Raw genomic sequence first — 57,030 nt, forward strand, 5'->3', positions numbered from 1 at the left:
GGGCACCAAGGGCGAGTGTCGGCGCTTTCCACAGAACCAGAGTTCGATCCCCGCCGCCTCCACCCATATCCGACTGAAGCCACCTGAACAGGGTGGCTTCTTTCGTTGCGGAGCAACAGGGGGAGTCAGAGTTTGCTACAACGTTCAGGGATACCACTAAACCCCAATATCCTCGTCGTACTCCTTGTCCTCATAACTGTGCACTGGGGCATCCTCGCCACAGTCGGCGTCCTGGGTGAAGGTGCGGGTCACGTCTACCGGGCCCAGGTCCTGAATGGCGCGGCGTCCCAGCAGTACCGGGTAGATCAAGCCGTCGCGATCCCTGAGGCTGAACTGCTCTTCATAGTATTCTCCGCCCAGGCAGACCGTCATCAACACGGCCGGGCGCCGGTCTTCACCACCAGCACCGCTCAGGATCAGGTTGCGTTTGATCTCTCGCTCGAAGGTCTTCGATACGACTTCACCGCTGGCCTCATCCTCGACTTCCACCTCGAAGCGAACCCAGTCTTCTCCATCCTTCTGGAACTCCTCGATGTCTTCCGCCTGCATGGAGGAAGTCAGCGCTCCGGTATCGAGTTTGGCCTTGACCTCCGGCCCCCAGGACGGCTCGATGGTCACCTTCTCGATCCAGCCATAGGTGCTGCTCTCATCCTCGGCCATGACCGGGCCAGTCAACAGTCCCAGCGCCATGCAAGTCATCATCGAGTAATACTTCAGCTTCAACATATGCCTTCCTGTTCCTTGTATGAACGTCGCCCGGCCCGGTCGTTACTTGTGTAGCCAGGTGTGGCAGGCGGAGTGCCTCCGTGCCCCATTGTGGAGGATGACACACGTATGACGATACCCACGTCTTTGCCCTGTATCCGTCTGTATGCTGCCAGAGAGGGTTTTCACTTCCATGAATCCCATTTTCATCTGTCATTCATGTTTCTGCCTGCATCATTCCCGTCGGTACGGAAGCCATTTCTCATCGTCAACTGCCACCACCGGCTTCATGGCATGGAATCAGGTAACGAGTAGCACCAGACCTGACTGCTCCCGAGGCTGTGCGGTAGCGACCGAAGAAACACGCTCATGACATACACTCACAGGCTTATCTCAGGACGACTCCTTCGCATCATCGGCAATCTGGTGAAGGCATTCTCCTATGCCTTTCACGCTGCCCTGCCCCACAAGCGTTTCCAGATCCCTCGTCATGCAGGTCCGATACGAAGAACCAGCAATGACACCTCGGAAATCCCACGGATCCTGTGGCAGACCAACTACACCGACAGGGTCACACTTCCCGTCTACATGAACTACCTGGCCAACAGACTGATGGGGTGGGATTTCGACTACCGCTTCATGAGTACAGAGGACCGGCTCGACTACATCAGGGAGCATTTCTCAGCCGAGATTATTGACTGCTATTGCAGGCTACAGATCGGTGCAGCGCAGGCAGACCTGTGGCGCCTGCTGGTCATCCACAGAGAGGGAGGTATCTACATGGATATTGACGCCCATGCTGTATGGCCGCTCAGCGCGATCATCAAGCGACATGGCCGGTTGTTCATCCTGACCAGAAAAGGCCAGTTGTCGAACTACTTTCTGGCCGCCCAGCCAGATGATCCCGCCATTGCGAAGATCATCGAGACCGTCGTCGACAACATCAAGCAGAACGAGGACCTGGGTGTCTTTGACATGACGGGACCAGGCGCCATGCGCAAGACACCTGCATCGGTGGAGACCGCCACCATTTCCAACAGAGCGGCCTGCATTCAGGGGTCCTTCACCAACGAATATTTCCAGTACATCGACAAGAAGGAAGGCAAGTGGACTCGGCAGCAGAGGACCACTCGCGTCGTCAACCAGTAATGGCCGGATCACTCTTCGGGCCAGAGGTCGATCTCGACTATTTGTCATTGAACCGGCATTCTCGATTCTGCTGTTCAGACTCTTCACTCCGTACAGCAGGAAGAGACCGAACAGCACAGGCAAAGACTCACAATAAATGCCATCAGTCCGGTACTGACCGCTGATGAACAATGACAAGGACTTTCCCCATGACAAGGATTCCCTCTTCACCTGTCGCGCTGCAACCACCTCGCTTCACCACTGGCCTGCGCCGGCCATTGATCGGCCTCACTGCTCTGGCACTGTCCATTGCAGCAGTGAACGCCCAGGCCGACAGCCTGCTGGTGACCGGCGCCAATGGCTACGGCTTCAATGAACAGCGCCAACTCGAGAGTTTCAGCAGCCTTTATGTGGAAGATGGCAAGGTCGTGGCCAGAGGCGGGGACGATCTCGCCGACCAGCACCCGCAAGCAGACCGCAGCCTGGACCTGGCCGGCAAGACATTGCTGCCGGGCCTGATCGATGCCCACACTCACCTTCTCGGTCTGGGTTATGGGTTATTGGAGGTTGATGTCCGTGACCTGGGCTCAGCTCAGGAAAGCGCTACCGCCGTAGCCGACTTCGCCGCCGAGAATCCCGACCTGCCCTGGGTTCGCGGCCGTGGCTGGAACCAGGTGCTGTGGGAGGGCAAAGAGTTCCCGACCGCCAGTGACCTTGATGCAGTGATCGCGGAGCGGCCGGTCATCCTTCAGCGTGTTGATGGACACGCCATCTGGGTCAACTCCCGGGCCATGGAGCTGGCCGGCATCAACGCCGACAGCACTGCGCCGGAAGGTGGCGAGATCCTGCGCGATGAAAACGGCAATCCAACGGGGGTCTTCATCGACAACGCCGAGTCGCTGATCACTGACCATATCCCCGAGCGCAACCCGGCGGAGATGGCTCGCGCCTATGATGCCGCGGTGTCCCATATCCAGGCACTGGGGCTGACCCAGGTCCATATCGCTGGTTCAAGCGCCGCAGAGCTGGCGTACTTCCAGCAACGCGCCGACGAAGGCAGCCTCGGAGTACGGCTATATCCGATGATCGCCTCGACCGACCCGGAGCTCGACACCCTGTTGTCCCGGGGTATCGTCGATGATCCGCAGGACTGGCTGGATATCCGCAGCATCAAGATATTCGCCGATGGTGCCCTGGGCAGCCGAGGCGCCGCACTCATCGAGCACTATCATGACCGCCCGGACTCCCGTGGGCTGATGCTCCAGACTCGCGAGGAACTGGCCGCGCTGGTAGCTCAGGCAGCCGAACATGGCTTTCAGGCCAATATGCATGCCATCGGGGACCGAGCCAACAATATTGCGCTGGATATCTATGCAGAGCAGTTGGACGCACAGCCCCAGAGTCGCGAGCTACGCCACCGCATCGAACACGCTCAAGTGGCCACACTCGAGGACATCCCACGCTTCGCCGAAAGCGGTGTGATTCCCTCCATGCAACCCACCCATGCCACCAGCGACAAGAACATGGCCGGTGATCGCCTCGGAGAGAAGCGGCTCGCAGGTGCCTATGCCTGGCGCTACTTTCTCGACAGCGGCAGTCGCATTGCCGGTGGCTCGGACTTCCCGGTGGAGCCAGCCAATCCCTTCTATGGACTGCACGCGGCAGTGACTCGCGAGGACCGTGACAATCAGCCTCCCGGCGGCTGGCTGCCCGGTCAGAAGTTGACCATGGCCGAAGCCCTGCGCAGCTTTACCGCCGATGCTGCCTACGCGGCTCACCAGGAGCAGGCGCTGGGTAGCCTATTGCCGGGACAGTGGGCTGACTTCATCGTCATTGATCGCGACATCATACGTGATGACCCCGAGGCAATCCCCGACACCCAGGTACTCTCCACCTGGATTGCCGGGGACACTGTGTACGAGCTCTGATCCGGCTCATTCCATTACCACCACTGCGCCCCACGGGAGGCGCAGTGGTTGGACCGAATTCCGACCAGGACTGCGACACAGCGATGTGTGGCGATAGTGTCGCCGTGAATGGGAGTGACGACGAGACACTCTCGTTGACATCGAGCTGTCGACCGGCTTTTTCCTTCGAGGATGTTCTGCTGAAGGATTGAGCTACAACTATTTGAACTACAACTACAGCAGAAGGCTCGTCACAGTAGCCTTCCGCCGAATGGAGCATGAGCGAACAGTGGCTTACTGCTGCTGGCCCATATCGTCACGATACAGTTGCCAGGCGTCGACGGAAGTGCCGTCCGGCAGGTGACAGGTTCCCGTCTCCCCTGCGTCGGTCTTCTTGATCTCGTGCGTACCGCCCTTGCTTTCGCAGTGCACCGCCGCCGGGTTGGGCATGCCGATGCTGGTGTCATTGGTCTGAGCTTCCTGACTGGCATTGCAACCCGCCAGCAGCACAGCACTCAGCACTGTTCCAACCAGAACTGTCTTCTTCATTGCATCTCTCTTCCATTGGCCGGCCACCGACTTATCATCACTGGCGCAGTGGTGAACGAAGAATGCTTATTGCTGTTTTTCCTTTTTTTGTCAAAGGAATACAGGTTGCATATCACTATTTCAGCGATTTCCTACATAACAACTTTCGGCGCACCTCATATGCTCAAATCCGCACAGTAGAGGTATCCGCGTCTACACTGACGAGATACTTTGCCGCAGCCTTGCGAGGTAAGCGCATGTTCCACAGCCCACGGGATGGCAGGGCTGCTGGTGTGTCAATGCCGGGGGCTGGAGGAACAGGGAGCAGACGCGGACAACGACGTTCACGCTGACGTGGTCCCCCCTCTACCTACAAAGAGATACAGGGCAGCATCGGCGGTATCGTGAAACAGGCAAACTATGCAGTTCTCGTCCATATCGCCAGTAGACAGTGACAGGGGGAAACGTTCGGTGCTTCGGGCGATGCGCCAGGCACGAATCCACAGACTATCCGCTGTATTGACACCTTGATAGGACAGCGGAGTGGTCGCCGAGGTTCCCGGGCGCCTGGACGGGCCAGACCCCGCTGACTGGAACGGCCACACAAGGTGCCCGCACAGTCGGCCATGAGCTATCGTCACCTGCAGACAAGGATTCAACCCAATGACTACCAGAGATCGTGCGGTACACCACCCCTGCCGTACTCTTCCCTGCCTGACCCTGCTGCTGGGAGGGGCACTTCTGTGCAGCTCATCGGCCTTTGCCCAACAGAGCTCCGGGGCAGCATCGACGGAGCAACCAAGGACCACTGCCAGCATCTATCTGTGGATCACCAATGTCACCTGGGGGTTCAACAACGGCAGCGAAGTAGAAGTCGACAGCGAAACCGTCCTCGAGAACTTCGACTACGCTTTCGAGGCCAACCTCGAGCATCGTCGTAACGAATGGTTATACGGCCTTGATGTGGTCTATGCCGATATCGGTGGTAACGACACACCAGACATTCCGGTTCCCGGTAGTGGCAGTAGTGTTTCCTCCGACGTTGACTTCAATAGCTTCTCGACCATCGCCACCGGTTATGTCGGCTACCGCCTGGTCAACAGCCCCAACCTGCAGCTGTATGGCACCGGGGGACTGCGTTATTCCGATTTCGAGGCCACCCTGAAGTTCGACGTTGATGATGCCGGCATTTCCCATCGCAACGAGCTCGACGAAAGCCAGACCGATGTGGTGGTCGGTCTGCGCGGTGAATACAACGTTGATCAGAACTGGTCGTTTCCCTTCAACGTCGATGTTGGCGGCGGTGGCTCCGATCTGACCTGGCAGGCCTATGGCGCCGTTGCCTATCGCTTTGGCCAACATACAGTCAGCGCGGGCTATCGCTATATGACCTGGGAACTCGACAGCGATACCGACATGCTTGATGAAGCCACCTATTACGGTCCGCTGCTCGCCTACTCGTTCCACTTCTGACGAGTCGCGACACGACTGCTGTTTCCAAACCAGGGCAGCAGTCGTGTCAGGGTCTGCAGAAACTAGCCTTATAGGTTGGCACAGGGGGTATTCATGCAACAGGCATCACGAACTATTATCGCCACTGCATTGCTCGGCAGCAGCCTCGTCAGCGGCCATGCCCTGGCTCAGGGCGATACCGGGTCCTCCGCCCAGGCCAACAACCCGCTGGCCAACATGACCGCCTTCAATCTGCAGAACTACTACATCGGTGATCTCACCGAGTCCGACGAGAGTGCCAACCAGTTCTGGTTCCGCTACGCAGCACCGTTCTCGCTGGGCAAATCCAACTGGCTGATGCGTGCCTCCCTTCCCGTCAACAGCTACCCGACATCACCCTCCGGTGATACCAGAACCGGTATCGGCGATCTCAATGTCTTCACCTCTTACCTGTTCGATACCGGCAACCCCGCGGTCAGCTTCGGCTTTGGTCCTCAGATCACGGCACCGACGGCAACCAGGGATGAGGTCGGTAGCGAAAAGTGGTCGGCTGGGCTGGTGAATGTGCTGTTCAACGCCGAGTCACCAAGGTTCCAGTACGGCTACCTGCTCTCCTGGCAGCAGAGCTTTGCCGGTGAGGACGATCGGGAGGATGTCGAGCTCGCCGCCTTCCAGCCCTTTGCCTTCTATCAACTGGGTGGTGGCACCTATCTACGATCCGCTCCGATCTGGGCCTACAACCTCGAGAATGACAATTACAGCGTCCCTCTGGGCGTGGGAGCCGGCCAGGTCTTTCATCAGGGCAAGACGGTCTACAACCTCTTTGTCGAGCCACAGTTCTCGGTAGCCGATGAAGGCGCAGGCCAACCGGACTGGCAAATCTTCTTCGGTCTCAACATGCAGTTCCAGTAACCGTTCCTGCGCTATTGCCAACCCATGGCCCAGGAGCACAAGCGGTAGCGAAGCAATCGGCAAGGAGGGATTTCCTCACCCGCCTGGAGAAGTATCGCACAATTAATTAGCGGGCCAATATTTTACTACTGACCGAGCATGAAGGCTGTGCTCACCAATAACAATTTGACCGAAAAGACCTTTTCTTCATAGTGCCGGTAACAGGACAGCCCTGAACGCGGGCGAAGACAGCAACCAGAGCAGGCAACAGGGGTTGACCCATGGTACCTACGATGGGCTAGAGAGCACCGTTGGCCAGGCCAGGAAACAGGCAAACTGTATTGTCGCTTTCCGGCTCATCACAGGTGCCTTATGAAGAAAACCGTCTCTCTTGCGCAGCTTGTCGTCCTGATGGCCGGCTTACTAACGGCCACAAGCGTACTGGCTGTCGATGACCACGCCGCCCAGGCCAACAACCCGCTGGCCAATATGCGCGCCTTCAGCCTGCAGAACTACTACATCGGTGACATCAACGACTCCGATGAGACAGCCAACCAGTTCTGGCTCCGCTATGCCACACCATTCTCGCTGGGTGACTCACGCTGGCTACTGCGGACATCCCTACCGATCAACAGCTACCCTACGGCCCCCGGTCAGCACACGGAAACCGGGCTCGGCGACCTCAACTCCTTCGCCTCCTATCTCTTCGATACCGGCAGTTCATCCGTCAGTTTCGGCGTTGGGCCGCAGATCACCGCCCCTACCGCGAGTGAGGATGAACTGGGCAGCGAGAAGTGGTCCGCCGGTCTGGTCAACGTGCTGTTCAACGCCGAGTCACCGAAATTCCAGTACGGTTATCTGGCCGGCTGGCAGCATAGCTTTGCCGGCGATGATGATCGCGAGAACGTCAATGTGGCAACCTTTCAGCCCTTTGCCTATTACCAGTTGGGCAACGGCAATTATCTGCGCGGCGCACCGATCTGGAGCTATAACTTCGAGAACGACAACTACAGCGTGCCCGTGGCGCTGGGCTTCGGGCATATCGTGCGTCAGGGCAAGACTGTCTACAACTTCACTTTCGAACCCCAGGTCTCCGTGGCAGAGGAAGGGCCAGCACCGGACTGGCAGGTCGTCATGGGACTCAGCATGCAGTTCCTTCAGTAATCATCCCAGCAACGGATACTCCGGCCATCGGGGTACTTCGGCCCAGGTGTTCCGATGGCCGAAAAGTACCCCGATGACCGAAGTCCCCCCGATAATCCTCTGCCTTCAACTCGTCTTTCCTGCGTCTCGCCTCCTCTCTGTACCCACCGCGAGGCCTGCATGAACCATTCTGCACCCAGTGCTCTTCCATTATCGTTGGCTGCTCGTCCACTATGTAGTATTCAAGATTCATCAACTATGTTGAGATAACTGGGCCTTCCGACCGAGAGTCCTGGTCGTCAACACCGAGCGAAGCTGGATGTCGTCACTGTTCATTACTTCCCCTCATACAGCCCTCGCCGTTCAGCTCGAGCAGATCAACGGTGTCACACTACTGGCCTGTCTGATCACATTCATGGCGGTGTACACCGGAACCGCCGTTGGTGAGAGGCTGTCCACCACACGCCTGTATCAACGTCGGAGGTGGTGGCCGGGAGGCGCCCTGGTCATTGCACTGGGGGCCTGGAACATGTGCCTTACCGGAATGCTGACCAGCGCCTGGCCCTTTGCCGTTGAATACCGTCCGCAGCTGGTACTGGCGTCACTGGTGCCCGCCATCACGGCGGGGCTGATCTACCAGTACTCGATGGCTCGACCCGGCAAGTCAGTCCTGTGGCGTAGCCTGGCAGGCCTGGCATTCGGACTCGCCGTTCTGGCCATGCATTACCTCGGCCAGTTCTCGATCTCGATCGAAGCCCCTGCCGAGCTGGCCATCGCTACTACAAATGCCAGTCTAGCAATGGGGGTAGCCCTGGTCCTGGGTATGAGCATCATCCACAGCCTGCACTACACACGGTCTCTACCGATCATCGGTGGCATCCGCAGTCGCAGCTTGATCATGGGCTCTATCGCAGCCATAGCGCTAGGCATCATTCACGTCACCGCCGCCAGCAGTGTCAGGGTCCTCGCCGATGCTCCCCTCGGCACGCCCTCCACCAATGATATAAGTTCCCTTCTGTCGGTTTTGCTGTCCGCGACCACGGCAATATTCGCCGTCGGCATGCTGAGTTCAGTGCTGTTTGACCGCTACCAATTGAGCAGTGTCCAGCGCGACCAGGCATCCCGCACCCAGTTGATCGATATCATCGAGTCCATGCACGATGGCGTGGCGCTGCTTGACCACAAGGCGCGGCTGGTAATGTGCAATCACGCCTTCGAGGCGCTCACCGGGGTACGCCATTCGGATCTGTTGGGGCTCTCCATGCTGAGTTTGAGTCGCGTGCTGCGTTTCAGCCATCACCGCAGCGAAGTTCTGCGCAGCCTTCGCGAACACAATGCCTGGCTGGGCGATGTCGAAGTTCGCCACCGGCTGGGGCACCGGTTTCCAGCCCACCTGAGCATCAATCGTGTTCGCGCCCGTGGCACGGCGGCCGAGCACTTCGTGGCAACGCTCACCGATACTTCCGCTCACTACGATGCACAGCGCCAGATTCGTCATCAGGCCTACCATGATGCCTTGACTGGACTACCCAACCGCCGCGCTCTGAAGGAACGAATCCATGCCCTGCAGGAGGCCAGCAACGACAATCAGCATCATGTCATGCTGATGCTGGTCGACATCGATAGCTTCAAGACCATCAATGACCGTTACGGCCAGGCCATGGGAGATCGACTGCTCAAGGCTGTCAGCGATCGTCTCCGCTCCTGGGCCCGCGAGTCGGCCGACCTCGCACGCTTGAGCAGCAACGAGTTCGCGCTGTTGTACGGAGGGTTATCAAGCGAGCCTGCCAAAGCGGAAGCCGTGGCGCTCGACAAGACAACGCGTCTCCTCGAGGCCCTCAACGGTGACTATGCGCTCGCTGGCCAGCGCCTGTCCTGCAGGATCAGTGCTGGCTACCTGCTTTATTACGGGCGTGACCTCGGCGTCGACGAACTGCTCAAACGCGCCGGACTGGCGCTGCTCGAAAGCAAGTGCGAGGGCGACCAGCGCCCCAGAGCCTTTGAGTCGTGCATGGTGGACCGGCTCAACGCTCGACTACGCATGGAACGACAGCTACATGAAGCCATTCATGGCGAACAGCTGCGCATCCATATTCAGCCCCAGGTCGACACTCGGCGACGGATGATGGGTGGAGAGGCACTGGTGCGCTGGCAGCATCCGGAGAGGGGCATCATTGCGCCCAATGCCTTCATTCGCCTGGCAGAGGAAACCGGCCAGATCATCGAGATAGGCCACTGGATGCTCAACCAGGTCTGCAGTCTACTGGCCGACTGGCAACACCATCCACAGCGCCGGAACTGGCATCTGTCACTCAATGTCAGTGTGCGCGAGTTCCAGCACCTCGGCTTTGTCGAGCGTGTCGAGCAGGTGCTCACCGACAGCGGTGCACCCGCCGGTCGACTGACTCTGGAGCTGACCGAATCATTGATGCTGGAGGACTCATGGCCGGTGATCGATACGCTGTCCCGCTTGCGCAAACTGGGAGTTCGCCTTGCCATTGATGATTTCGGTACCGGCTACTCCTCCCTGGCCTACCTCAAGCGCCTGCCGTTGGACGTGCTGAAGATCGACGTCAGCTTCGTCCATGATCTCACCGAAGACCCACAGGCCGCCCCCATCGCCCAGACCATCATTGCACTGGCACAGACACTGCAGCTTGATGTCATTGCTGAAGGCGTGGAGACACTCCCTCAGCAGCAGCGCCTGATCGAGCTGGGTTGCAGCCAGTTTCAGGGATTCTTCTACGCACCTGCATTGCCTTTGGGCCGGTTCCTGTCCTTTGCCGAATCGGCGGACCAGCAGGCCTGTGAAAACCCGCTTTCACAGCCTTGACCACAACGCTGAGCTTGCATTGGTCGCTGCAGTTGGCAAGATGGACGTTCTGTTATGAGGTAACATCGAGCCCATGTCCGAATCTGCCAATCAAGATGCACAACAGCGCGCCTCGCTGATTTCTCCGGAAAGTCACGTCGAGGGCTTCCGCAAGGCACGCGATGCTCGCCGCACCGAGCTGATCGAAGACTATGTGGAACTGATATCCGACCTCATTGCAGATGCCGGAGAAGCACGTCAGACCGACATTGCCCGCCGTCTTGGCGTCGCCCAGCCTACCGTGGCCAAGATGCTCAAACGCCTCGATGAAGAAGGCCTGATCATCAAGCGCCCCTATCGCGGCGTATTCCTCACCGAGCAGGGGGAAGCCCTGGCCGACGCCAGCCGCCAGCGCCATCGCATTGTCGAGGCCTTCCTGATCAAGCTGGGCATTGATGCCGAGACCGCTCGTGTCGACGCTGAAGGCATCGAGCACCACGTCAGTGCCGAGACCCTCGCCGCTTTCGAACGCTTTCTCGAAACCTGATCACTCATAGCGCGCGACCCACAGGGATGTGGGAAGTGCGTGTTCGTGTCGGGAACACGAATAGCCGACCCGCAGTGCAGGGAACACGAATAGCCGACCCACAGGGATGTGGGAAGTGCCCATGTTCGTCGGGAACGAACATGGGCCAGCTCGTAGCTCGTAGCTCGTAGCTCGTAGCTCGTAGCTCGTAGCTCGTAGCTCATCAACATAGCTCGACTCAATCGCTCCCATAGCATATGGGCACTTGACCCGGGAACCTTTTCGGCGCGAAACTTAGCCTAGACTATAAATGATAGCAAGATGACAGAATCCACCATCCCGACCTGTTCGTATCAGGCAGGCAGTCCGCTCGTGGAGACTGATGCCAGGAGATGATGCATGCGCCTTCCCACAGCCCTGTTGGCCACTCTGACAGCCATGATGTTCAGCCACATGAGCTGGGCAGATGACACCTCGCCGCTCAAGACCATGGTCACTGTCGGGATGCTTGGAGACGTGGTCAGTCAGGTGGGAGGAGATTGTGTCGCCACCACCACCATGATGGGCCCCGGTGTCGACCCCCACCTTTACCAGGCCAGTGCTCGCGATGTGCATGAGCTCAATGAGGCTGACCTGATCCTGTTCAGTGGCTATTCGCTGGAAGGCCAGTTGGGTGAGGTACTGGAGCGCTTCGCTCGGATCAAGCCCACTACAGCCATCTCCGAGCAGGCCATTGATGAAACGCAACTTATCCACAGCCAGGATGCCTATGGTATCGACCCCCACCTGTGGATGGATGCCGGGCTATGGGCGCAGACCGTTCCGGCGGTGGCAAAAGTACTGGCCGATCAGCGTCCGCAATGCCGTGATGCCATTCAGACACGCCAGGCAGACTATGAGGCCCAGCTCGAAGCCCTGGATGGGTGGATTCGCACCAGTATCGCCACGATCCCCGAGCGCCAGCGGATTCTGGTCACCGCCCACGATGCCTTCAACTACTTCGGCCGTGCCTATGGCATTGAGGTGAGCGGTATCCAGGGTATGTCAACGGCCACAGAAACCGGGGTCGGCGATATTCGACGTACCGTGGACCTGGTGGTGGAACGAGAGGTCCCCGCCATGTTTGTCGAAAGCACCATCAATCCACGTACGGTACAGGCAGTGATCGATGCAGCGGCCAGTCGCGGCCAGCAAGTGGCCATAGGAGGCCAACTCTACTCCGATGCCATGGGCGCCCCCGATACAGCCGATGGTACCTACATCGGCATGCTGGTGGCCAACACCCGGCACATCGTCGAGGCTCTGGGCGGCAAGGTCTCGCCCCTACCCGAGCCACTGCAGGGCTGGGCCTCCCGTTGGCACCTGGACTTCGATACGCCGATAGCGGCCAATAACCACACTGAGTGACTTTCTCTCAACACCGACCTGCGGAGCCTTCCCATGACAGAGCTGCTCCACGAACCCGACCTCGCACTGCATGTCGAGGACCTGACGGTCAGCTACCACGGCAAGCCGGTGTTGTGGGATATCGACCTCGATGTGCCCCCCGGTGTGATGGCTGCAATTGTCGGGCCCAACGGCGCCGGCAAGAGCACTCTGATCAAGAGCATCCTTGGCCTGGTGCCCAGCGTGGCAGGACACGTCACCCTGCACGGTCTCCCCTATCGCAAGGCTCGTCGCCGTGTCGGTTATGTGCCGCAACGCTCGAGTGTCGACTGGGATTTCCCGACCACTGCATTGGATGTGGTGATGATGGGGCTGTATGGGCGCCTGGGCTGGCTGCGCAGACCGGGCAGCCGTGAGCGCCATCAGGCTCGGGAGGCGCTGACCCTGGTCGGGATGCAGGAATTTGCCGAACGGCAGATCAGTCAGTTGTCCGGCGGCCAACAGCAGCGAGTGTTTCTGGCCCGTGCTCTGGTACAGCAGGCGGATGTCTATTTCCTCGACGAACCCATGGCCGGCGTCGATGCTACCACCGAGCGCGCCATCGTCGAGATCCTTCGCCGTCTGCGTGACCAGGGCAAGACCGTGATCGTTGTCCATCACGACCTGCAGACGGTACGCAGCTACTTCGACTGGATGCTGATTCTCAACGTGCGGGTCATTGCCCAGGGCCGAGTGGAGGATATCTACACTGCCGAGCACCTGCGCCGCGCCTACGGTGGCCAGATTGCCCTGCTCGACAATGTCACGGACTCGACTCGTGTTTCCGATGCGGCGACGCTGGAATCGGAGTCGCTGCAATGAGTCCTGCTGAATGGCTGAGCGACTATACCCTGCAGAACGTGGCCATCGGTGCGGCCCTGCTTGGACTGGTCAGTGGCGTTCTCGGCAGTTTCGCAGTGCTGCGCAAGCAGAGCCTGCTGGGGGATACGCTGTCTCACGCAGCACTCCCCGGCATCTGTCTGGGCTTCATCATGTCTGGCGGACGCCATCTCGGCAGCCTACTGGCCGGCGCCCTGTTTACCGGAGCTCTCGCAGCGCTGGCCATGCTGTGGCTGACACGCATGAGTCGCCTCAAGACCGATGCTGCTCTGGGCATCACCCTGAGCGTCTTCTTCGCCATCGGTGTGGTACTGCTGACTCATATCCAGGGCAGCAACAACGCTTCCCAGGGGGGCCTCGATGCCTTCCTGTTCGGGCAGGCAGCTGCAACGCTGCGCAGTGATCTGTGGATCATGGCTGGCGTCACTGCCATCGCCATGCTGTTGGTCACTGCGCTGTGGAAGGAATTCAAGCTGGTGTCCTTCGATCCTCAGTACGCTGCCTGCATCGGCATGCCGGTGGTGCTGCTGGAGGCGGTGCTGACCGTGATGATTGCGCTGGCCGTTGTGGTAGGGCTGCAGATGGTTGGCGTCGTGCTGATGGCGGCGATGATCATTGCCCCCGCCGTCGCCGCCCGGCAATGGACGCACCGGCTCGAACACATGGTGATACTCGCTGCCCTGTTCGGCATCTTCGGCGGGGTCTGCGGTGCGGTCATCAGTGCATTGGGGCCGGGGCTGGCCACCGGGCCACTGATCATTCTCAGCCTCTCGGTGGTCGTGATCATTTCGCTGCTGTTGGCCCCGGGACGCGGTTTCGTATGGGAAATCCTCAAGCTACGCAGCGATCGCCGCGCACTGCGCCACCAGAAAGTGCTGACCACGCTCTATCATGTTGCCTGCCAGCATGAAGATCGCAGCTATCGCTTCGACCAGGGCATGATCGACATCTATCATGGCACCAACACCCGCAACGCTCTGCAACGTCTGGCAGACCGTGACTGGGTGAGACTCCAGACGCCACCGCCTGGCGAGCCAGTCAGCGCGCCGCAATGGGTACTGACCGATAGCGGTATCGACGAAGCCGAGCGCCTGCTTCGTTATCCTGCCGAGGAGGCGGCATCATGATCGCGGCCATCTTCAACGATATCGATCTGATGATCATGTTGGTTGGGGCCTTGGTGGGGATCGCCTCCAGCCTGGTCGGCACCTTCCTCGTGCTGCGTGGCAGCAGCATGCTGTCAGACGCCATCGGTCACTCTATCGTCTTCGGCATTGTTGTTGTCTGGCTGCTGACCCACCAGTCCAGCGGCCCATGGCAGATTCTCGGCGCCGCGTTGACCGGGTTGCTGACGGTGTTCCTCACCGAACTGCTGGTCAATACCCAGCGAGTCAAGAAGGATGCCGCCATCGGTCTGGTGTTCCCAGTACTGTTTTCTCTCGGCATCCTGCTGATCAATCTGTACGCCAATGATGTCCATGTCGATGCTCACACCGTGCTGCTCGGCGAGATCGGCTTCATCTGGCTGGATACGCTCAACATTAGCGGGGTGGAAGTGCCTCGTGCGCTGTTGACCATGAGCGGAATGACCCTGGTCAACGCGATCTTCATCCTGGTGTTCTACAAGGAGCTGAAGCTGGCCACCTTCGATGCCGCCCTTGCCAGGGCGCTGGGTTTCGCTCCGGGTGTACTCTTCTATGCGTTGTTGCTGCTGACCAGCGGTACCGCCGTAGCGGCCTTTGATGCGGTGGGTGCAGTACTGTTTGTGGCCTTCGTGATCGTACCGCCATCCGCCGCCTGGCTGCTCACTGATCGTCTTGAGCGTATGTTCCTCTACGGCATTCTGATCTCGATTGCCTCAAGCATCCTCGGCTATCAGTTGGCGGTACTGTGGGATGTCTCGATTGGCGGCATGATGGCCGTCATGACCGGGGGTTTCCTTGCCCTCGCCTTCCTGTTCGGTCCACGCCACGGCATGCTCGCGTTATGGTACCAACGTCGTCATCAGCGAGCGCTGAATGACAGTCGAACCCTGGCCGTGCATCTGTTCAATCACGAGGATGGCCCTGAACAGGCCGTGGAGAATGTCACTCAGGCGTTGCGTGACCATCTGCGCTGGGCCGACAGCCGTGCGCAGCAGGTCGTGGAACGGGCTTGCCACAAGCAACTGATCGTGCAACAGGGTAGCCAACTCAAGCTGACCCCCGCTGGGCGCCAGTTGGCACGAGAGATTCTCGAACCTTCCCGACAACCCAGCGGAAACATGCCTCAATAGCCTGGTCTCGCTCGCGGCTCAGGCTTCGAGCTTGCCGGAGCCGCTGCCATCCCGCCCTGTACGCCCGTCAGTTCCCTCTTGCTGTGGGTTGCCGCTGGAGAAAGCGCGAGGCCCCTGGTCCAGTTGCAGGCCCTCGCCTTGCTGAAGGTTTTCCGCCATTGGCGAGTTTTCTACCAGCCGAGGGTTTTCGGCCATTTGAGAGGCCCCCGGCGGTTGGGTAATCCCCTGATCCCGACGTTGGCTGTAGAACGCCAGGGCCTGACCGGGATTCGAAGCTTCAACCACGTCGTGGCACTGAAAACCTCGGCTGGCCAGCACATTGGCGTACATGCCGTTGCCATTGATGCCCAGCACCAGGCTAACCATCAGTCCCACCACATTGCTTACCATGGCGTACTCCGGAGGCAGGAAAAACACCACGATACCCACCCCACCCACCACTGTTGCGGCCAGCCACATGGTCTTGTACAACAACCAGAACAGGCCGAAGAAGAATCCAGGCCAGGACCAGCCGTCCTTCACTGCTTTCAGCCCGAGATCCGGGTGCTCATGAATTTCAAAGGTTTTCACGTCACTCTCCCTGCGGTTTTACATTCGTCGTCAGCGGATCCATCCACTACGCTTGTCAGCATGACACGCCAGCCACAGGCATGTGCCATACATGAGCTATGCTGCATAGATGTACGTCAGGCGCCCGCGGATGCAGTCCAGTGAGAGGTGGCGTCCGGCGGCAACCATCCATCCAGATGTATACGTTCAAGAACAAGGCTACTCCTCGGGAGACACTGATGACGGTTCTTCGCCCCTTCCTATTGGCTTCTGCCATTGCTCTCACCTCCCTGGCCTCGTCGGCTCAGGCGGCTACCACCATTAACCTGAGCTACAACGGAGCCCCGGACCCGGAGAAGAACGCCGTCCATGTGTTCGCCACCAATCTCCAGCGCCTGGTGGCAGAGAAGACCGGTGGCGAGCTCGAGCTGGAGCTCTACCCCAACAGCATGCTGGGCGAAGAGCAGGAACGGATGGAACAGACCATGACAACGCCGAGTCTGAACATCGCCTCCTTCGCTGGTATGTCACCGATCGTGCCAGAGGTGTTTGTCAGCGCGATCCCGTTCCTGTTTGATGACTTCGTATCGGCGCGCCGCTTCTTCGATGAAGGCGCGTACTGGCAAGCCGTCAGTGATGAACTGCGGGGCCGAGCCGGGTTGGAGATGCTCGCAGTGGTCGAGGAAGGTGGCTTCCTCGCCTTCACCAACAACAAGCGCCCGATAGCCTCCCCCGAGGACTTCGATGGGCTGCGCTTCCGTGCCATGGACCCCAGTCAGGTAGCACTGTACGAGGCGTTCGGTGCCTCCGGTACGCCGATCCCCTGGACCGAGGTCTACATGGCGCTCAAGACCGGTGTTGCCGACGGCCAGATGAATCCGCCGATGTACATCATTCTTGGTAGCCTCTACGAGGTGCAGGGTTATCTGACACTGGCCAATATCCAGTACTCGGATCAGTTTCTGGTCGGCAACACGACCATGATCCACAGCTGGGATGACCAGACCCTTGCTGCCTTCCACGAGGCCGTGGCCGAAGCCAATCAGATGGCCCGGGAGTATAACGAGACCAGGGTCAATGAGCGCATTGCCTTCCTCGAGGAGCAGGGCATGGAGGTTATCCGTCCGACGCCGGAACAACGGGAAGCCTTTCGCGTACAGGCACAACCCGCCTACCTCGACTGGCTGCTCGACCAGAACATCGAACAGCAGTTCATCGACACGGCGCTCAGCGACGCCGGCTATGAGGTACAGCACAGCAAAAGCACCATCGACTGATGGTTGAACGCATCCGCCAGCTCAGTCTCGGGCTGGCGAGCCTGCTGCTGGCCGTTGATCTGGTGGCCATGCTGTATGGCGTGTTCATGCGCTATATCGCCGGTGGAGCACCGATCTGGACCGATGAACTGGCACGCTTTCTGATCATCGGCTGCGTGATGCTGGCGATGGGCACGGTATGGATCGAGGGGCGGCACATGCGAGTCGCGCTGGTCGAACGACTGCTGCCCGAATCGCTGCGTACCGCACTGTTCTGGTATCAGTGGCTTTTGACTCTGACGCTAACGGCGTTCGGCGCCTGGTTCAGCTATCAATACGCCCAGTCAGTGGCCATGTTCACCAGTCAGGGACTGGGCATCAGTCGCTCGATACCGGTCATGTCGGTACCGGTCGGTTTCGCGTTGCTGACCCTGATGGCGGCCTGCCATGGCCCCCGCCCCCTGCCGACTCTCGAGGAAAGCGCTGTAGAGGACGACCGTTCATGACTCTCGCCATGCTCGCCGTCTTCATGATCCATGTGCTGCTCGGGTTACCGCTGTTCATTGCCCTGTTGGCCACCGCTGTAGTCGGCTTCCTGTTTGTCGACCCCAGCATGGTCCCGCGCATGATGCCACAGCAGTTCTTCGGCGGAATCGATGCCTACTCCTTGATGGCCATCCCACTGTTCATTCTGGCCGGCAACCTGATGAACGCCAGCCGGCTGACCGATCGCTTGATGGCTTTTGCCAGATTACTGGTCGGTCATCTGCGCGGTGGCATGGGGCACGTCAATGTGGTGTCGAGCGTCTTCTTTGCCGGTGTCAACGGCTCGGCGGTGGCCGACACCTCGGCGCTGGGTTCACTGCTGGTTCCTGCCATGCGCAAGGAAGGCTACTCTACCGCCTTTGCGGCAGGCCTGACCGCCGGCAGTTCATTGATAGGGCCGATCATTCCACCCAGCATCTTCATGATTCTCTATGCATCATTGACCAACACCTCGGTCGGCGACCTGTTCCTCGCGGGGGTGATTCCCGGCCTGGTGCTGGGCGTGGCCTTCATGGCCATGAATGCGATCTACGCCAGGCGCCACCAGCTACCGAAACAGGGCAGCATGCCCAGCGTCAGACAACTTGCCGAGACCGGTTGGCAGGCTCTCCCGGCGCTGGTTGCTCCATTCATCATTGTTGCCGGTATCGTCATGGGCGTGGTCACCCCAACCGAGTCCGGTGCGCTGACTGCGCTATATGTAGCGCTCTATGGCATCGTCGTGGGCTCACTGCGTGGCAGCGGGATATGGCGCGCCATCGTCGACACAACACGCCTGACCACAGCGATCTTCGTGATCATGGCTGCCTCCAGCACCGTCAGTTGGTTGTTGTCCTATGCCCAGGTCCCCAACCAGTTCGTCGAACTGCTGGCTCCCTGGATCGCTCAACCGGTGGTGGTGCTGTTGCTGCTCAGTCTCATCACCTTCGTCACTGGCATGTTCATGGAGGAAGTATCGGCCCTGATGCTGCTGACGCCGATTTTCTCCCCGGTGGCGATGATGGCAGGCATTGACCCGGTACACCTGGGTGTCATCATTACCCTCAATATCACCATTGCCCTGATCACGCCGCCCATGGGCGCCTGTGTGTTCGTCGCCGCCGCGGTCAGCCGCCTCGAGATCACCGCCCTGTTTCGCACCATCTGGCCCTTTGTGGTGACGGCACTGCTGGTGTTGATCGTACTGATCCTGATCCCACAGCTGACCCTGTGGCTGCCCAACCTGCTGGGATAACCACCATGCCCCGAAGTTCCACCGCCGACCTGCGCCAGCAGGCCATTCCCCAACACCCCGAGCCGAGTTGGACGCAATTGAGCCGGATTCCCATCGAGGCGCGCGAAGAGTCGCTGGTGCCGATGAGTCTGGCGCCACCGCCAGTGCGCGTGTACCCAGCCTACGCACGAATGGAGATTCCCGGTGCCGTCAATGAATGTCATGTCCGAGAGGAAGTCTATCGGCGTCTACTGGCGGTGGCCCGCGCCCTACCTGCTGGCCTGACACTGTTGGTGCTGGATGGCTGGCGTCCCTGGCGGGTACAGCAGTATCTGTTCGAGACGCTGTCGGAAACCATCCGTGAGACCCACCCCGGCATCAGTGACGACGAACTGCTCGAGCGCACTCGCGAGTTCGTTTCCCTGCCGAGCACCGATGCCAATGCTCCCAGCCCACACCTGACCGGTGGCGCGGTGGATGTCACCCTCTGCGATGCCGACGGCCTGCCGCTGGAGATGGGATCGGTATTCGATGAGGCAACCGCTACTTCCCACACCGCCGCCTTCGAAGGCCGTCTCGACCTCACACCGAATCAGATCAGCGCGCGTGACAATCGGCGCCTGCTCTATCACAACATGCTCGCCCAGGGGTTCACCAACCTACCCAGCGAGTGGTGGCATTTCGACTTCGGCGATCAACTCTGGGCATGGTACGGCGGGCACGACAGAGCCCTCTATGGTCCGGCCGAACCAGAGGGTGTTGCCAGCCGCTGGCGTCGCCAGTTCGAGCAGGCGGCCAGCCACGGAGGAACCTGATCATGCACTTCGCCACTCTGGGCCCGTCCGGCAGCAACCATGCACTGGTGCTGTCGCACTATCTCGAAGCCCGCGGCCTGGGCGACAGCCGCGTCAGCCTGATCGATGACTTTACCGAAGCCTTTGCTGCACTGGTCGACGGGCATTACGACTACCTGCTCCAGGTCAGCGCACACTTCAGCCACGCCGATTGTGTCGGGCGCTTCATGCATCGCGCCTGGCCGGTAGATACCTTCATCGCTCCCAGTCGACCACTGGCACTGGTGGCCAGACGTGACGCTGCCAGCCCACGAAGCGTGCTGCGTCAACCGGCCACCCGCTACTACACGGACCTGAGCGACTGGCAGGAAATCGACGCAGCCACTACCGTTGACGCCTTGACCCGCCTGCGTAACGGCGAGGCCGATGCCGCCATTGTCGCCGACGAGGCGCTGGACGAGTTTGCGGATGAACTGAGTTGCCTGCGCCGACTGGGCCCGGCACTGGATGTCTGGGTCCTCTACGCCCCTCGCCCGCTGGCTGACGGCAACCCGCTGATACTGCCGAACAATCCCGCCCTGACCCGGCATTTTGCCGCCAGCCGCGAAGTGGAACGCTATTAACATGGCAATCAAATAGCTCATCCTGATCGATTTGATTTTCGGCGGCACGTCCCTGTGCCGCCATTAACCCAACATGAAAGCATGCCGGGTTAATAGCTCAAGAGGCTCTGCTGCAGAAAAGTCTGCCAGGGCACGAAGATCACCACCAGGCCCATAACGACCAGTGCCACTCTCACCACAGCGTGGAAACGGGCAATCAGGCCAAAGGACAGAGAGGTCAGCCCGACCAGTATCACCAGACTGGTGAGTACGGCCTGCCAGGGCTGCTCACCCAATGCCAGCAGGGCGGGGTGAGCGACCATCGCCAGCGGGATCACATACAACCCGACGCCCAATGCCATGGCCCTGGCCGCAACCTTGAGCCAGTTCACATCGGCCATGCCTGCGGCGATGAACACCGCACCACAGACCGGTGGGGTAATAGTCGACAACAGTGCGAACCAGAACACGAACAGGTGTGCAGTGAGCAACGGCAAGCCCAACTCGGTCAATGCCGGGCCGGCCACCGAGACACAGATCACATAGGCGGCGGTGGTCGGCACTTCCATGCCCAGAATCAGGCAGGCCAGTGCCGTCAGCAGCAGTGCGGGCCATAGCGCACCACCAGACAGTGCCAGAATACCCGAGGTTACCTTCACGCCCAGCCCGGTCAGCGCCAGCACACCAATCACCAGCGATGCACACAGGATGATCGAGCCGATGGTGGCGATCTGGCGACCCGCGGTGACAACAGCATTCACCAGACGTGTGACAAACTCCCGGCCCGACACCTGCAGATGGACGTTGAGCGCCAGCAGCGCCGCCCCGGCGAAGATCGCCACACTGGCAGCATATTGAGGCGTATTGCCGGCATGGAAGATACGCTCGAGCAGCACCACAAAGGGCACGGCAAAGAATAGCGCCGTGGTCACCACTTCACGCAGCGCAGGACGATCTTCGAGCGCAACCGGGCGCAGGTCATGTCGTGTGGCAAAGGCGTTGATGCCCACCCAGACCGCGGCGAAGTAGAGGAAGGCCGGCAGCAACGCCGCGGCCATGATGTCGGTATAGGGCGTGCCGGTGAGCTCCACCATCACGAAGGCGCCTGCGCCCATCAGCGGTGGCATGATCTGGCCACCAGATGAGGCCACGGCCTCCACCGCCGCCGCCAGTGAGCGCGGATACCCCAATCGAGCCATCGACGGAATGGTGATGGCGCCGGTGGAAGCCACATTGGCCGATGCCGATCCGGAGATCGAGCCCATCAGTGCCGAGGAAATCACCGAGACCTTGGCACCGCCGCCGGTCAGGCGCCCGGCCACGGCTCCGGCCAAGTTCATGAATCCCTGTCCCGCCTCACCGGCGTTGAGCACCGCCCCGAAAATCACGAAGATGGCCACCACGCCGACACTGACCGCTGTCAATTCACCCCACAATCCTCCTTCGGCAATGGTCAACGAGCCCACGAAGCTGGCCATGGGCAGGCCCGGGTGACCGAACTCCCCGGGAATGTACTGTCCGAATACGCCATAACTCAGCGCGATCAGGGTCACCAACGGCAACGGCCAGCCAATGGCACGCCGTGCCGCTTCCAGTGCAGCGACGATCAACAGCACACCGATGGCCATCTGCAGCGGCGTATCGATAAAGCCATACTGGTTGGACAGCGCCTCCTCATGGAAGGCAATCCACAGGCAGGCGGCAACACCCAACAGGGTAAGGAAAACACCACTGACAAGCTGTCGACGATTGCGGGCGGAGAATACCAATACCCAGGGAAGGATCAGCGCCATATGCAGCGGACGGCTGACCAGGGCTGGCGTCAGGCCATGAAAGATCAGGCCGAGGTGAAAGGCGACCGAGGTCGCCCCCAGCATGATCCAGGGCCAACGCAGCGGTGTATCACCGGCAGCCGCCGGTGACACGGATTCTGTTGAAGATGTACTCATTGAAGATTACCGGAGAGAAGCAGGCTACGAGCTACGAGCTACGAGCTACGAGCTACGAGCTACGAGAAAACAGTGTACTCGGCGATTGGAGATCAGCGCAGCGATTCGGGGACATCGACACCGGCTTCATCGTAATACCGCAGCGCGCCCGGATGCAGCTTGCCCTCGAAGTTCTCGAGCATGTCAGGGCTGATGCTCTGCCACCACGGAGAGCTCTCGGCCATGGCCTCGCGGCGCTCCCAGAAGGTCTTCGTCAGGGTATAGGCGGTATCGTCGTCCATGGCAGTAGTGGTGTACGCCACTACCGGCAGCGAGGTGGTCAGCACATCCTCGTCGATCCCGGCATAGGTGCCCGCGGGAATAAGCTGGGGAGTGGCACCCGTCTGTTCGATCTGGTCCTCACTCATCGATACCAGCCCAACCTCATGGCTGGCGGCAGTCTCGATTACATTCGGCGCCGGGAACGAGCCCGCGGTCGCGAAGCCGTCGATCTGGCCGTTCTTGAGCGCATCCGGTGCACTGCCGACATCGGCACCATCAACCTCGACGCTATCGATCAGGCCGAACAGCTCCAGATAACGCTGAGCCTCACGGGCCCCGAACGACCCCTGGCCAATCAACAGATGCTTGCCGGCCAGATCATCCAGAGCCAGCACATCCTGGTCGCTGGCGACCACGAAATGCATGGTCAACGACGGAATCGGGAAGAGCCCACGAATCTCCTGGAAGCGTGGATTCTGACGTTTCTCGAAGGGGCCGCTGCCATCACGGGCCTTGCTGACCAATCCCGGCGGCGCAGTAAAGACATAGTTGCCCTGGCGTGCCATGACTTCCATGACGTTCTGAACCGAGCCCTGGCTTTCCTCAAGGGTCAGCGTCATTTCCCCCTCTGTGCCGGCCTTGATCGCCTCGGACAGTTCTACCCCCATCTGATAGTAGGCGGTCCCGGCGGACGCCGACTTGTAGGTCAGACGAGTGTCGGCTTGAGCATTCAATGACATGGTCAGGGCGCAGGCCCCCAACAAGGTGCCTGCTGTCGCCATCAGGCGCGAAAACGGCTGCATGGTATCTCCACTCTCGGAAGTTTCTGTCGCGGGTTCAGGTCCCGTCTCCGGAAATCAGCGCAGGGCGCATGTTTCCCTCGTGTCCAGCGCCAGCCAGCATAGGCCACTCGCCCCGCGCATTCCAGATGAACCTTTCCGTTCAGGTCGCATGAATCCGGAAGCATGAAAAAGGGCGCGCCATCAGGCGCGCCCAGTCGATTGGAGTAATGATAGCGGTGTCGGCTGTTACTGGCGTGCCGCCGGCATCACCGACTCGACATTCTGCAACCGCTCCAGCAGTTCCTCGTTGCGCAGCGTCTGATACCCCAGATTCGAGGCGCTCAGGGATGAGCCGGTCTGGTACGGATAGTCCGGGATGGTCGCGAAGAACTCGCGAATCTTCTGCTGGATGGGCACGAAGGTCCACATGGTGTTCTCGGCATACCAGCGAATGTACATGCCGGATTCTTCCCAGGCGGTTTCGTAGGGATCGGCCTTGAGGTTGATCACCAACGGCCAGGCAGGTGTCGAACGCGTGGCCTCGTTGATGGCGCCATCCAGGGTCGCGAAGTGAGCCTTCCAGGGACCAACACGCACCGCGTTCAGGTTACCGCCCTGATCGAAGTAGAAGATCTCGTTGCGCGGGCTTTCCTCAACCTCGCCAGAGAACCAGGGCAGCATGTTGTAGCCATCAAGGTGAACACGCCAGTCGGTACCGTTGAGGCTGGCGCCATCGTCATCGGCGAGATCCTCGACGATGTCATCATCGCCCATGGCCGCGGCGAAAGTCGGGAACCAGTCTTCCTGACTGATGATACCGTTGAACTTGGTACCCGGCTCGATCACCCCAGGCCAACGAGCGATCAGCGGTACACGGAAGCCACCTTCCCAGGTGGTGCCTTTCTCGCCATGGAAGGGAGAAATACCGCCATCCGGCCAGGTGACCTTCTCGGCACCGTTGTCCGACGAGAACACCACGATGGTGTTGTCGGCAATGCCCAGCTCATCCAGCTTGTCGAGCAGCTCACCGATATAGTTATCCAACTCGACCATGCCATCCGGGTAAAGGCCAACACCGGTGACACCGTTCGACTCGTCTCGCAGGTGCGTCCAGACGTGCATGCGAGTGGAGTTGAACCACATGAAGAAGGGCTTTTCCTGTTCATTGGCGCGGTCCATGAAGTCCGTCGCCGCCGTCAGGAATTCCTCATCCACGGTTTCCATGCGCTCGCGTGTGAGCGGGCCGGTGTCCTCGATCTCGCCATCAGCAGTCGAATGGATGACACCACGCGGCCCATACTGCTCGCGGAAGGCAGGATCCTTGGGATAGTAGTAACCCTCCGGCTCTTCTTCCGCATTGAGGTGGTAGAGGTTGCCGAAGAACTCATCGAAGCCGTGATTGGTCGGCAAGTGCTGATCCTGGTCCCCAAGGTGGTTCTTGCCGAACTGCCCGGTCATGTAGCCATGTTCCTTGGCCATGTCGGCAATGGTCGGCGTCCAGTCCGGGATACCATGATCGTCACCGGGCATGCCGATGGTCAGCAGGCCGGTGCGGAATGGATGCTGACCGAGAATGAATGCGGCTCGCCCAGCGGTACAGGACTGTTGAGCATAGGCATCGGTGAACAACGCCCCCTCATTGGCGATCCGGTCGAGATTCGGAGTCTCGTAGCCCATGATGCCGTGGTTATAGGCACTCAGGTTATGGACACCGATATCATCGCCATAGATGAAGAGAATATTCGGCGGTCCGGATGAGCTCCCCGAAGAGTCGTCGGTAGAGTCCTGCTCCTGCGCATAGCTGGTAGAGGCCATCGCCAAGGCGGCGACCACCAGCACACTTCTTGCCAGATCCATTGTGGAAGCTCCTGTGTGTGGGCTGCTTTGCAACACCAACGAGCATAGTTCAACATTTGAAAATGTACCTGGCCCTCCACTACCTCCGATGCCGTAACCACCGGCCCTCAGCCCCTTTATCGCCTCCCACGAACGCTCCCTTGCTGGATGCCGTACCCTCAACTTTCCGGGCCAATCGTCGCCGACTCAACAGTCCACAGAATGGTCCGTCTTTACACGGACCTCCCGGGCAATTCCCGTACCCATCTCTTCCGCCACCAGCCAGACGGGAGGTTCAAAAGTCTTTCGTGACTCCAGGCAGCGAGCGCATGCCAACCGGGATTGCCATAAGCACTCCTGCAGCACTTTTCACTACCTCTTCAGAAACCGTTCGATTCAGGGGCAGGTCGCGACAGTCGATTTCCCTTCTCTTCAGAAGGATGTCGAAATCCTGCGACCTGATACGTCTACTCAGCATCCTCGTGAAAATCGCCACGCTGACAAGGGAGCGCTGCCATGATCAGTCTCACCCCAAGGATCGTCCCCCACCTCTGGTTCAACAGGGAGGCCCGGGAGGCCGCCGAGTTCTATTGCTCGATCTTTCCCGACTCGAGCATCACCAGTGTCGTGACCGTTCATGACACCCCCTCCGGGAGCTGCGAAGTCGTGTCCTTTGTGCTGTTTGGTCAATCCTTCATGGCCATCAGCGCCGGTCCACTCTTCCAGTTCAACGAAGCCATTTCCTTGATGGTGCAGTGCGATACCCAGCAGGAAATCGATGAGTACTGGTGCCAGTTGTCTGCTGTGCCCGAGTCCGAGCAGTGTGGCTGGCTGAAGGACAGGTATGGTCTGTCATGGCAGATCGTGCCCAGCGCCATGCAAGAAATGATGCAGAGCCCGGACGAAGCAGCAAGACAGCGTCTTGTCCAGGCCCATATGCGGATGAAGAAACTGGATATCGCGACGTTACGGAAGGCCCATCAAGGTGAAGCCTAACCCAGCGCCTTGATGATCAGTTGCACGCCGACGATGGCCATGGCGATGATGACCAGACGGAAGAACAACCGCTCATTGACCCGGCTCTGCAGCCACAGGCCACTACGGATACCGGCCCAGGCGACCGGCACCAGCACCAGCGATGCCCAGATACTGGTGAAGTTGATCTCACCCAACCACAGGTAGGGCGGCAGCTTCATCAAGTTGACGGCGGCAAAGCACAGCGTGACCGTGGCAATGAAGGTGGTCTTGTCGAGGCGCCGTGGCACCAGATAGAGATTCAGCGGCGGCGCCCCGGCGTGGGCAATGAAGCTGGTGATCCCGATGGCAATGCCCGAGGGCCAGGACCACAGTGTCGAGATGGGCCGCGAGGCAGACGGCTTGACGATCATGTAGGCAACAAACAGTAGTGAAATAACGCCCAGCAGCAAGCGTATATGGTCTTCGTTGAGCATATCCGCTACCAGTGTCGCCACTACCACCCCGATCAACATGCTCGGCAGTAGGCGCTTGACCTCCGACATGTCCTGATGGCCCCACCAGGCACGTACTGCCATGATATCCATCACCAGCAGCAACGGCAACAACAGGCCGGCAGCGGCAATCGGATCAATGGCCAGCGCCATCAACGGAACCGACAGAGTACCGAATCCGCCGGCGAATCCGCCCTTGGAGACACCGGTCAAGTAGGTGGAGACGATGATCAGCGTCCACGCCACCAGGGAATAGTCAGGCAACATCGGCGTTTCCTCATCGTGTCCAGGCCCACAGCAAAACGCCCGGCCGAAGCCGAGCGTTTCCATATCAACGTTGCTATATCAACACAGTGTCAGCCGGAATGCATCATTCCGCCGTAGGCTCTCCCAACAGGTAGAAACCCTGCTGCCAGCTGGCGTGTCGCGCTCAGCCGGCTGCCTGCATCGCCAGAGCGGTATCGAGCATCCGGTTGGAGAAGCCCCACTCGTTGTCATACCAGGCCATGACCTTGACCAGTCGGCCATTGACACGGGTGTGGTTGGCGTCGAAGGTCGAGGAATTGGCATCGTGGTTGAAGTCGATGGAAACCAGCGGCTGAGCGTTGACCGCCAACACCGGAGACGCCTCGGCAGCGCGGGCGACGATCTGATTGATCTCTTCCTTCGTGGTATCCCGCGATGCGGTGAATACCAGGTCAACCAACGACACGTTGATGACCGGCACACGCACGGCCAGGCCATCGAACTTGCCTTCCAGCTCCGGCAGCACCTTGCCCACGGCAGCAGCAGCCCCCGTTTTGGTCGGAATCATCGAGTGCGTGGCACTGCGCGCGCGATAGGGGTCGGAGTGGTAGACATCCGACAGATTCTGATCGTTGGTGTAGGCGTGTACCGTGGTCATCAGGCCGTTCTCGATGCCCACGGCATCGTTGAGCGCCTTGGCCACCGGTGCCAGGCAGTTGGTGGTGCAGGAGGCGTTGGACACCACCTTGTGCTCCGCCTTGAGTACCTGCTCGTTGACCCCGAACACCACCGTTGCATCGCAGTCGGGGCTGGGCGCAGAGATCAGCACTTTGGCCGCTCCCGCCGCAATGTGCTTCGCCGCTGCATCCCGCCTGGTGAATAGCCCGGTGCACTCCATGACCAGATCGACACCCAGCGATGCCCAGGGAAGGCTGGCGGGATCACGCTCGGACAGGATGGCGATGCGCTGCCCATCGACACTGAGACTCTCCTCATCGTGTTCTACCTTGAAGGGAAAGTGACCATGGACCGTATCATGACGGAGCAGATGGGCATTCAGTGCGGGATCACCGAGGTCGTTGATGGCCACAACCTCGATACGATCGCGGTAGCCGTTCTCGAACAGTGCACGCAGCACGTTGCGTCCAATACGGCCAAAACCATTGATGGCAACCTTGAGAGCCATGTCCAGGATCCCCCTGATCGATGAGTAACGGGTGTCGACAACAGGCGAGCGGTCAGTGAAGGACCATCTCTCGCACGAGCGTCGCGAGTGGGGTCCAATGTGGTACATAGAGGCGCGGGACTCAAGTATTATTTTGGTAAACTTACAACATTATGAGAACGGTCATAGGTTAGCTATTGCTAATTTGACACTGAAATCTGCCACTTAGCGATGATCAATGTCGCACATCGACGACTTTCATACCTTAGTCGATAACCATCACCGTAGTAATATTACCTTCAAGACACTATGGTGGCATCTATCAGGTGACACCATTCACTTAACGCTATCTCCCAGACCGCTCCGGAGGCACGCCATGACCGTTTCCAAGCCCGCCAGCCAGGTCCGTCGCTCGATTCCTGCCCGCAAGCGTATTGCACTGGTGGCCCACGATGGCATGAAGGCGGCTCTTCTGGAGTGGGCCAACCGCTGGCGCGAGGACTTGCAGCAGCATCAGTTGGTCGGTACCGGAACCACGGCCGCGCGACTGAGCAAGGAGCTGGGACTGGAAGTCGAGGGGCTGATGAGTGGCCCATTGGGTGGCGACCAGCAGATCGGCGCACGCATTACCGAACAGCGCCTCGATCTATTGATCTTCTTCTGGGACCCTTTTGCCCCCCAGCCCCATGACCCTGACGTCAAGGCGCTGCTGCGTCTGGCGGCACTGTGGAACCTGCCGGTAGCCTGCAACCCGGCAAGTGCAGACTTCATGATGAGCTCCCGTTGGCTTTCCCAGCCGTACGAGATGGACATCCCCGATGCTGGCGCCTGGATCTCGTCGCGCAGCAACTGAATATTGTGATATCGAGGAGGACACCGAGTGTTCCAGCTGACCCGTAGTGTGACCTGGCAATCCCTGCTGAAACTTCGCGAAGAAACGGCCAACGACCGTATCCGCGACTACTTTGTCCGGGATCCCGAGCGCTTCAACAAGATGAGCCTGCGGGTCGGCGGCCTGTTCCTCGACTACTCCAAGCACCAGATTTCCGACCAGGTCCTCGACAGACTGCTCGAGCTGGCTCATCACTCGGCGCTGGTACAGCGCCGGGCACAGATGTTCTCCGGTGATATCATCAATGTCACCGAGGATCGTCCTGTTCTTCACACTGCTCTGCGCAACCTGGGCGATACACCGGTCATCGTTGACGGCAAGGACGTGATGCCGGAAATCCACAGCACTCGCGAGCAGATCAAGCGCTTCTCGGAAGCAGTGCGCAGTGGCGAATGGAAAGGCCACAGTGGCGAGCGCATTCGCGATGTGGTCAACATCGGTATCGGTGGCTCCGACCTGGGGCCGAACATGGCCTGCCGCGCTTTGCTCAAGCACCGTCATCCAGAGTTGAACTTCCACTTCGTGTCCAACGTCGATGGCGCTCATATCCAGAAGGTGCTGCGTGGCCTCAACCCGGCTACCACCCTGTTCATCGTCTCGACCAAGACCTTCTCGACCCAGGAGACCCTCCTCAACGCCCGCACTGCACGCCGCTGGTTCCTCGAGCAAGCTGGCGAGGATGCCGATATCGGTGCCCACTTCGTCGCCGCCTCGACCAATCGCAAGGCCGCCATGGAGTTCGGTATCCGCGAGGAAAACGTCTTCGAATTCTGGGCCTGGGTCGGGGGGCGTTACTCGATGTGGTCATCGATCGGCCTGCCGATCGCACTGGCCATTGGCTTCGATGGCTTCATCGAGATGCTGCAGGGTGCCTGGGAAATGGATCAGCATTTCCTGCAGGCTCCGCTGGAACAGAACATGCCGGTGCTGATGGCACTGATCGGCATCTGGTATATCAACTTTGTCGGTGCCGAAACTCAGGCCATCGTGCCCTACGACCAGGCACTGCATCAGTTGCCCGCCTTCCTGCAGCAGCTGGATATGGAGTCCAACGGCAAGTCGGTGGATATTTTCGGTCGCCCGGTGGACTACAAGACAGGCCCGATCGTCTGGGGGCAGACCGGCTCCAACGGTCAGCACGCCTTCTTCCAGTTGCTCCACCAGGGCACCCGCTATGTGCCGATCGACTTCATTGCTTCACTCAAACCTGAGCCCGGCGTCGAGGATCACCATTTCGCGTTGCTGACCAATATGCTGGCCCAGGCCAACGCCTTCATGGAAGGCAGTCAACAGGGCGGTGATCTCGACCCCTACAGCTGCCCGGGCAACCGCCCCTCCAGTGTGCTGCTGCTCGACGAACTGACACCGCGCAACCTCGGCGCACTGATCGCGCTCTACGAACACAAGGTGTTCGTCCAGGGGGTGATCTGGAATATCAACTCCTTTGACCAATGGGGCGTACAGCTCGGCAAGCGCATCGCCGGCGAGATCAGTGAGCGCATCGATGAGCGTACCCAGGATTTCGATGCTTCGACTCAAGGCCTTCTGAGCCTGGTACGCGAACACTTCCCGGCCAGCGAGAAATCCAGCGCCAGCACAGCGAAGAAAAAAGGCAGCAAAGCCAGCCGTTGATACTGCCTATCGGATACCCGCGCGGCGAGCAGAAAGCCCGTCGCGCGGGCTTTTCTCTAGCCCCGCCTTGCCTGTGCGCGCCTTGCAGCGCTATCCCCCCACCAGGCCGCCACCAGCCATAGCGGCACGCTCAAGGCCACATAGCCCGCTGCCAGCGCCTGATGACCATCCAGTGCCAGCTGTACTGCCTCGAGACTGAACAGCGAGAAGGTCGTAAAGCCTCCACAGAAACCGGCAATCAGAAAACCGTGCAGGCGGGCGACATGCCCGGAATCATTCAGCATTGCATGAGTGGCAAAGCGTGCGATCAACCACGAACCCAGCACGTTGACTATCAGTGTCGCCCAGGGGAAGACCGGCATGGACATCCCACCGACAGCAACGCCAGTCAACATTCGACAGACGGCGCCAAGGGCGCTACCGATACCGACCTCCAGATACGGCATGTAACGCCTCATCGCCCCAGCTCCACGCCCAGGGCCGCTGCGGCGATACCCAGTACCAATGTCAGACAAACATTGGCACTGGCTGCCATCCAGCGCCGTTCACGCATCAGGTCGAGAGTCTGCAGACTGAAGGAAGACACCGTGGTAAAGCCTCCCAGAATGCCGGTCATCAGCCACAGCGAAAGGCCCGCCCCTACCGTCAGTGATACGGCCAACCAGCCAATCAGAAAGGCACCGGCAAGATTGACGATCAGGGTCCCCCAGGGAAAGTCTGTTCCCAGACGAGCTGCCGCCCAACGACTGACGAACAACCTGCCCATTCCTCCCAGAGCGCCTCCCACCGCGACCAGCATCACGCTGGCAACACCAATCGCCATAAAGTCTTCCCCATTTCGATACGCTGGTTATGGTATTCGCTACGCTTCTGAAGTTGCCTGGACAATGGTCAAGGAACTGTTGATCGACATCACTGGTCTGTTTCGGGAGTGCTCCGATGCAGGCTCGATGCCGGTTTGCATTGCATCGCAACAAGAACACCGGATCATGGCCAAAATGCCACACGTGCATTCATGATGCATGTTAGCCTTCGCCCATCGCCGGAAACCGGCTCGACAGACTGCCTGACGAGTTGGTCACGGCACTGGAAAACAGCTTTCGCCGGCCACCAGGCCTGCGCAAGCTCAGACATTTCCTGCAGGCCCATGCAGCTGTAGACAGCGTGGGCACCAGTCAACCGAGTCGAGAGGACTCCGTTGATTGTCAGGTTGATCATAGACACGGCCACCGATGAAGGAGACCTCGGATGCCACCACGATTCTGCTCCATGATACTCGGCCTGCTGTTGCTGGTCGGCATGATGGTGACTTCCCCCGTCACTGCGCAACAGGCCGATCCCCCCGCCAGCAGTGAAGGGCCTGCCTACTCGACCCTGGCAGACATGCTCGAGAATGATGAGGCGCGAACTCAACTGATCGAACAGCTGCGCCAATTGGCAGAGGCATCTCCGGAAGCAGCAACGGCAACCGAGCAGGAGCCTGTTGCCAGCGAGCCTACCTCTCTACCTGGCCAGCTCGCACACCTGACATCATCGATCGTCAGTGATTTCAGCACTCATGTCGAGATGGTACTGGATACCATCGTGGTGCTGTTCGACGGCTCGCTGTCTTCCGCTCCGGTGGATCTCGACTTCTTCATCAACGCCGCCATCAATCTCGGCATCATCATTGTTGCCACGGTGGCGTTGTTCCTTGTGGTTCGACGTCTGGTCAGACCCCTGTTCCGGCGCCTGAGCCAGTGGTCGCTGACTGGCCACAACCTCAACCCCACCCTTCGTCTGATCATTGCCGTAGCCTTCGCCGGCGTAGTGGACGCGCTGGTGATCGGCCTTTCCTATATCGGCGGCAACCTCGTTGCGACCTTCGCCGTGGGCGATACCGGCAACCTGTCGACCCGAGCTTCGCTGTTTCTCAATGCCTTCCTGATCATCGAGTTGCTCAAGGCCGCCGTGCGGATGCTGTTCGCCTCCCGCTATGAAGGGCTTCGCCTGCTGCCGATCCAGGCCGGTGATGCATCCTACTGGAATCGCTGGATCGCTCGCCTGATTGGTCTCACCGGTTACGGACTGATGGTGGTGGTACCGCTGGTCAGTATCTACCTGTCCAGGCCGTTGGGCAGTGGCGTCGGCACGGTCATCATGGTCAGTGCCTGGATCTATGCCATTACCGTGGTGATGGTCAATCGCCACAAGGTACGTGAAGCGCTGATCGACAAGGCCCGGCAGACCAACCTCTCGGCCACCCGTGTTGCACTGCGCCTGCTGGCCCGGACCTGGCACCTGCTGGCCATTGCCTATTTCACCACCGTGCTGGTACTGACGCTGACTCGCCCCGAGGACGCTCTACCCTATGTGCTGATTGCCACACTCAAGACGATAGGTGTCATCCTTGCCGCCATGCTGCTGTCACGGCTGCTGGTGCAATCGATTGGTCGTCGCATCACCCTGTCGGACGACCTCCGTCGCCGCCTGCCACTTCTGGAACCACGCCTGAATTCGTATATTCCCAACATCCTGCGAGCGATCAACATACTGATTCTGATCGTGGCAGCAATGATGCTGTGTGGGGCCTGGGGCGTTTTCGACCTTCCGGCCTGGTATGCCTCCGAGGCGGGTCGTACCATCGTCAGCCGCGCCTCCAATGTGGCGGTGATACTGGTGATGGCCATCGCCGTCTGGATCGGCCTGGCCAGCATCATCGAGCACCGCCTCAACCCCAACACTGGCAAGGGCATACCGTCGGCACGCGCCCACACCCTGCTGTCATTGTTCCGCAATGCGCTGGCCATCGTCATCGTGGCCATGACCGCGATGATCGTGCTGTCGGAGATCGGCATCAATATCGGCCCACTGATTGCCGGTGCTGGTGTGTTGGGTCTGGCCATCGGCTTCGGTGCCCAGAAACTGGTGCAGGACATCATCACTGGTGTCTTCATCCAGGTCGAGAACGCCATGAACACCGGCGACGTGGTTACTGTCGGTGGCATTACCGGCACAGCGGAAAAGCTCAGCATCCGCTCGGTGGGTATCCGCGATCTGAACGGAACCTATCATCTGGTGCCCTTCTCCAGCGTCGACCTGGTGTCCAACTACATGCGTGACTTTGCCTACCATGTGGGAGAGTACGGCATTGCCTACCGCGAGAGTGTCGACGAGGCGATCATTGCACTGCGCAATGCCTTCGAGGAGTTGACCAACGACCCGGACATCGGCAAGGAAATTCTCGAACCACTGGAAGTCGCTGGTGTCATTGCGCTGGCCGACAGCTCGGTCAACATTCGCGTGCGCATCATGACCACGCCGGGCAATCAGTGGGCTGTCGGCCGTGCCTACAATCGCCTGGTCAAGCTGCACTTCGACGAGGCCGGCATCTCCATTCCGTTCCCGCATACCACGGTCTACTTCGGAGAGGACAAGCAGGGCCACGCTCCTGCCGCCAATCTGCGCATCCTCAAGGGACAGGAAGGACGCGCAGAAGCCCCGGCGCCCGGCGAAGACGGCAGTATTGAGTCTCCCAATACTCATGAAGCGCCGAAACGGGCTGAAGTGGATCCCGATTTCCCGCCCGGCGATTGATCAGCACAGGATGGACGGCCTTCGGCCGTCCTTTCCTTGATCAGTCGCGAGCTTCGAGCAACAAGCAGTTTGCTGCACGGGATGGTTCGTAGCTCGCGCCCTTGCCGCTTATACAAGAACGCCCCGGGTACGAAGCCTCCGGGGCGTTTTGCATCCTGCACCAGCAATCAGCTCTGTTCAGCGTCGCTGGGTTGCGGAAGTGAAGGTAGCGACTTGTCGAGCAGCTCGACGCTCTGGCGATAGTAGAGCTGACTCTTGTTGTGCTCACCGAGGTTGGCGTAGAGACGTGCCAGTTCAGCACAGACCTCACCACTCGGGCGCTGTCGCTGGCTGGCTTCGAAGTATTCCTTCGCCTTGTCCCAGTAGGCATTGCGCAGTGCCAGACGACCCAGCGTCAACAGCAGGTCCGGGTCATTGGGCCGTTCCTGCAACCATTTCTCGGCGGTGACCAACTGACGCGAGGCATCCACGCCCAGCAGACCATAACGCAGCACCAGACGGCTGTCCCAGTGATCCTTCAGGGAGTGACGCAGCAGTCGCTCAGCGATCACCTGTTGTCCACCCTGCACCAGAGCCTCGGTGTACAGTGCGATCAGCTCGATATTGGCGCGCAGATGCTCCGGCATATCCGCCCAGAGGTTACGCACACGCTCGATATCCTCGGGATTACGCGTTTCCTTGAGGATCAGCTCGCGGTAGGCCTGAAACTCCAGCACCTCACGTTCCTCGCGGGCGATCAGTTGCTGGTCAGCCAGGCGAGGCAGCAGGCGCCGCAGACCATCCCAGTCACTGACACTGATATAGGCCTGCTTGAGCTGCTTGAGTACCTGCGGGTGACGCGGCAGATGGCGATCCAGGCGTGTCAGGATAGCCAGCGCTTCCTCATACTGCTGTCGATCCAGCATCAGCTGGGCCTGCATCATACCAACCGCCGGATCAGCCCCATCGGTACTCAGGTGAGCACGTTTGAGCAGCGTATCGGCCTGTTCATACCGGCCCTGGTAATGCGCTGCCAGGGCCGCTGACATGTAGTTGACCAACGGGGTACTGGAATCATCCGCCGCCTTGACCAACGCCTTTTCGGCCCGCTTCCAGCGGCCTTCCGCCAGTGCCACCAGACCACGCACAGTACGCTTCATGGCGGTACGGTTGCGTGCCCGAGAATTCCATACCTTGTAGCGGCTGACCGGGCGACTCATGCGCATCAGCACCCGCAACGCGAAGTGCAACACAATGAATATCGCCAACAGGATGATCAGGCCGAACCAGAAGTTGGTCTGCAACGAGGTATCGCCCACTCGGACCAGCCAGTAACCGGGCGCAGACTCCATCAACTGACCGAGAACAGCCCCGAGCGCCAGGCCCAGGACGATCAGCAGGATCAGCTTTCTCATGAGTCACCTCCCTGGCCCGCGTTTTCCTGACCCGAGTTGCGTTCCTCGAAACGCTGCTCGATGAAGCTGGCCAATGCCTGTTGCGAGGCGCTGATATCAGGCAGCTCGGGATGAATCGACTCGCCCTTGAGCTCGGTGAGGCTGGTGATGACCGCCTGTACGCCGCTGTCATCCAGATCGTAGTAGCCTTCAAGCAGCTTGATGGCCTTGTCGAGACTGGCCTCGTAGAGATCCTGTTCTTCTTTCAGCAACGCTACCTGAGCCTGCTCGATCACCAGGCGCAGGCTCTGGCGCAGATAAGACTCCTGCTCGGGCGTAATCAGAGCTTCCAGCGCCTGGTCATGATGGCGGACCACCACCAGATCCTTGAGCTCCGAACCGATCTTCGACAGCTGTTCCTGCCATGGGCCACTGGGCGCCTCGGCAATGGTGGTATCGGCGGTCAGCTCTTCGATATCCTGGGCCAGCGGCAGACCAGCGATCTGCTCCTGCTCGGCATTCAGCGCCAGATACAGCCCCGTACGGTCGATGCGCGGCACACCCTGAAGCGCGGCCAGCTCTTCGGCGATGGCGCGACGTACCGGGACCAGGGCCGGGTTGTCGGCTTCACGCAGGCGGTTGTCGGCCGTGCGCAGCAACGCGGCGGCACCCTCTACGTCACGTTCGAGCTGCAGACGCTGATTGGCCAGTCGCAGCAGGTATGCGGCCTCGGCATGCAGCCAGTCGCGGCTGTCTGCACTCTGTTCCTTCGACAGCTCTGCCAGTACACGGTCGAGTGTCTCGTTGACTTCGGTCTTGTAGTCAGTGAACTCGGTCTTGATGCCGTCGATGGTCTGAGTCATGGCCTGGCGGCGCTCATTGACACCCGTTTCCAGTTGCCCGGTCTTCTCGGTCAGCTCGCGAACCTGCTCGACGTTGGCAGCGCCTTCCTTGAGTTGATCAATGCGCGCATTCATCGCCTGTTGCAGCTGCCAGCCCTTCCAGCCAATGAAGCCAAGGCCTGCGATCACCAGCAGTACCAGAATCAACGCGATGACACCGGCCTTGCCGCCCCCGGACTTCCCGTCTTCGGACTTTCCACCACCAGTTCCACCTCCGGATCTGCCGGAACCTCCACCACTACCGCTCCCTTTTGCAGCGGAAGAGGAACTGGTGGAAGAGGAACCCGTGGAAGCAGCGCTGCTCGGCGACGACTTACTGCTTGAGCCAGTCTTGTCGGGTTGGCTGGTTGACGCAGCAGAAGCAGACTTGCTGGTGCTGGAGTCAGCCTTTGTGGCCTGCGTTGAATGGCCGGGCTCTTGCGTTGAATCCGATTTCTTCGTCGCGCTGTCGGTGGCGGCTGGCTTATCGGCAGCGGCACTCGAGGCAGAGGATGATGCAGCGGAGGAGGACGACGACTGGCTCCCATTGGCCTTGTCGCGCCGACGCGAGCGTCGGGAGCTCCGCCCGGTAGCACTCTGCCCCGAGGCATCCTTGCCCCCGGACGCGGCTTCTGCCCCCTGCTGGGCAGTCCCGGACGGGGTTTTCTGTTCGTCCTGATCGTGCTGTTGGTTGCTCATCTGTCGCTAGCCCTTTTCGAGATCTTCATTCGGCATCCTTCGGGTCGCTGGCCCTTGCCACCGCAGCCGCCAGCGCTGCGGGGGTTGCGCCAGACGCCACGACCGGGACACGAAACCCCAGCTTTTCCGCCAGTCTAGCCAACCGCTGGCTGGATACGACAAGCGGTTGATCAAAGGCGGTCTGTGAACACCATCTTGCCAGATGTTCCAGGATTTCTCCGCTACTGACCACCAGGGCTCGATAATGTGCTTGATCCAGCATGGCTTTTGCCTCGCTGGACGGTGTCAGTAGTCGGCGTCGGTACACTTCCACACGCGTCACCGTCGCACCACGTTGGGCCAGACTATCGCCCAATAGAGAGCGCCCGCCTTCACCGGCCACCAACAATACGCGCTGATGTGCCAACTGACGCAGCGAACCCAGCTCCAGCAACGCTTCGCTGGTTTCTTCCCCCGCTCCAGGCGATGGCACACGGACTCGCACGCCCAACGCCTGATGCAGTACGGAGGCAGTCGCGCTGCCGACGGCATACAGGTTCAGCCCCTGCGGCAACTGAGGCCAGTAACGGTCCAGCACAGCGATCAAGTGCTCTGCCGCAGTGGGACTGATCACGACCACCTTATGAAAATGGTCGATATCGAGCCATATCGCTCGCATTTGCGCCGTTTCAGGCACATCTTCGTGAGCCATCAGTTCCAGCTGCACCACCGGCAAGCCTCTGGATTCAATCGCATCCGCCAGTGCGCGCGCCCGCATGCCGGGTCTGGTGATCAATACCGGTGCTGACATTAGTGTGGTGTCCCGCAAGTTCATCGTGTTTCAGAACCATCAGGTGCCGTTGGGGCACGTGGTCCAGCACCCTGGCATGTTCCGCCGTTCATATCGACTATATGGACCAGGGACACAACACAGCACCAGCGGCACCTGATGGCTCCCACGGAGCGCGCTGAAATCATGCCGACTTGTGGGGCGCCACACTAGCGAGCCCCATAGACCTCGGCAAGGATATCGCCAGCGCCCTGCTCCAGCAGATCCTCCGCCACTCGCAGGCCAAGCAGCTCCGGCTCGTCTGCGGACCCACGGCCCTCGGCACGCAGCACACGAGAGCCATCCGGGGTTCCCACCAGAGCGCGCAACCATAGCGTGCGTCCGTCATCCTCGAACACTGCATGACCACCGATCGGAACCTGGCAGCCACCTTCCAGACGGGTATTCATGGCTCGCTCGGCACGTACTCGGGTCGCCGTCTGGTGGTCATCCAACGGTGCCAGCAGCGACACCAGTTCGGCATCATGCATTCGGCATTCGATACCCAACGCACCCTGACCGCAGGCCGGCAGACAGATTTCCGGCGGCAGCTCCTGACGGATACGGTCGTCCAGGCCCAATCGCTTGAGTCCTGAGGTCGCCAGCAGAATGGCATCGAACTCACCCGCATCCAGCTTGGCCAGACGGGTCTGCACATTACCGCGCAGGCTGATGACCTCGAAGTCCGGACGAGCCTCGCGCATCTGCAGGCCACGTCTCAGGCTGGACGTACCGATGCGAGCACCTTCCGGCAACTCGTCGAAGTTCGACCATTGGTTGGATACCAGCGCATCGGTTGGTTCCGCCCCCGCCAGAATCACCGACAGCCCCAGACTTTCGGGGAACTGCATGGGCACGTCCTTCATCGAGTGCACTGCAATATCAGCGCGGCCATCCAGCATGGCTTCCTCGAGCTCCTTGACGAACAGCCCCTTGCCACCAACCTTGGCCAGTGGCGTATCGAGAATCTGATCACCGCGTGTCGACATCGGTACCAGCTCGACCTCAAGGTCGGGGTGTATCGCCATCAGGCGATCACGAACATGCTCTGCCTGCCACATGGCAAGTTGGCTCTTGCGGGTGGCGATTCGCAAGATGGACGTCTGTTGCACAACATTCTCCCTGATCGACAGCCGCGGTACGTCAACAGACTCTGGCGCAGCCACCGACAACATGAGTGGATAACATCATCATAAAGCACCGTCAGGATGAGGAAAATTGGACGAAGCGCCACACTCATGGAAATCAGTGTCGGAAAATGTCTTCCTCTCGACCTGCCCTGCGTTCTCCAGCCCTCGCCTGACGTGCCGACTCTGGTACACTTCCGACATGGTTCAGTGCCGGTCATCTCTGTGCAGCACGACACCGCCACAACGGTGATCCGCGACAGCGAGAGACCAGCGTCACGCTCACTCTTGTCATGCAGGAAACCCAGCCCAATGAGTCACAGCACCAATCAGTCCTGGGGCGGCCGCTTCAGCGAACCCACCGACGCTTTCGTCGCTCGTTTCACCGCCTCCGTGGATTTTGACCAGCGCATGGCCCGTCACGACATCCAGGGCTCGATCGCACATGCCACCATGCTGGCACAGGTCGGGGTGCTGACTGACGAAGAGCGTGACGCCATCATCGGTGGACTCAAGGAAATCGAGCAGGAAATCGCCGCCGGTGAGTTCGAGTGGTCGGTTGACCTCGAGGACGTGCACATGAATATCGAGGCACGTCTGACCGCGAAGATCGGCATCACCGGCAAGAAGCTGCATACCGGCCGTTCGCGCAACGATCAGGTAGCCACCGATATTCGCCTCTACATGCGTGACGAAATCGATGCCGTGGCCGAGGAAATGGCCCGTCTGCGCAGTGGTCTGATCGAGCTCGCCGAGCGTGAGGCCGATACCATCATGCCCGGCTTCACCCACCTGCAGACCGCTCAGCCGGTGACCTTCGGCCATCACCTGCTGGCCTGGCACGAGATGCTGGCCCGCGATCATGAGCGGCTGCTCGACTGCCGCAAGCGGGTCAACGTACTGCCGCTGGGCGCCGCCGCTCTCGCCGGCACTACCTATCCCATCGACCGTCACCTGACCGCTGAACTACTCGGTTTTGATCGTCCGGCAGAGAACAGTCTCGATGCCGTCAGCGACCGCGACTTCGCCATCGAGTTCACCGCCTTTGCCAGCCTGCTGCTGATGCACATGTCGCGGATGAGTGAAGAACTGGTGTTGTGGACCAGTGCCCAGTTCGACTTCATCGACCTGCCGGACCGGTTCTGCACCGGCTCCTCGATCATGCCGCAGAAGAAGAACCCGGACGTGCCGGAACTGGTGCGCGGCAAGACCGGTCGCGTCTATGGCCACCTGATCGGCCTGCTGACACTGATGAAGTCCCAGCCGCTGGCCTACAACAAGGACAATCAGGAAGACAAGGAGCCGCTGTTCGACACCCTCGACACCGTCAAGGGATGTCTGCGCGCCTTTGCCGACATGATTCCGGCCATCGAGTCGAAGTCCGAGTCCATGCGTGAAGCAGCGCGTGGCGGCTTTTCCACCGCCACCGACCTGGCCGACTACCTGGTGCGCAAGGGCGTGGCCTTCCGCGATGCTCACGAAATCGTCGGGCAGTCGGTGGCCTTCGGTATCCAGCTGCGCAAGGACCTCTCCGAGATGAGCCTCGCTGAACTGAAGCAGTTCTCCGATGCCATCGAGGAAGACGTCTTCGAGGTGCTGACACTGGAAGGCTCGGTGGCCGCGCGCAATCATATCGGCGGAACCGCTCCTGACCAGGTGCGTGCCGCCGCTCAGCGTGCTCGTGAAGCACTCAAGGCCCTGGCAGCGGGAGGTCAGTCATGATCAAGCTGTTGCGTACCAGCGCGGTGCTGACGCTACTGGGTCTGATGGTGGCCGGCTGTGGCCAGAAGGGGCCGCTGTATCTGCCCGGTGACGAGGAAGCCGCCGAGCGCTACGGTCCCCGTGAGGAAGCACAGCAGGACAAGGACCAGCAGGATGACGAGCAGCCGGAATCCGCGGACGAGTCTGCCCCCGACACCACCTCGGAAGACGAGAGCTGAGCATGGACCACTTTGACTATCGCGATGGCCAGCTCTTCGCCGAGCAGGTTTCCCTGAACGAGTTGGCCGAACAGGTCGGTACTCCCTGCTACGTCTATTCACGCGCCACCCTCGAGCGCCACTTCAAGGCCTATGAGCAGGCGCTGGGCGACCACCCTCACCTGATCTGCTATGCGGTCAAGGCCAACAGCAACCTGGCAGTGCTGAATATACTGGCTCGACTGGGCGCTGGATTCGACATCGTCTCCATCGGCGAGCTGGAGCGTGTGCTGGCCGCAGGCGGCGACCCCTCTCGGGTTGTATTCTCCGGCGTGGCCAAGCAGGAACACGAGATGGCGCGTGCTCTGGAGCTGGGCATCAAGTGCTTCAATGTCGAGTCCCGACCCGAGTTGGAACGCCTCAATGCCGTAGCCGAGCGCCTTGGCGTGGTCGCGCCGGTATCACTGCGCGTGAACCCGGATGTCGATGCCGGCACCCACCCGTACATTTCCACCGGGCTCAAGGACAACAAGTTCGGCATCCCGGTCGATGAAGCCCTTGATGTCTACCAGCAGGCGGCAGCACTGCCGAACCTCAAGGTGTCCGGGCTCGACTGCCACATCGGCTCACAGTTGACCGATATTGCACCGTTCCTCGATGCCCTCGAACGGCTATTGGTGCTTCTCGACCGCCTGCGTGACAAGGGTATCGAGGTCGAGCACCTGGACCTCGGCGGCGGCCTCGGCGTGCCCTACCGCGATGAAACGCCTCCAGCACCTTTCGCCTATGCCTCGAAGCTTCTCGAGCGCCTGGCACGCTGGCCCGGCGGTGAGCAACTGACCCTGCTGTTCGAGCCGGGACGCTCGATTGCCGCCAATGCCGGCATCCTGCTGACCCGTGTCGAGTTTCTCAAGCCTGGCGAAACGAAGAACTTTGCCATCATCGACGCAGCGATGAATGACCTGATCCGCCCGGCACTCTACCAGGCCTGGCAGGCGATCATCCCAGTGGACACTCGCGCTGCGCGCGACGCAGCCGTCTACGACGTGGTCGGTCCTGTATGTGAAACCGGCGATTTTCTCGGCAAGGATCGTGAACTGGCCATCGCACCAGGCGACCTTCTCGCCGTACGCTCGGCAGGCGCCTACGGCTTCGTGATGGCCTCCAACTACAACAGCCGCCCGCGCCCCGCCGAAGTCATGGTCGATGGTGAGCGTTTCCAGATCGTGCGTCGTCGCGAGACACTCAGCGAACTCCGAGCCGGCGAATCCGTGCTCGAGGAGCTCCAGTGATGTTGTTGCATTTCACCAAGATGCACGGGCTCGGCAATGACTTCATGGTGGTCGACCTGGTCACCCAACGTGCCCGTCTCGACAACGCGGAGGTCCGTCGCCTGGCGGACCGACGCTTCGGCATCGGTTTCGACCAGTTGCTGGTGGTAGAGCCGCCACGGAATCCCGACATGGACTTCCGTTACCGCATCTACAATGCTGATGGCAGCGAAGTGGAAAACTGTGGCAACGGCGCACGCTGCTTTGCCCGATTCGTGCTTGACAAGCGTCTGACCCACAAGCACCAGATCAGGGTGGAAACGGCAGGTGGACCGCTGACGCTCGATGTTCACAACGACAACCAGATCAGTGTCGATATGGGGGCTCCGCGCTTTGCCCCGCAGGCATTACCTTTCGATGCACCCGACGAGCAGCTGACCTACCGTCTGGACGTCGATGGTCAGAGCCACGAGATCAGTATCGCCTCCATGGGCAACCCCCATGCCGTACTGATCGTGGACAGTACCGAGCAGGCACCAGTGGAACGCCTCGGCCCGGCCATCGAAGGACATCCGCGTTTCCCCAGACGGGTCAATGTCGGCTTCATGCAGGTGATATCTCCCGGAGAAATCCGCCTGCGAGTCTACGAGCGTGGCAGTGGCGAGACCCTGGCCTGCGGCACCGGCGCCTGCGCCGCGGTGGCCTGCGGCATACGCCGTGGCCTGCTGACCAGTCCGGTCAAGGTCCACCTGGCTGGCGGCAGCCTGAAGATTGACTGGGACGGTGGTGATAGCCACCTGATCATGACCGGGCCGGCAGAGCGCGTCTATGATGGGCGAGTGGCGCTGCGCTGAAGCAGCACGCCGACCGCCGGGGCGGCTCCCGGCATCAACCTCACCGAACAACAGCAAGGGGCAGCAATATCGACTCGCCCCTGACCGTGGAAAGTACGCAAGGGAGACGCGCATGTCGCAACCTGCCCATGAGCCTCGCAAGACACTGGATCCCGACCGGGTTGCCGAATGGCTTGCCTGCCACCCGGACTTCTTCGTCGGTCGCGAGGGCCTGCTGCAGCAATTGAAGGTTCCACACCCTGAAACCCAGGGGGCTACCTCACTGCTCGAGCGTCTGGTCCATGACCTGAGACGCCGGGCAGAGGGTGCCGAATTCCGACTGGAGCAGTTGCTCGACTCGGCACGCCACAACGAATCCCAGTACCGGCGCACTCGTGAGCTGGTGCTGGCGCTGCTCGAGGCCGAAGACAATGATGCACTTGGCCAGGCACTGGCAACCCAATTGAGCGAGTGTTTCCAGACACCCGCAGTGGCGCTGTGGTGCCCTTCCAGCCTGACTGATCGCGACCTTCAACCGCCCCAGCCTCCCCGCCATGTGCTCGACGAGCATACCGGCCAGCGTCTCGCCGCATTGCTCGATGGGCGTGCCAGCCGTTGCACCAGACTGACGCCGACCGACTGGAAACGTCTGATCCCCCACGTCAAGGCACCCGCCAAGTCCGGCTCCTGCACCATTGCCCGCCTTACACTGGGCGATCCTCAAGGCTATCTGGTGCTGGCGAGCCCGGATCCGGACTATTTCCGAGCCAGTATGGATACCCTGTTCACCGAATATCTGGCCGATATCCTGGTGCGCCTGTCGCTGCGCCTCAGTGAGCGGAGTCATGGCTGACACTCCGCTTGCCACTGAAGTGGAGGCCTTTCTGGCCGAGCTGAGCCAGACCGCCAGCCCGGCCACTCTCGATGCCTATCGCCGAGATCTCACGGCACTGATCGAGCATCAGCAGTCCTGCGGAGCCCCCGAGGTCGAGCACCTCGACAGCAGAAGCGTACGTCACTTTCTCGGGGCAGAACGCGCTCGCGGCCTGGCGCCACGCAGCCTCCAGCGCCGCCGAGCTGCGCTCTCGCGCTTCAGCGAGTTTCTTGTCGAACAGGGGCGCCTCAACCATAACCCTGTGACCCTCAACCGAGGGCCCCGAACTCCGAAGGATCTGCCCAGACCACTGGATGTGGACCAGTTGGCGCAGTTTCTCGACACACCACATGATGGTTCGCCATTGTCAGTGCGCGATCAGGCCATGCTCGAACTACTGTATTCCAGCGGGCTGCGCCTGGCCGAACTGGCATCCCTCGATCTGGGCGACCTGCAGGACCAACGTGTACGCGTGATCGGCAAGGGCTCCAAACCACGCCAGGTGCCGGTCGGCCAGCGCGCTCGCGATGCTCTCAAGGCCTGGCTGGGTATCCGCAGCAGCCTGGCGGCTGACAGTGAAAATGCCCTGTTTGTCGGCCAACAGGGGCGACGCCTCGGGCATCGCGCCATTCAGCAACGACTGGTGACCCAGGCACGGCGCCGCGGGCTACCTGAGCATCTGCACCCGCACCGGCTACGCCATTCCTTTGCCAGCCACCTGCTGGAGTCCAGCCAGGATCTGCGTGCAGTGCAGGAGCTGCTCGGCCACGCCAATCTGTCCACCACCCAGGTCTATACCCGGCTGGATTGGCAACAGCTGGCACACAGCTATGACCAGGCCCACCCGCGCGCAAGGCGCCGCACGGGCCGGGGCGACTCATCGGACAATGAACCAGGAAAGACACCATGACCTTGAGGGTGCTGACCTTCGACCTCGATGACACCCTGTGGGACAACGCCGGGGTGATGGAGCGTACCGAGCACGGCCACTTCGATTGGCTGGTGGCATCGCTGGCCGAGTGGCAACGCGTTCGCGGCGAAGCCCCGACACCGACGATCCAGCTCGATGAATATCGTCAGCGACGCATCACGCTGGGTCATGAACAGTGGGCGCGCCGTGGCGACTTCAGTTGGCTGCGTGAGCGCACGCTGGTTGCTCTGCTCGAGGAAAGCGGCGTCAATCGTGCTGCCGCTCAACTGTGGGCAACACTGGCCATGGCCCGCTTTCACGCTCTGCGCATCCAGATCACCCCCTTCGAAGGGGCCGATGCCATGCTGGAACGACTCGGCCAACGCTATCGTCTGGGGTCCATCACCAACGGTAATGTGGCCTTCCAGCAGTTACCGTTGTCACGCCACTTCGAGTACTGCATCGCTGCGGGTGAAATGTTCGCTCCCAAGCCCGATCCTCGCGCCTTCCTCGCCATGCTGGCCCATCTCGAAGCAAAGCCCACCGAGGCACTGCATATCGGCGATTCCTGGCAGGAGGACGTGCTGCCAGCACTGCGTCTGGGAATGCAGGCAATATGGATCGCCCCCGCCGAGGCGGAGACCTTTCCTCTTCCGACCGGGGTTACACGGTTGGCCAATGTCTGTGAACTGGAAGCTCTGCTGGAACGTCTCAGCTCTCGCCAACCGGCCCATCCAGCCACGCGTCCAGACGCTGATGAGCCTCCTCAACGCCATCACGCTTGAGTGCGGAGAACAGCTGGATGGTCACCATGTCTTCCCACTCTCGCAGGCGTGAGCGGACCTGGCTGAGAGCATTCTTTGCCGCACCGCGCTTCAGCTTGTCGGCCTTGGTCAGCAGAATGTGCACCGGAAGCTCACGCTCATCGGCAACATCCAGCAACGTCAGATCGAACTCGGTCAGTGGGTGACGAACGTCCATCACCAGCACCAGCCCCTTGATCGAAGCGCGCATCTGGAGATATTCGGCGAGGTGACGTTGCCACTCCAGCTTGACCTTTTCAGGCACCTTGGCAAAACCGTAACCAGGCAGGTCGACCAGGCGACACTGGCTATCCTCTCCTACGGTAAAGAAGTTGATCAGCTGAGTTCGCCCAGGCGTCCGTGACGTGCGTGCCAACGCCTTCTGCTGAGTGATGACATTGATTGCGCTGGACTTTCCGGCATTGGAACGACCGGCAAAGGCAACCTCGGCACCGCTGTCGGCAGGGCAGCTGGCCAGGGTGGGAGCGCTGGTAAGAAAACGGGCCGAAGCGTACTTGAGCGGCATGATGCGATGCAATTCCTGACGGTAGTCAATAGGTAGAGGTGGCAGAGCAACATTTCCGCCCTGGGGGTGATTGGTTATAGTTAGGCTGTGTGGCATCTGCTGGCGGGAAGAGAAGTTCGCCCCGAGCGCAGGCTAGCATTGAAAGCCTCTCGCATCGGTGTCGCTTCATGCTTCCACCCGCCTATCATAACACTGTGCAGATGCCACCAGCGACAGGCCCGCAAATGGCCTGGCAGAGCCCGGCGACGCAATGCCGCAATACGACCGGGGCCCAATCCTGAACAAGACATGACGGCATAAGTGACCTAGCGATGAGACAGTTACTGGCAAGCCTGGCAATTACCCTCGGTGCCGTCGGTACCGTACACGCAGATATGCAGAGCGATGCAGACCCCGCAGCAGGCGAGGAAAAGGCACCCGTTTGTGCCGCCTGTCATGGCCCAACCGGCGTCGGTATCGCTCCGAGCTTTCCCAATCTCGCCGGCCAGCAGGCCTCCTATCTGGCCAAACAGATCATTGATATCCGCGATGGTCACCGTGCTGTACCACAGATGACTGGCCTGCTCAACAGTTTCTCTGATCAGGACGCCTGGAATGTGGCGGTCTGGTACGCCGATCAGGAGCCGGTGGTCGGCCAGGCCGATCTTACGCCTGAACAGCTCGCACGCGGCGAGGAACTCTATCGCGCCGGTGACCTGGCCAAGGGTATCCCGGCCTGCTCGTCCTGCCACTCACCAGACGGTGGCGGCATCGACTCGGCGGTCTACCCGGCACTTTCCGGACAGCATGCGAACTATATTGTCTCCACCCTGCAGGCCTTTGCCTCTGGTACGCGGGCCAATAGCCCCAGTGGCATGATGTCTGATATCGCCTCGAAGATGAGTGACGAGGATATGAAGGCTGTGGGCCATTACGTACAAGGCCTGCACTGAGCGCCGATCAGCGATATCTCCACGATTTGTGCTGATTCAGTCATGTGTTATCCCGGTGAGGCGGCCAGTGGGTCGCCTCCTTTCATTCCCGGGCCGGGGAAGTCCTGACAGGAAACAGATATTAACCCGGCATGCTTTCATGCTGGGTTAATGTCGGCACAGGGACGTGCCGCCGTCGGCTATCAGGCCGACGCGAGACCACACCAGCAGATCCGTGCATCTGCGCCAGTGTAGTGCGGACGAAAATCAAATCGATCAGGATGAGCGATTTGATTGCCATGTTAATAACCAGGAATGTGACAACAGATACTGCAGGGAACCCCTCTCGCGTTATAGACTCAAAACAGCGTTCGCATTGCGGTTATCCTGAAGATCACCGCCCAAGACAGCACAAGGAGATAGCAAAGCTATGCTGAAGTCACTGATGGTCGGACTGGTGGGACTGAGCCTGGCGACTGCCGCAGTCACCGCCACTGCCGCCGAGGAAGAAGGCTATACCCTGGCACCGAGTGAGGTGAACCTGAATGCCGACGACAGCAAGATCAATGTGACTGAGGTGTTCTGGTACGGGTGTCCGCACTGTTATGCCCTGGAAGACCCGCTCAACAACTGGGCCTCGGACCTGCCCGAGGATGTCGAGTTCCAGCGTCTTCCCGCCGTGATGGGCGACAATTGGCGCCCTCATGCCCAGGCCTACTTTGCCGCTGAAGAGCTGGGCATCGTCGATGAGATGCACGGGGACTTCTTCAATGCCATGCATCAGGACGGTCGCCAGTTTACCGATCCCGCCGAGATCGCCGACTTCTTCACCGACTATGGTGTCAGTGAGGAAGATGCTCTGAAGGCGCTGGACAGCTTCGGCGTCAAATCACAGATCAACCGCTCTCAGGCCACCACTCGTAACCTGCAGCTGATGGGCGTCCCGGCACTGGTCGTCGACGGTCGCTACATCGTCTCACCGCGCTCCGCCGGCAGCCTGGAGAACATGCCGCTGGTCGCCTCTCGCCTGGTGGAGCAGGTCCGCGAGGAGCGCGCCAGCCAGCAAGAGGCCGAATAAGCATGCCGTCACTGGCCGATGCACGCTTCCCGGACCCGAACCGGGAACACCTGAAACTGCTGACCTTCAATCTGCAGGTGGGTATCCAGACATCGGCCTATCACCACTATGTGACGCGCAGCTGGCAGCACTTCCTGCCACACCCAGAGCGCCAGCAACGCCTCGGCATGATTGCCGAGGTGTTGTCACGCTTTGACGTCGTTGGCCTACAGGAGGTCGACGGAGGCAGCTTCCGCTCCAGCCAGATCAACCAGGTTCAGTATCTGGCGGAAACGGCAGGCTTTCCCCACCACTATCAACAGCTCAACCGTAACCTGGGCCGTCTGGGTCAACACAGCAATGGGCTGCTGTCACGCCTGCAGCCCAGCCAGATCAAGGAACACAGTCTGCCCGGCACCCTGCCGGGGCGTGGTGCTATCCACGCTCGTTTTGGTGATGGGCCGGATGCACTGCATCTGATCGTGGCCCACCTGTCGCTGGGACAACGTACCCAGAAGCGCCAGCTCGACTACCTGAGTGAGTTGGTCACCCCATTGCATCATGTGGTGGTCATGGGCGATCTCAACTGCACACCGGATCGCCTTCAGGCCCATGGGCGGTTCTGCGATGCCCTGCCGTTGCACCCGGTGCGCCCGGTGCCCAGTTACCCGTCCTGGCGTCCAAGGCGTGCCCTGGACCACATTCTGCTGTCATCCTCGCTGCAGGCCAACGAGGTGGAAGTCCTCGACCACCTGTTTTCCGACCACCTGCCGGTGGCCATCGATATCCAGTTGCCGAAAGCCTGCCGTCACGCCATGGCAGCGGCCTGAACAGGCTCCGCCATTGGTGGCAGTGCCATGACAGCGACATGAGGCTTCACGTATAGTCAGCTCAAGCCTTCACCGTACTCTGGGGAAACACGTCACCAATGCCCTCTAGAGGCAAGGATGCGTTCCCTCGGTGAAGCCGCTCGACAATAACCAGAGCTATACTGGAAGCCCTCCGATGCCCAACTCCCGTGGCCTACCCCGCCCATTAGCCGCTATCGACCACTGCTGTGAATGCCTTGGCAAGTCCCTCGCCTGGTTGATCCTGGCGATGATGGCAATCCAGTTCCTGATCGTGGTGCTGCGCTATGCCTTCAGCGTCAACAGCATCCCGATGCAGGAATCGGTGATGTACATGCACGCCGCTGTCTTCATGTTGGCCGCCGCCTATACCCTGCGCCACGATGGTCACGTACGCGTGGATATCTTCTACCGTGGCATGTCGTCGCGCGGCAAGGCGCTGGTCGACCTGCTCGGCACCCTGTTCCTGTTGCTGCCGGTGATGATCTTCGTGATCGCCACCAGTCTTGGCTATGTCGGCAAGTCCTGGCGAATTCTCGAGGGGTCACCGGATGCCGGTGGCATCCCCGGTATATTCCTGCTCAAGACGCTGATCCCGCTGTTTGCATTGTTCATGATTGTGCAGGGCCTGGTGGAAGCCTGGCGCAAGGGCCTGATCATCGCCGGAAAACTGGACCCCGATGCACAGCCTGACCATGCCAACGAGGAGCACCTGTAATGCTTGAGTACATGCCTCTGGTGCTGTTCGGGGTCATCTGTCTGGTCTTGATGTTCGGCTATCCGGTCGCGTTGTCGCTGGCCGGTACTGCGCTGGCTTTTGCTGGCCTCGGCTACGGGTTGGAGTCCATCGGTATCGACGCCAACTTCGACGGCAGCTACCTCAACGCCTTCCCCAATCGTCTCTACGGCATCATGAGCAATACCACGCTATTGGCAGTGCCTCTGTTCGTATTGATGGGGGTGTTACTGGAGAAATCGCGGGTCGCCGAAACCCTGCTTGATGCCATGGCACTGCTGTTCGGCTCACTACGTGGTGGCCTGGGAATTTCCGTCACTCTGGTGGGCATGATGCTCGCTGCCTCTACCGGTATCGTCGGTGCCACTGTGGTCACCATGGGACTGATGTCGCTGCCGACCATGCTCAAGCGGGGCTACAGCCCATCTCTGGCCACCGGCACCATCTGTGCCACCGGCACCCTGGGCCAGATCATCCCGCCGTCGATTGCGTTGGTCCTGCTCGGTGATGTGCTGTCATCCGCCTATCAGCAGGCACAATTGGAAATGGGCATCTTCAGCCCCAAGACCGTCTCGGTGGGCGACCTGTTCATGGGAGCGCTGGTGCCTGGCCTGTTGCTGGTCGCGGTGTACATCCTCTACGTCGGCCTGGTGGCACTGTTCAAACCCGAAGTCGCACCGGCGGTCAATCGCCGCGAGCTGATGGAAGAGATGGGCCACAGCAGCGGCCTCGGCCTGTTGCTGCTCAAGGGGCTGGTGCCGCCGATCATCTTGATCATTGCTGTGCTCGGCTCGATTCTCGGTGGCTTCGCCACACCTACCGAAGCCTCTGCGGTAGGCGCCTTCGGTGCCCTGGTGCTGGCCATCGCCTATCGCCGCCTGGACATGGCCACCCTCAAGGACGTACTGCGCTCGACCACCCATGTCACCACCATGGTGTTCCTGATCCTGATCGGTGCCGCATTGTTTTCGCTGGTGTTCCGCGCCTACGGCGGTGAGGAACTGGTGACTCACCTGTTCGAGGGCATGCCGGGTGGTGTCATCGGGGCCACCATTATCGTCATGCTGGTGATCTTCCTGCTCGGCTTCATTCTCGATTTCATCGAGATCACTTTCGTGGTGGTGCCGATTGTCGGCCCGATCCTGCTGGCCATGGGTCTCGACCCGATCTGGCTGGGCATCATGATTGCCATCAACCTGCAGACCTCCTTCCTGACACCGCCGTTCGGTTTCGCGCTTTTCTACCTGCGCGGAGTGGCACCGGACTCGGTACCGACCTCGGCAATCTACCGCGGAGTCATCCCCTTTATCGTGCTGCAGCTCGGCATGCTGCTGGCGTTGTCCTTCTTTCCGCAATTGGCGACCTGGCTACCCTCACAGTTCTGAGACACCGGACTCCGAGCGTGACTCTTATACTGTGCGCCAGCGGGCAAATATGCCCGCTGGCTCCCCTCCTCCTTCTCTTCCGCTTGATCGCTGCCCAAAAGCAACCGTCTGTCGTTGGCTGGAGCGTGGACAGCCCGCATCGACAGCGTCCATGGGGTGTCTATAGTGTGAAAGCGGCGATTCGCCCCGGTTACCCAGGCCTCAAAAGGGCCGATACAGCCACATAACGACAAATGAACCTCCCATCCTTTGACAACCATCTATTCATGACAACTATCCATTCATAACAACTACCCACTAAAAACAAGGGGATAGATTATGCAACGCACGTCACTCACTCGTGCCATCGCGCTTGGTGCCACCACTGCCGCCCTGCTCTTCGCTACCCATGCCCAGGCGCAGGACACCTACGAATGGAAACTGGTGACCTCCTGGCCCAAGAACTTTCCCGGTGTTGGCCAGGGCCCAGAGCGCCTTGCCCAGTTGGTCGAGGAGATGTCCGATGGCCGCCTGACCATCGAAGTCTTCGGTGCCGGCCAGTTGGTACCGGGCTTCGAAGTCTTTGATGCTGTATCGGAAGGCACGGCCCAGATTGGCCATTCGGCGTCCTACTACTGGAAGGGCAAGGCCCCTGCGGCCCAGTTCTTCGCTGCCGTCCCCTTCGGCATGAATGCTCAGGAGATGAATGCCTGGTTGCACTATGGTGGCGGCCTGGAGCTGTGGAATGAGCTATATGACGAGTTTGGCGTGGAGGTGATGGCAGCCGGCGCCTCTGGTGTACAGATGGGAGGCTGGTACAACCGCGAGATCAATTCGGTAGCCGATCTGGAAGGCCTGAAAATGCGCATGCCGGGCCTCGGCGGCGAAGTCATGAGCCAGATGGGGGTAGCCATCGTCAATATGCCCGGCGGTGAAATCTTCACCTCCCTGCAGTCTGGTGCCATCGACGCCACCGAATGGATTGGGCCCTACAACGATCTGGCCTTCGGCCTGCACCAGGCGGCCGAATACTACTATTATCCGGGCTGGCATGAGCCGACGGTGATGTTCGAGGCCATCGTCAATGACGAAGCCTGGGGCGAACTTCCCGCTGACCTTCAAGCGATCCTGCGCAGCGCCATTCGTGACGTCAATCAGGATGTACTCGATGAGTACACTGCGCGCAACAACGACGCTCTGGCCACGTTGATCAACGAGCATGAAGTGCAGCTGCGCCCGTTGCCGGACGACGTACTCGCCGAAGCCAAACGCATTTCTGCCGAGGTCGTGCAGGAACTGGCCGACTCCAGCGAACTGGCGGGCCGGATCTACGAGTCCTACAGCGATTTCCAGCAGAAGGTCACCAACTACCACGCCATTTCCGAGCAGGCCTACTACAACGCCCGCAATCCGGATGGAGAGGTCAGCTTCGACAACGCTGCAGAGTGATAGCCTCTGCCGGGGCCGTTTACCGGCCTCGGTTGTCGTTGAGGTGGCAGCAATACAGCAGCCAACTGTTCAGGGGCCAGATCAACCCAGTTGGTATGGTTTCAACCAGTACAAAGGGGCCTCAGCCAACGCTCTGCAGCCCACAGCAGCACCGCATAGCGGCCACCCTTGCTGAGCAGGATCCAGACGGTGGCACGCCACCAGGGCAATCGCACGATCCCGGCCATCACTGTCAGCGGGTCACCGAGTATCGGCAGCCAGGCCAGCAACAACGTTGCCTCTCCGCCACGCATATACCAGCGCTCGGCACGCTGCAGGCCACGTTCAGAGGCTGGGAACCAACGGCGCCCGATCCATTCTCGAGCAAAACGGCCCAGAGCGACATTGACCAGGCTTCCCAGACTGTTGCCGGTAGTGGCGACGATCCACAGCATGATCGCCGGCTCACCCTGGCACCACAGTGTCGCCAACCAGGCCTCGGATCCTCCCGGCAAAAGCGTCGCGCTGAGCAGAGCGACGATGAATAGGCTCAGCAAGGCGAGCTCCTGTATGCTGTGTGATGTTGCATCATTGTCTTATCCATTTCCCGGACCCGCTCCATGTCTGCATCTGCCTCCATTCCCCATACCTTGACCATCGCTGGTTCCGATCCTTCAGGCGGTGCCGGTCTTCAGGGTGACATCAAGACTCTCTCGGCTCTCGGTACCTATGCCACCAATGTGATCACTGCGGTCATCGCCCAGAACACCCGTGGTGTACGTGAAGTCCACCCGGTGTCGGCCGAAGCCATTCGAATGCAGCTCGATCATCTGCTGGATGATGTGCGCATTGATGCAGTAAAGATCGGCATGGTGTCCAGCCGAGAAGTGGCAGAAACCCTGCGTGATGCTCTTGAAGCACGCCGTCCGCGCTGGATTGTGCTGGATCCGGTAATGGTCGCCAAGAGTGGTGACATTCTGGTCGATGCCGCCGGGATCAGTGCGGTGCGTGACGTGCTGGTGCCGCTGGCCGACGTGATCACTCCGAACCTTCCCGAGGCCGCTGTGCTGCTCGACATGGAGCCGCCGACCACGCCGGATGCCATGGAAGCCATGCTACCGGCCCTCAAGGCACTGTCGGCTCCCTATGTGCTGCTCAAGGGAGGTCATCTGGCCGGGGACAAGTGCCCGGATCTACTGGCGACTCCCCAGGGCGATCGCTGGCTGCCGGCACCGCGCATCGACACTGACAATCTGCATGGAACCGGCTGCGCACTGTCATCGGCGATCACCGCCCAGCTGGCCCACTTGCCTGCTGGGGCCAGTCATGAGGATATCGTGCAAGCCATCAGCAGTGCCAAGCGCTGGCTGCATGAGGCGCTGGACGCCAGTCAGCAACTCAGGGTCGGCCAGGGCCGCGGGCCGGTTCACCATTTCCACGCCTGGTGGTAAGGGTCCTCGAAGCGACTCGTCGGTATACAGAATGACGCCCTCGACTCGGCCCTCAGAGGCAACAGAGCGGTGTTGTGCTTGCGGTATCGACAACGGCCACCCATGCTGAAAGTCCATTCGCTGGTGATGTGAGGAGAGGGCCATGTCTCGCACCCTGCTGTTTGCCTGTGATCTTTCCGCCGAGAACCGTGCCGCATTCGGGCGAGCCATCCGTCTGGCCAATGAAGAAGGCGCACGGCTGGATATCCTTCATGTGCTGGATCCCTATCTGCCGCGTCGTGTACTGCGCGAGCTGGAAGCGGCGGTAGTGGATGATATCCAGGCAACGATGATCGACCTGCGCGAGGACTACGCCCTCCCGGAGCCTCCGCATCTGATCCAGATCGTCACCGGCGCCGCCTTCGCCGAGATCATCCGTGAATCCCACGAGCGGGAAGCGGACATGATCATTCTCGGCACCCACCGCAAGCGCGGACATCCCGACCTGGTCAGCGGCACAACCCTGGCACGAGTACTACGCAGCGCTCCCTGCCCGGTTCTGACGGTCTGTCAGCCGCCGACCAGCGAATGGCGAGATATCCTCCTGCCATTGGATTTCTCTCTAGCCTGCCGACGCACACTGCGTGAGGCATTGAGCCGCTTTCCTGAAGCCCGTCTTGAGCTGCTGCATGCCTGGTCGATTCCCGGCGAGCGCGAGCTGGGCTCGGACAGCGGCTTTGCCAACTGGCGGGATCATCAGGTCGCACGACTGCGCCATCAGTTGCAGAAGGATATCGACCAGTTGATGGAAGAGTTCAACCAGGTGCCAGAGCTGGAGCTTGTGCTGGAACAGGGCGAGCCACTGGATGTACTGATGGCTCACCTTCGCCGCCAGCCCCCCGACCTTCTCGCTCTGGGCAATCGCAGTCAATCCGGGCGTCATAGCCAGATCACCAGCCGCCTGTTGTCCGAGTTGCACTGCGACATCATGCTGTGTCGCGCCTGGTAGGACAGGGCTGATGGCGCAAGACCGGAAACGCTGACCGGCGCTCCTCGGGCATGATAATCTGCCCGCTTTTGCCGACGAGGATGCGCCAATGAAAGCTCTGATCCAACGCGTTCGCCGCGCCAGTGTCGAAGTCGACGAACGTACCGTCGGAGCCATTGAGGGTGGGCTGCTGGCTCTCGTCGGCGTCGAGAAGGGTGACGATGAAGCCGCCGCCCTGCGACTGCTGCACAAGCTGCTCCATTATCGCGTATTCAGTGACAGTGACGGCAGGATGAATCTCAACCTGCAACAGGCAGAAGGAGGGTTGTTGCTGGTTTCCCAATTCACACTGGCAGCCGATACGCACAAGGGACTACGCCCTAGCTTCTCCAGTGCCGCACCTCCCGGAGATGGTGACCGGCTGTTCCATTATCTGGTCGACCAAGCTCGCCAACAGTGGTCCAGAGTGGCCACTGGGGAGTTCGGTGCCAACATGCAGGTATCGCTGATCAACGACGGGCCCGTGACCTTCCTGCTCGAGACCTGACCCAACCTTCTGTCCTTTACCCATTCGATGTCGTTTGCCCACTCGACGCATTGAGCGCTCCATCCACCTCTGCTCATTCAGATAACTCTTATCCCTTGGTCGTATTTTGCGGCCATAAAGATGCCTTTGCCTTGCAGTTTATGGAAATAATTACCAGAATCGCCACTGTATACAAAAACAAGCGGTGATCGTATCCATGAAAGCACCAGCCAGCACGTCTGTCTTTGAGTTCCATGGGCGCCCGTCTCTGCCCCAGGCGATTCCCCTCTCCCTGCAGCATATTCTTGCCATGATCATGGGCACGGTCACCGTGCCGATCATCGTCGCCGGCACCGTAGGCGCCTCCACCGGTGAAACACTGCTGCTGATCCAGATATCACTGCTGGCATCCGGTATCTCGACGCTGATCCAGTTGTATGGCGTCGGTCGCTTCGGGGCTCGCCTGCCGACCATCTTTGGTGTTGGCTTCGCCTATGTGCCGACCCTGACCGCCGTTGGTGCTCAATATGGCCTCAGTGGCATCCTCGGGGCTCAATTGGTCGGTGGCCTGGCGATGCTGCTGGTGGGGCTGGGTATTCGACCGCTGCGTAATCTGTTTCCTCCGATTGTCGCTGGTACCGTAGTACTGGTCATCGGCCTGTCGCTGTATGACATTGCCATTCGCTACATGGCTGGTGGCATGAACAACCCTCATTTCGGCGAGCCGCTGCAGTGGATGGTTTCGCTGGTGACGCTGGGCGTCGTGCTGGTGATCTCCCAGTTCGCCCGAGGCTTCATGAAGCTCTCGGCGATTGTCTGCGGCATTCTGGTCGGCTATGTGCTGGCGCTGGCGTTGGGTATGGTCGACTTCACTCCGGTGGCCCAGGCCGCCTGGTTCAGTGCTCCAAAGCTGATGCCGTTCGAGCTGACCTTCCCGGCCGCCGCAGTGGTGTCGATGGTGGTGATCTGCATCGTCAATTCGGTGCAGACCATCGGTGACCTCTCGGCCACTACTATTGGCGGCATGAACCGCGAGCTGGGAGAGAAGGAACTGTCCGGCGGATTGCTGGGCAACGGCCTGTGCACCCTGGTCGGTGCGCTGTTCGGCGCCCTGCCGACCTCGTCCTACAGCCAGAACGTGGGGATTGTCGCCATGACGAAGGTGATCAGCCGCACCGTACTGGGGTTGGCAGCGGTATTCATGCTGCTGGCAGGCCTGATTCCCAAGTTCGGCGCCTTGATGACGACCATCCCCTATCCAGTACTTGGCGGCGCCACCATCACCGTCTTCGGCATGATCACCATGACCGGCATTCAA

The 57,030-nt window shown here is 60.2% G+C and carries 53 protein-coding genes (1 of these 53 running past the window's edge); 37 read left to right on the forward strand and 16 right to left on the reverse strand.

The features are described 5' to 3' along the window. Positions 1-156: 156 nt before the first annotated feature. Positions 157-726, reverse strand: coding sequence for a retropepsin-like aspartic peptidase RloA3 (gene rloA3 / locus BUE38_RS17985; RefSeq protein WP_073436620.1), 570 nt, complete (start codon positions 724-726; stop codon positions 157-159). Between the two features lie 348 nt (positions 727-1,074). On the opposite strand from rloA3, the gene BUE38_RS17990 reads away from it, so the two are divergent. Further along, positions 1,075-1,854: a glycosyltransferase family 32 protein gene (locus tag BUE38_RS17990; RefSeq protein ID WP_073436621.1), complete on the forward strand. Its 780-nt coding sequence runs from the start codon at positions 1,075-1,077 to the stop codon at positions 1,852-1,854. A gap of 188 nt (positions 1,855-2,042) precedes the next feature. After that, the gene (locus BUE38_RS17995) at positions 2,043-3,761 is read left to right on the forward strand and encodes an amidohydrolase (RefSeq protein WP_084542029.1); all 1,719 of its coding nucleotides are present in this window, start codon (positions 2,043-2,045) and stop codon (positions 3,759-3,761) included. A 273-nt stretch (positions 3,762-4,034) separates the two neighbouring features. Here BUE38_RS17995 and BUE38_RS18000 read toward each other — a convergent pair whose 3' ends face one another. Next, positions 4,035-4,289: a putative hemolysin gene (locus BUE38_RS18000; RefSeq protein WP_073436622.1), complete on the reverse strand. Its 255-nt coding sequence runs from the start codon at positions 4,287-4,289 to the stop codon at positions 4,035-4,037. 642 nt (positions 4,290-4,931) lie between these two features. Here BUE38_RS18000 and BUE38_RS18005 point away from each other — a divergent pair. The 9 genes from BUE38_RS18005 (at position 4,932) to BUE38_RS18045 (ending at position 15,632) form a co-directional block, all read left to right on the forward strand. After that, the gene (locus tag BUE38_RS18005; protein WP_073436623.1) at positions 4,932-5,741 is read left to right on the forward strand and encodes an outer membrane beta-barrel protein; all 810 of its coding nucleotides are present in this window, start codon (positions 4,932-4,934) and stop codon (positions 5,739-5,741) included. Positions 5,742-5,834: 93 nt separating this feature from the next. After that, positions 5,835-6,632: a hypothetical protein gene (locus BUE38_RS18010; protein ID WP_073436624.1), complete on the forward strand. Its 798-nt coding sequence runs from the start codon at positions 5,835-5,837 to the stop codon at positions 6,630-6,632. A gap of 351 nt (positions 6,633-6,983) precedes the next feature. Continuing rightward, on the forward strand, positions 6,984-7,775 hold the full coding sequence (locus tag BUE38_RS18015) for a hypothetical protein (protein WP_073436625.1): 792 nt from the start codon (positions 6,984-6,986) through the stop codon (positions 7,773-7,775). A 298-nt stretch (positions 7,776-8,073) separates the two neighbouring features. After that, a complete protein-coding gene (locus BUE38_RS18020; RefSeq protein WP_073436626.1) occupies positions 8,074-10,587 on the forward strand; it encodes a putative bifunctional diguanylate cyclase/phosphodiesterase in 2,514 nt (837 codons plus the stop codon). Positions 10,588-10,660: 73 nt separating this feature from the next. Then, a complete protein-coding gene (gene mntR, locus BUE38_RS18025) occupies positions 10,661-11,113 on the forward strand; it encodes a manganese-binding transcriptional regulator MntR (protein WP_073436627.1) in 453 nt (150 codons plus the stop codon). Between the two features lie 378 nt (positions 11,114-11,491). After that, positions 11,492-12,499, forward strand: coding sequence for a metal ABC transporter solute-binding protein, Zn/Mn family (locus tag BUE38_RS18030; RefSeq protein ID WP_073436628.1), 1,008 nt, complete (start codon positions 11,492-11,494; stop codon positions 12,497-12,499). A gap of 33 nt (positions 12,500-12,532) precedes the next feature. Beyond that, positions 12,533-13,339 carry a metal ABC transporter ATP-binding protein gene (locus tag BUE38_RS18035; RefSeq protein ID WP_073436629.1) on the forward strand — a complete coding sequence of 269 codons (807 nt, stop codon included), beginning with the start codon at positions 12,533-12,535 and terminating at the stop codon, positions 13,337-13,339. Then, a complete protein-coding gene (locus BUE38_RS18040; protein ID WP_073436630.1) occupies positions 13,336-14,484 on the forward strand; it encodes a metal ABC transporter permease in 1,149 nt (382 codons plus the stop codon). The genes BUE38_RS18035 and BUE38_RS18040 overlap by 4 nt, the downstream gene beginning before the upstream one ends. Beyond that, entirely contained in the window at positions 14,481-15,632 is a 1,152-nt protein-coding gene (locus BUE38_RS18045; RefSeq protein WP_073436631.1) for a metal ABC transporter permease, read from the forward strand. The genes BUE38_RS18040 and BUE38_RS18045 overlap by 4 nt, the downstream gene beginning before the upstream one ends. Positions 15,633-15,650: 18 nt before the next feature. Here BUE38_RS18045 and BUE38_RS18050 read toward each other — a convergent pair whose 3' ends face one another. Continuing rightward, the gene (locus BUE38_RS18050) at positions 15,651-16,202 is read right to left on the reverse strand and encodes a DUF2628 domain-containing protein (protein WP_073436632.1); all 552 of its coding nucleotides are present in this window, start codon (positions 16,200-16,202) and stop codon (positions 15,651-15,653) included. A 218-nt stretch (positions 16,203-16,420) separates the two neighbouring features. Between BUE38_RS18050 and dctP the strand changes: the two genes are divergently transcribed. From dctP to BUE38_RS18075, 5 genes are read left to right on the forward strand one after another with little or no spacing between them, the layout of a single operon-like run. Next, entirely contained in the window at positions 16,421-17,458 is a 1,038-nt protein-coding gene (gene dctP, locus BUE38_RS18055) for a TRAP transporter substrate-binding protein DctP (RefSeq protein WP_073436633.1), read from the forward strand. Further along, complete coding sequence (locus tag BUE38_RS18060) at positions 17,458-17,943, forward strand: TRAP transporter small permease (RefSeq protein WP_073436634.1); 486 nt, start codon at positions 17,458-17,460, stop codon at positions 17,941-17,943. The genes dctP and BUE38_RS18060 overlap by 1 nt, the downstream gene beginning before the upstream one ends. Next, the gene (locus BUE38_RS18065; protein ID WP_073436635.1) at positions 17,940-19,217 is read left to right on the forward strand and encodes a TRAP transporter large permease; all 1,278 of its coding nucleotides are present in this window, start codon (positions 17,940-17,942) and stop codon (positions 19,215-19,217) included. Before BUE38_RS18060 ends, BUE38_RS18065 begins: the two co-directional genes overlap by 4 nt. Positions 19,218-19,222: 5 nt before the next feature. Beyond that, positions 19,223-20,011 carry a M15 family metallopeptidase gene (locus tag BUE38_RS18070; protein ID WP_174788053.1) on the forward strand — a complete coding sequence of 263 codons (789 nt, stop codon included), beginning with the start codon at positions 19,223-19,225 and terminating at the stop codon, positions 20,009-20,011. 2 nt (positions 20,012-20,013) lie between these two features. Next, complete coding sequence (locus BUE38_RS18075) at positions 20,014-20,613, forward strand: hypothetical protein (protein WP_073436636.1); 600 nt, start codon at positions 20,014-20,016, stop codon at positions 20,611-20,613. Between the two features lie 89 nt (positions 20,614-20,702). Here BUE38_RS18075 and BUE38_RS18080 read toward each other — a convergent pair whose 3' ends face one another. The 3 genes from BUE38_RS18080 to BUE38_RS18090 all read right to left on the reverse strand — a co-directional run bounded on the left by BUE38_RS18080 (position 20,703) and on the right by BUE38_RS18090 (position 25,441). Continuing rightward, positions 20,703-22,469 carry a TRAP transporter permease gene (locus BUE38_RS18080; RefSeq protein ID WP_234987090.1) on the reverse strand — a complete coding sequence of 589 codons (1,767 nt, stop codon included), beginning with the start codon at positions 22,467-22,469 and terminating at the stop codon, positions 20,703-20,705. A gap of 164 nt (positions 22,470-22,633) precedes the next feature. Beyond that, positions 22,634-23,605, reverse strand: coding sequence for a TAXI family TRAP transporter solute-binding subunit (locus BUE38_RS18085; protein WP_073436638.1), 972 nt, complete (start codon positions 23,603-23,605; stop codon positions 22,634-22,636). A 225-nt stretch (positions 23,606-23,830) separates the two neighbouring features. Beyond that, entirely contained in the window at positions 23,831-25,441 is a 1,611-nt protein-coding gene (locus BUE38_RS18090) for an arylsulfatase (protein WP_174788029.1), read from the reverse strand. 495 nt (positions 25,442-25,936) lie between these two features. Between BUE38_RS18090 and BUE38_RS18095 the strand changes: the two genes are divergently transcribed. Then, the gene (locus tag BUE38_RS18095; RefSeq protein WP_073436639.1) at positions 25,937-26,416 is read left to right on the forward strand and encodes a VOC family protein; all 480 of its coding nucleotides are present in this window, start codon (positions 25,937-25,939) and stop codon (positions 26,414-26,416) included. Here the strand turns inward: BUE38_RS18095 and BUE38_RS18100 are convergent. Next, complete coding sequence (locus BUE38_RS18100) at positions 26,413-27,156, reverse strand: sulfite exporter TauE/SafE family protein (RefSeq protein ID WP_073436640.1); 744 nt, start codon at positions 27,154-27,156, stop codon at positions 26,413-26,415. The genes BUE38_RS18095 and BUE38_RS18100 overlap by 4 nt on opposite strands. A 163-nt stretch (positions 27,157-27,319) precedes the next feature. Continuing rightward, positions 27,320-28,321, reverse strand: a complete 1,002-nt coding sequence (gap, locus tag BUE38_RS18105) for a type I glyceraldehyde-3-phosphate dehydrogenase (RefSeq protein ID WP_073436641.1) — start codon at positions 28,319-28,321, stop codon at positions 27,320-27,322. Between the two features lie 355 nt (positions 28,322-28,676). On the opposite strand from gap, the gene BUE38_RS18110 reads away from it, so the two are divergent. Both BUE38_RS18110 and pgi read left to right on the forward strand, forming a co-directional pair. Then, complete coding sequence (locus BUE38_RS18110; RefSeq protein WP_073436642.1) at positions 28,677-29,153, forward strand: methylglyoxal synthase; 477 nt, start codon at positions 28,677-28,679, stop codon at positions 29,151-29,153. Positions 29,154-29,180: 27 nt separating this feature from the next. Continuing rightward, a complete protein-coding gene (gene pgi / locus BUE38_RS18115; RefSeq protein WP_073436643.1) occupies positions 29,181-30,824 on the forward strand; it encodes a glucose-6-phosphate isomerase in 1,644 nt (547 codons plus the stop codon). Positions 30,825-30,880: 56 nt separating this feature from the next. Here the strand turns inward: pgi and BUE38_RS18120 are convergent, their stop codons facing one another. Together BUE38_RS18120 and BUE38_RS18125 are read right to left on the reverse strand one after the other, a co-directional pair. Beyond that, a complete protein-coding gene (locus BUE38_RS18120) occupies positions 30,881-31,270 on the reverse strand; it encodes a fluoride efflux transporter FluC (RefSeq protein ID WP_234987086.1) in 390 nt (129 codons plus the stop codon). Positions 31,271-31,278: 8 nt separating this feature from the next. Continuing rightward, positions 31,279-31,647, reverse strand: a complete 369-nt coding sequence (locus tag BUE38_RS18125) for a fluoride efflux transporter FluC (protein ID WP_073436645.1) — start codon at positions 31,645-31,647, stop codon at positions 31,279-31,281. A gap of 425 nt (positions 31,648-32,072) precedes the next feature. Between BUE38_RS18125 and ybiO the strand changes: the two genes are divergently transcribed. Further along, positions 32,073-34,400 (forward strand): mechanosensitive channel protein, encoded by a 2,328-nt coding sequence (ybiO, locus tag BUE38_RS18130; RefSeq protein WP_073436646.1) that lies wholly within the window; start codon positions 32,073-32,075, stop codon positions 34,398-34,400. A 167-nt stretch (positions 34,401-34,567) separates the two neighbouring features. On the opposite strand, the gene BUE38_RS18135 is transcribed toward ybiO, so the two are convergent. The 4 genes from BUE38_RS18135 to hemC form a co-directional block, all read right to left on the reverse strand. After that, positions 34,568-35,794 carry a heme biosynthesis HemY N-terminal domain-containing protein gene (locus tag BUE38_RS18135; RefSeq protein WP_073436647.1) on the reverse strand — a complete coding sequence of 409 codons (1,227 nt, stop codon included), beginning with the start codon at positions 35,792-35,794 and terminating at the stop codon, positions 34,568-34,570. Then, a complete protein-coding gene (locus tag BUE38_RS18140; RefSeq protein ID WP_073436648.1) occupies positions 35,791-37,353 on the reverse strand; it encodes a uroporphyrinogen-III C-methyltransferase in 1,563 nt (520 codons plus the stop codon). Before BUE38_RS18140 ends, BUE38_RS18135 begins: the two co-directional genes overlap by 4 nt. 25 nt (positions 37,354-37,378) lie before the next feature. Beyond that, positions 37,379-38,143, reverse strand: a complete 765-nt coding sequence (locus tag BUE38_RS18145; protein ID WP_073436649.1) for a uroporphyrinogen-III synthase — start codon at positions 38,141-38,143, stop codon at positions 37,379-37,381. 188 nt (positions 38,144-38,331) lie between these two features. Continuing rightward, positions 38,332-39,273, reverse strand: a complete 942-nt coding sequence (gene hemC, locus BUE38_RS18150) for a hydroxymethylbilane synthase (protein ID WP_255320727.1) — start codon at positions 39,271-39,273, stop codon at positions 38,332-38,334. Positions 39,274-39,600: 327 nt separating this feature from the next. On the opposite strand from hemC, the gene argH reads away from it, so the two are divergent. The 7 genes from argH to BUE38_RS18185 all read left to right on the forward strand — a co-directional run bounded on the left by argH (position 39,601) and on the right by BUE38_RS18185 (position 45,880). After that, positions 39,601-41,010 (forward strand): argininosuccinate lyase, encoded by a 1,410-nt coding sequence (argH, locus tag BUE38_RS18155; protein ID WP_073436650.1) that lies wholly within the window; start codon positions 39,601-39,603, stop codon positions 41,008-41,010. Then, positions 41,007-41,228: an LPS translocon maturation chaperone LptM gene (lptM, locus tag BUE38_RS18160; protein ID WP_073436651.1), complete on the forward strand. Its 222-nt coding sequence runs from the start codon at positions 41,007-41,009 to the stop codon at positions 41,226-41,228. The genes argH and lptM overlap by 4 nt, the downstream gene beginning before the upstream one ends. A 2-nt stretch (positions 41,229-41,230) precedes the next feature. Beyond that, positions 41,231-42,499 (forward strand): diaminopimelate decarboxylase, encoded by a 1,269-nt coding sequence (lysA, locus tag BUE38_RS18165; protein ID WP_073436652.1) that lies wholly within the window; start codon positions 41,231-41,233, stop codon positions 42,497-42,499. Then, positions 42,499-43,332, forward strand: coding sequence for a diaminopimelate epimerase (gene dapF, locus BUE38_RS18170; protein ID WP_073436653.1), 834 nt, complete (start codon positions 42,499-42,501; stop codon positions 43,330-43,332). The genes lysA and dapF overlap by 1 nt, the downstream gene beginning before the upstream one ends. A gap of 112 nt (positions 43,333-43,444) precedes the next feature. After that, positions 43,445-44,164, forward strand: a complete 720-nt coding sequence (locus BUE38_RS18175; RefSeq protein WP_073436654.1) for a DUF484 family protein — start codon at positions 43,445-43,447, stop codon at positions 44,162-44,164. Then, entirely contained in the window at positions 44,157-45,095 is a 939-nt protein-coding gene (locus BUE38_RS18180) for a tyrosine recombinase XerC (protein ID WP_073436655.1), read from the forward strand. The genes BUE38_RS18175 and BUE38_RS18180 overlap by 8 nt, the downstream gene beginning before the upstream one ends. Further along, positions 45,092-45,880: an HAD family hydrolase gene (locus BUE38_RS18185; protein WP_073436656.1), complete on the forward strand. Its 789-nt coding sequence runs from the start codon at positions 45,092-45,094 to the stop codon at positions 45,878-45,880. The genes BUE38_RS18180 and BUE38_RS18185 overlap by 4 nt, the downstream gene beginning before the upstream one ends. On the opposite strand, the gene yihA is transcribed toward BUE38_RS18185, so the two are convergent. Continuing rightward, entirely contained in the window at positions 45,807-46,424 is a 618-nt protein-coding gene (gene yihA / locus BUE38_RS18190) for a ribosome biogenesis GTP-binding protein YihA/YsxC (protein ID WP_073436657.1), read from the reverse strand. The two genes, BUE38_RS18185 and yihA, sit on opposite strands and share 74 nt — an antisense overlap. A gap of 311 nt (positions 46,425-46,735) precedes the next feature. Between yihA and BUE38_RS18195 the strand changes: the two genes are divergently transcribed. The 6 genes from BUE38_RS18195 to BUE38_RS18220 all read left to right on the forward strand — a co-directional run bounded on the left by BUE38_RS18195 (position 46,736) and on the right by BUE38_RS18220 (position 52,789). Beyond that, positions 46,736-47,356, forward strand: a complete 621-nt coding sequence (locus tag BUE38_RS18195) for a c-type cytochrome (protein WP_073436658.1) — start codon at positions 46,736-46,738, stop codon at positions 47,354-47,356. A 409-nt stretch (positions 47,357-47,765) separates the two neighbouring features. Continuing rightward, a complete protein-coding gene (locus BUE38_RS18200) occupies positions 47,766-48,413 on the forward strand; it encodes a thiol:disulfide interchange protein DsbA/DsbL (RefSeq protein ID WP_073436659.1) in 648 nt (215 codons plus the stop codon). 2 nt (positions 48,414-48,415) lie between these two features. Continuing rightward, entirely contained in the window at positions 48,416-49,222 is an 807-nt protein-coding gene (locus BUE38_RS18205) for an endonuclease/exonuclease/phosphatase family protein (protein ID WP_073436660.1), read from the forward strand. 175 nt (positions 49,223-49,397) lie between these two features. Continuing rightward, a complete protein-coding gene (locus BUE38_RS18210) occupies positions 49,398-49,958 on the forward strand; it encodes a TRAP transporter small permease subunit (protein WP_073436661.1) in 561 nt (186 codons plus the stop codon). Continuing rightward, positions 49,958-51,361, forward strand: coding sequence for a TRAP transporter large permease (locus BUE38_RS18215; protein ID WP_073436662.1), 1,404 nt, complete (start codon positions 49,958-49,960; stop codon positions 51,359-51,361). Before BUE38_RS18210 ends, BUE38_RS18215 begins: the two co-directional genes overlap by 1 nt. A gap of 318 nt (positions 51,362-51,679) precedes the next feature. Then, positions 51,680-52,789: a TRAP transporter substrate-binding protein gene (locus BUE38_RS18220; RefSeq protein WP_073436663.1), complete on the forward strand. Its 1,110-nt coding sequence runs from the start codon at positions 51,680-51,682 to the stop codon at positions 52,787-52,789. A gap of 101 nt (positions 52,790-52,890) precedes the next feature. On the opposite strand, the gene BUE38_RS18225 is transcribed toward BUE38_RS18220, so the two are convergent. Further along, positions 52,891-53,325, reverse strand: a complete 435-nt coding sequence (locus BUE38_RS18225; RefSeq protein WP_073436664.1) for a YqaA family protein — start codon at positions 53,323-53,325, stop codon at positions 52,891-52,893. Positions 53,326-53,388: 63 nt separating this feature from the next. Between BUE38_RS18225 and thiD the strand changes: the two genes are divergently transcribed. The 4 genes from thiD to BUE38_RS18245 all read left to right on the forward strand — a co-directional run. Then, positions 53,389-54,219 carry a bifunctional hydroxymethylpyrimidine kinase/phosphomethylpyrimidine kinase gene (thiD, locus tag BUE38_RS18230; RefSeq protein WP_073436665.1) on the forward strand — a complete coding sequence of 277 codons (831 nt, stop codon included), beginning with the start codon at positions 53,389-53,391 and terminating at the stop codon, positions 54,217-54,219. 142 nt (positions 54,220-54,361) lie between these two features. Beyond that, on the forward strand, positions 54,362-55,207 hold the full coding sequence (locus BUE38_RS18235; RefSeq protein ID WP_073436666.1) for a universal stress protein: 846 nt from the start codon (positions 54,362-54,364) through the stop codon (positions 55,205-55,207). 88 nt (positions 55,208-55,295) lie between these two features. Then, on the forward strand, positions 55,296-55,733 hold the full coding sequence (dtd, locus tag BUE38_RS18240) for a D-aminoacyl-tRNA deacylase (RefSeq protein ID WP_073436667.1): 438 nt from the start codon (positions 55,296-55,298) through the stop codon (positions 55,731-55,733). A gap of 196 nt (positions 55,734-55,929) precedes the next feature. Next, positions 55,930-57,030, forward strand: partial view of a uracil-xanthine permease family protein gene (locus tag BUE38_RS18245; RefSeq protein WP_073436668.1) — the 5' portion only. The gene runs 297 nt beyond the window's last position; 1,101 of the gene's 1,398 nt are visible here — the first part of the coding sequence; its start codon is at positions 55,930-55,932; its stop codon lies beyond the right edge, outside the window.

Origin of the sequence: Halomonas cupida, from assembly GCF_900142755.1 — a bacterium.
In the GTDB taxonomy this organism is placed as follows: Bacteria; Pseudomonadota; Gammaproteobacteria; order Pseudomonadales; family Halomonadaceae; genus Halomonas; species Halomonas cupida.

Bases quoted from the DNA above. Each gene is read 5' to 3' on its own strand.
- lysA (WP_073436652.1), top strand. From the start codon at position 41,231: ATGGACCACTTTGACTATCGCGATGGCCAGCTCTTCGCCGAGCAGGTT.
- BUE38_RS18000 (WP_073436622.1), bottom strand. From the start codon at position 4,289: ATGAAGAAGACAGTTCTGGTTGGAACAGTGCTGAGTGCTGTGCTGCTG.
- dctP (WP_073436633.1), top strand. From the start codon at position 16,421: ATGACGGTTCTTCGCCCCTTCCTATTGGCTTCTGCCATTGCTCTCACC.
- rloA3 (WP_073436620.1), bottom strand. From the start codon at position 726: ATGTTGAAGCTGAAGTATTACTCGATGATGACTTGCATGGCGCTGGGA.
- BUE38_RS18035 (WP_073436629.1), top strand. From the start codon at position 12,533: ATGACAGAGCTGCTCCACGAACCCGACCTCGCACTGCATGTCGAGGAC.
- BUE38_RS18040 (WP_073436630.1), top strand. From the start codon at position 13,336: ATGAGTCCTGCTGAATGGCTGAGCGACTATACCCTGCAGAACGTGGCC.
- BUE38_RS18185 (WP_073436656.1), top strand. From the start codon at position 45,092: ATGACCTTGAGGGTGCTGACCTTCGACCTCGATGACACCCTGTGGGAC.
- thiD (WP_073436665.1), top strand. From the start codon at position 53,389: ATGTCTGCATCTGCCTCCATTCCCCATACCTTGACCATCGCTGGTTCC.
- BUE38_RS17990 (WP_073436621.1), top strand. From the start codon at position 1,075: ATGACATACACTCACAGGCTTATCTCAGGACGACTCCTTCGCATCATC.
- BUE38_RS18075 (WP_073436636.1), top strand. From the start codon at position 20,014: ATGCACTTCGCCACTCTGGGCCCGTCCGGCAGCAACCATGCACTGGTG.
- BUE38_RS18110 (WP_073436642.1), top strand. From the start codon at position 28,677: ATGACCGTTTCCAAGCCCGCCAGCCAGGTCCGTCGCTCGATTCCTGCC.
- BUE38_RS18015 (WP_073436625.1), top strand. From the start codon at position 6,984: ATGAAGAAAACCGTCTCTCTTGCGCAGCTTGTCGTCCTGATGGCCGGC.
- BUE38_RS18090 (WP_174788029.1), bottom strand. From the start codon at position 25,441: ATGGATCTGGCAAGAAGTGTGCTGGTGGTCGCCGCCTTGGCGATGGCC.
- BUE38_RS18060 (WP_073436634.1), top strand. From the start codon at position 17,458: ATGGTTGAACGCATCCGCCAGCTCAGTCTCGGGCTGGCGAGCCTGCTG.
- BUE38_RS18005 (WP_073436623.1), top strand. From the start codon at position 4,932: ATGACTACCAGAGATCGTGCGGTACACCACCCCTGCCGTACTCTTCCC.
- BUE38_RS18135 (WP_073436647.1), bottom strand. From the start codon at position 35,794: ATGAGAAAGCTGATCCTGCTGATCGTCCTGGGCCTGGCGCTCGGGGCT.
- BUE38_RS18120 (WP_234987086.1), bottom strand. From the start codon at position 31,270: ATGCCGTATCTGGAGGTCGGTATCGGTAGCGCCCTTGGCGCCGTCTGT.
- BUE38_RS18220 (WP_073436663.1), top strand. From the start codon at position 51,680: ATGCAACGCACGTCACTCACTCGTGCCATCGCGCTTGGTGCCACCACT.
- BUE38_RS18125 (WP_073436645.1), bottom strand. From the start codon at position 31,647: ATGGCGATTGGTGTTGCCAGCGTGATGCTGGTCGCGGTGGGAGGCGCT.
- dapF (WP_073436653.1), top strand. From the start codon at position 42,499: ATGTTGTTGCATTTCACCAAGATGCACGGGCTCGGCAATGACTTCATG.
- lptM (WP_073436651.1), top strand. From the start codon at position 41,007: ATGATCAAGCTGTTGCGTACCAGCGCGGTGCTGACGCTACTGGGTCTG.
- BUE38_RS18045 (WP_073436631.1), top strand. From the start codon at position 14,481: ATGATCGCGGCCATCTTCAACGATATCGATCTGATGATCATGTTGGTT.
- BUE38_RS18145 (WP_073436649.1), bottom strand. From the start codon at position 38,143: ATGTCAGCACCGGTATTGATCACCAGACCCGGCATGCGGGCGCGCGCA.
- BUE38_RS18205 (WP_073436660.1), top strand. From the start codon at position 48,416: ATGCCGTCACTGGCCGATGCACGCTTCCCGGACCCGAACCGGGAACAC.
- BUE38_RS18140 (WP_073436648.1), bottom strand. From the start codon at position 37,353: ATGAGCAACCAACAGCACGATCAGGACGAACAGAAAACCCCGTCCGGG.
- BUE38_RS18080 (WP_234987090.1), bottom strand. From the start codon at position 22,469: ATGCTGGGGGCGACCTCGGTCGCCTTTCACCTCGGCCTGATCTTTCAT.
- BUE38_RS17995 (WP_084542029.1), top strand. From the start codon at position 2,043: ATGACAAGGATTCCCTCTTCACCTGTCGCGCTGCAACCACCTCGCTTC.
- BUE38_RS18095 (WP_073436639.1), top strand. From the start codon at position 25,937: ATGATCAGTCTCACCCCAAGGATCGTCCCCCACCTCTGGTTCAACAGG.
- BUE38_RS18010 (WP_073436624.1), top strand. From the start codon at position 5,835: ATGCAACAGGCATCACGAACTATTATCGCCACTGCATTGCTCGGCAGC.
- BUE38_RS18210 (WP_073436661.1), top strand. From the start codon at position 49,398: ATGCCCAACTCCCGTGGCCTACCCCGCCCATTAGCCGCTATCGACCAC.
- BUE38_RS18085 (WP_073436638.1), bottom strand. From the start codon at position 23,605: ATGCAGCCGTTTTCGCGCCTGATGGCGACAGCAGGCACCTTGTTGGGG.
- BUE38_RS18200 (WP_073436659.1), top strand. From the start codon at position 47,766: ATGCTGAAGTCACTGATGGTCGGACTGGTGGGACTGAGCCTGGCGACT.
- dtd (WP_073436667.1), top strand. From the start codon at position 55,296: ATGAAAGCTCTGATCCAACGCGTTCGCCGCGCCAGTGTCGAAGTCGAC.
- BUE38_RS18065 (WP_073436635.1), top strand. From the start codon at position 17,940: ATGACTCTCGCCATGCTCGCCGTCTTCATGATCCATGTGCTGCTCGGG.
- BUE38_RS18215 (WP_073436662.1), top strand. From the start codon at position 49,958: ATGCTTGAGTACATGCCTCTGGTGCTGTTCGGGGTCATCTGTCTGGTC.
- mntR (WP_073436627.1), top strand. From the start codon at position 10,661: ATGTCCGAATCTGCCAATCAAGATGCACAACAGCGCGCCTCGCTGATT.
- BUE38_RS18020 (WP_073436626.1), top strand. From the start codon at position 8,074: ATGTCGTCACTGTTCATTACTTCCCCTCATACAGCCCTCGCCGTTCAG.
- yihA (WP_073436657.1), bottom strand. From the start codon at position 46,424: ATGCCGCTCAAGTACGCTTCGGCCCGTTTTCTTACCAGCGCTCCCACC.
- argH (WP_073436650.1), top strand. From the start codon at position 39,601: ATGAGTCACAGCACCAATCAGTCCTGGGGCGGCCGCTTCAGCGAACCC.
- gap (WP_073436641.1), bottom strand. From the start codon at position 28,321: ATGGCTCTCAAGGTTGCCATCAATGGTTTTGGCCGTATTGGACGCAAC.
- ybiO (WP_073436646.1), top strand. From the start codon at position 32,073: ATGCCACCACGATTCTGCTCCATGATACTCGGCCTGCTGTTGCTGGTC.
- BUE38_RS18070 (WP_174788053.1), top strand. From the start codon at position 19,223: ATGCCCCGAAGTTCCACCGCCGACCTGCGCCAGCAGGCCATTCCCCAA.
- BUE38_RS18175 (WP_073436654.1), top strand. From the start codon at position 43,445: ATGTCGCAACCTGCCCATGAGCCTCGCAAGACACTGGATCCCGACCGG.
- BUE38_RS18180 (WP_073436655.1), top strand. From the start codon at position 44,157: ATGGCTGACACTCCGCTTGCCACTGAAGTGGAGGCCTTTCTGGCCGAG.
- BUE38_RS18235 (WP_073436666.1), top strand. From the start codon at position 54,362: ATGTCTCGCACCCTGCTGTTTGCCTGTGATCTTTCCGCCGAGAACCGT.
- BUE38_RS18030 (WP_073436628.1), top strand. From the start codon at position 11,492: ATGCGCCTTCCCACAGCCCTGTTGGCCACTCTGACAGCCATGATGTTC.
- BUE38_RS18195 (WP_073436658.1), top strand. From the start codon at position 46,736: ATGAGACAGTTACTGGCAAGCCTGGCAATTACCCTCGGTGCCGTCGGT.
- BUE38_RS18100 (WP_073436640.1), bottom strand. From the start codon at position 27,156: ATGTTGCCTGACTATTCCCTGGTGGCGTGGACGCTGATCATCGTCTCC.